Genomic DNA, 57,433 nt, shown 5'->3' on the forward strand with positions numbered 1-57,433 from the left:
CATCGTCGCGCCGCGCGCCGGCAAGGTCACGGCGATCATGGTCGAGGACGGGCAGCCGGTCGAATACGGCGAGCCGCTTCTGGTGATCGAGTGAGCGGGGCAGCGGGCGCGGACGAGCCGAAGATGTTCGACAAGATCCTGATCGCCAACCGCGGAGAGATCGCGCTGCGCGTCCTGCGCGCGGCCAAGGAGCTCGGCATTGCGACCGTCGCGGTCCATTCGACCGCGGATGCCAATGCCATGCATGTGCGCCTCGCCGACGAGAGCGTCTGCATCGGCCCCCCGAGCGCCCGCGAGAGCTATCTCAACATTCCGGCCCTGATCGCGGCCTGCGAGATCACAGGCGCCGATGCGGTCCATCCCGGCTACGGCTTCCTGTCGGAGAACGCCCGCTTCGCCGAGATTCTCGAGCGGCACAACATCGCCTTCATCGGTCCCAAGGCCGAGCATATCCGGGTGATGGGCGACAAGATCGAAGCCAAGCGTACGGCCAAGCGCCTCGGCATTCCCTGCGTCCCCGGCTCGGAGGGCGGCGTCAGCGAGGATGCGGAAGCCCTGCGCATCGCGCGCGATATCGGCTTTCCCGTGATCATCAAGGCCGCGGCCGGCGGCGGTGGGCGCGGCATGAAGGTGGCGCGCAGCGAGGATGATCTCGTCGTGGCGCTCCAGACGGCGCGAACCGAGGCCAAAGCCGCCTTTGGCGATGACGCTGTCTATATCGAGAAATATCTCGAGAAGCCGCGCCACATCGAAATCCAGATCCTTGGCGACGGCCGCGGCCATGCCATCCATCTCGGCGAGCGCGACTGCTCGCTGCAGCGCCGCCACCAGAAGGTCTGGGAAGAAGGCCCCTCGCCCGCGCTCAATGCCGGCGAGCGAGACCGGATCGGCTCGATCTGCGCCAAGGCGATGGCCGATCTCGGCTATCTCGGCGCCGGCACGATCGAGTTCCTCTACGAGGATGGCGAGTTCTATTTCATCGAAATGAACACCCGCATCCAGGTCGAGCATCCGGTCACCGAGATGATCACCGGGATTGATCTGGTGAACGAGCAGATCCGCATCGCCGCCGGGGCGCCGCTCTCGCTCAAGCAGAGCGACATCATCATCGAGGGCCACGCCATCGAGTGTCGCGTCAATGCCGAGCATCCGGCGAATTTCCGCCCCTCCCCGGGCAAGATCGCCTCGTTCCATACGCCGGGCGGGCTTGGCGTCCGCGTCGATTCTGCGGCCTATCAGGGCTACTCGATCCCGCCCCATTACGACTCTCTGGTCGGCAAGCTGATTGTCCATGGTCGCAACCGGGCGGAATGCCTGATGCGGCTGCGCCGCTCGCTCGACGAGTTCGTCGTCGACGGTGTCGACACGACCCTGCCGCTGTTCCGCACGCTCGTGCGCAATCCCGACATCCTGAACGGCGACTACAATATCCACTGGCTCGAAAAGTTCCTGGCCGCGGGCGGCATGGGGCCCGAGGGACAATAGCGCCGGTCACGGCCTGTCATGCCCGCCCGATGGCGGGCATCGACATCCTGCGATGTCTCGGTCGCCAGCCCCGCCACAGTGACAGGGACGGTCGCGATGGGAGCGGCCATGACGAAAGAGCGCAGCTTTCGCGTTTGACTTGGCGCCGCGCTCACGCTCCCATCTGCACATGAAGGCTCGTTCAGCGCCAGTACGCTCGCCCGTGATCACGCCGGAGATCCTGCTGCGCGCTTATGCAGCCGGCATCTTCCCGATGGCGGAGAGCGCCGACGATCCAAACCTGTTCTGGGTCGAGCCCGAGGTCAGGGGCGTGATCCCGCTCGCGAACTTCCATCTGCCTTCACGCCTTGCCCGTAAGCTCCGCGCCGATCCCTTCGAGATCCGGGTCGACACCGCCTTCGAACAGGTCATCGCGGCCTGCGCCGAAGCGCGCCCGGACCGGCCCGATACCTGGATCAATACGCGGATCAGGGAGCTGTTTGGCGCACTTCACGAACTCGGGCACGCGCACAGCGTCGAATGCTGGCGCGATGGAAAGCTGGTTGGCGGGCTCTACGGCCTGTCCCTTGGCGCAGCCTTCTTCGGCGAGAGCATGTTTCATCGGGCGACTGACGCCTCGAAGGTCGCGCTCGTCCATCTGGTGGCCCGGCTGAAGCGCGGCGGTTACCGCCTGCTCGATGCCCAGTTCCAGACCACGCACCTTGCCCAGTTCGGCACACAGGAAGTGCCACGCGAGGCCTATCGCATGCTGCTCGAAGCCGCGATCGCCCATGACGCGGAATGGTGGAGCTGGCCAAAAGGCCAGGACATCGCCGGTCGCGAGGCCCTGACTGAGCTGATCTGAGTTCAGCCCTTGATCACGCTGCGTTTGAACGAAATTGTCCAAATACAGCGTGATCAACTCTTATAGTTTAGAGCCTGCTTTATGCGAAAAACCGTTGCCACTTTTTCGCAGCATGCTCTTGCCCCTGCCTCAGTTATTGCCGGCGGGATCACGTCCAGGAACAGGATTGGTCGGGAAGAAGCGCTGGCTCGGCGCCTGACGCGGCTCAACCGGCACACCACGCGGCGGAGCCACATCCATGCGCTGTCCGGGGGGAAGCTGGGTGCCAGGAGGCAGTTGGGTGCCCGGCGGCAGTTGGTTGACGTCGCGTGGCGGCGTGCGCGGCCTGCGCTCTTCCGGTGGCGGCGGCGCTTCCGGATCCTTGGGATCGACCACGAGCTCGGTACCGCCCTTGCAGTCGGTGAGCCAGACATCATAGATCGCGTGTTCGACGCCATGCAGACCAGGGCTCGCGGCATACATCCAGCCCGTGAAGATGCGCCGGTACTCGTTCGAGAAGGTCACCTCGTCCACCTCGACGAAGGAGGTGGTCTGCGGGTTCTCCGTCGGCGGGCGGGTCCAGCAAACGCGCGGCGTCAGTTGCAGCGCACCGAACTGAACGGTCTCGTCAATCGCCACCTCGAAGGAGATGATCCGACCGGTGATCTTGTCGAGACCCGCAAAAACCGCCGTCGGATTGCGGATGCGGTCGGCCTTCGCAGGCTGGGCGGCCATCAGGGCCGCGAGAGCTGGAGCGGCCAGGGCCGCGACCTTCGACAATCTGCTGACGGACCGCATCTTCTGCTACGAATCTCCCCTCCCGCCAGAAGACGGGGGCTGCGGCTTAACACGGCAATCGCAGCGGAAAAAGGGCAGCGGGGCCACAGTGACGCCTGCGGCGGCACCGCATCATTGGCTCTTGCGCGCCCGGAAGCGGGCGACCTTGTCGCGGTTGCCGCAGGTGCTCATCGTGCACCAGCGCCGCGTGTTGTTTCGCCCTCGATCGTAGAACACCATCACGCAGTCATGGTTGGCGCAGTGCTTGAGCCGAGCCGGCTCGTGGTCGCAGACGAAGCGGGCGAAATCCAGCGAGATCCTCGACGCCGMTCCGACGCCCCGATCGGCCACGGAGATTAGCGCGTAGCCCTCGTCACCCCTTTGCAACCGATAACGCTCGGTCGCCGGCACGAGCAGGCGGTTGATCGCATCGATAGACCCTTCCGGCAGCGGCTTGCCCTGCCGCAACAGGTCAAAGGTCGGGCGAAGGGTTTCCCGCAAGCTCTTGAGCTCACACCCGGTTTCAGGCGTCTCCGCCTCCCCCAGCCCAGCCGCGGCAAGCCACACCGCCATGGAGTGCGGCTCGCCGAGCAGATCCCGCGGTCCAGTCTCGGTCAGCGGCGTGGTGTTGAGCAGATCGAGCCAGGGCCGGCCGCCCATGAAGGGAAAGCCATCCCGGAAATCATCATTGGTCGGGCTCGCAGACATGGGCCGCTCCGGTTGGCGCAGGTGAGTGCCGTTTGTAACCTCTAATTTAGTCATTGACAGGTTACGCGTCAAATGACACCGTTGAACGACAGATTGACAGGTTACGGACTCGAAATGCGAACTCTCGTCAGTTCTGCCGCGCTCGCCACGTTTCTCATGTTCGGAGCCCCACTCATGTCCACCGCACAGCCCATTGCGCCCGTCCTCTCCCCGTCGGTCGCGGTCCGCTACGGCACCGCCACGATACAGGGCCTCGACATTTTCTATCGGGAGGCCGGACCTCGGGATGCTCCCGCCATCCTGCTGTTGCACGGCTTTCCGTCTTCATCGCATATGTTCCGCGACCTGCTGCCGCTGCTCGCCAAGGGCTACCGCGTCGTTGCGCCTGACTATCCCGGCTTCGGTCACAGCTCGGCGCCCGCGCCGAGCGAATTCGCCTACTCCTTCGACAGGCTGGCTGAGGTGATCGAGGGCTTCACGGAGCAGGTCGGCCTCACCCGCTATGCGCTCTATATCCAGGACTACGGCGGCCCGATCGGCTTTCGCCTCGCGCTCAAACATCCCGAGCGCATTCGCGCGCTGATCGTTCAGAATGCCGTCGCCAATGAAGGCGCCTGGAGCGCGGAGGCCCGCCGTGACATGGAGCCGTTCTGGCAAAACTGGACGCCCGAGACCGAAAAGCCCTTCCGCAATCTGCTCGGTGCCGACGGCACGAAGTTCCAGTACACGCATGGCGCGACCAGATTGGAGCGGCTCTCGCCGGATGCCTGGCGCCATGATCAGGCCGGGCTGGACCGCCCAGGCAATCAGGACATCCAGTTGCGGCTCCTCCACAACTATCAGAGCAATTTTGCCGCCTACCCGGCCTGGCAGGCCTATCTCGCCCGACACCAGCCTCCCGCGCTGATTGTCTGGGGCAAGAACGATCCGTTCTTCATGCTGGCGGGCGTCGACTATCTGAAGGAGCAGTTGCCGGCCGCAGAGGTGCATCTGTTCGATGCCGGCCATTTCGCGCTCGAGACCCATTCCGGCGAGATCGCGGAACGCGTCGATGCCTTCATGCAGCGATTGCCGAAGGCCGACTGACGCGAAACGGGCACTCCGTTGAATCGAAAGGGGCCGCCGGCGTTCATTCGCCGGCGGCCCCTTTCTCAAACAGATCGTGCAGGCTTCAGCGCCCGGGCGTCCAGGCCTCGTAGTCGCCCGTCGCGGGCGGGCGCTCGCCTTCAGCCAGGGTCGAGCCCTGAGGACGATAGGCCATGGCCGTTCCCGTCCAATTCTGCTGGTGCGGCTTCTGCCAGTCGCGCGGCTGATAGCTCTCCTCGGAGGGAGCGATATCGACGGTGTGATGCAACCAGCCATTCCAGCCAGCCGGAATGGTCGAAGCTTCGGCCAGGCCGTTATAGACCACCCAGCGCCGCTGTAGGCCCAGCGCCTTGTCCTTCACCCCACCCTTGGTGCGGTAATAGGTATTGCCGAATTCGTCCTGGCCGACCTTCTCGCCGAAGCGCCAGGTGTGGAAGCGCGTGCCAATGGTCTGGCCGTTCCACCAGGTAAAGATCTGCAGCAGCGTTTGCTTCATGGCTCTCGTCCGCCGTGGTCCGCGTCGCGCGACTTATGGCGAGAGCATCCCGCCCTGTCCAGCCCGCAGGAAGATTCACGGCAGATTCGTCGGGAGCGCGCGTTTCCGGAATGCAGGCCGCCATGATTCGGCCACCTTGCGAACACGCCCCAGGCACGGTTCGAAACGCGAAGATCTCCTGTCTCCAGACACTTGGCGCAGGCTGTGTAGATGGCGCTTGCGATGGTCAGGCGCGGCTGGCCCATTCACCTATGGTCAACTATGACTGCCGCGAATTTTATGCTTTCCGCCGCCCGCGGGATCGTCCACCCTTCGCTCAAGCGCACCGATTCCGCCCGTGATTCCGGGTGCTTAGCTGGCAGCTTGAAACTTATCCCCAGAACACACAGATACACACAAGATGTCGTGTCCACAGGGTTTGCGGCGCACTAATCCTTGACGGACCACCCCAGTCGGGACTAGTTTTTGTCAGTCGCGTGACGGCTGGCGGAGACGCCTTCGACACCCGCGAGAGAGTTCCCGGACGGGTCGAGGTGATCACCGCGTGGCATGCCATCCCTGGCAGCGGCGAACGGTGGCGTGCGGTCTGTCTGGTGGCGTCCGGAGTGCCGACGGCGGGAAACACCGCCGCGGAATCCAGGGGCATCAAACCGAGTTGGGCTGACATCAGGAGCCGGTGATCAACCGGCCGCGCGGGGCATTTTCGCCCGCGGCATGCATTGGGGACCAAGATCATGCGCATCGAGCGCCGCTACACCACCACCGGACAGTCGCCCTACGCCGCGATTCCCTTCCGTTCGGCTGTCAGCGAGATCCGCAACCCTGACGGCTCGATCGTCTTCCGCCTCGAAGGCATCGAGGTTCCCGACGCCTGGTCCCAGGTGGCGAGCGATGTGCTCGCGCAGAAGTACTTCCGCAAGGCGGGCGTGCCCGCAGCGCTGAAGCGCGTCGAGGAGAACGAGGTTCCCTCCTTCCTCTGGCGCTCGGTTCCCGACGAGGCCAAGCTTGCCGAACTCCCCGAGAGCGAGCGCTACGTCTCCGAGATTTCCTCCAAGCAGGTCTTTGACCGCCTCGCCGGCTGCTGGACCTATTGGGGCTGGAAGGGCGGCTATTTCTCCTCGGAAGAGGATGCCGCCGCCTTCCATGACGAGCTGCGCTTCATGCTCGCCACCCAGCGCGTCGCGCCGAACTCGCCGCAATGGTTCAATACCGGCCTGCACTGGGCCTATGGCATCGATGGCCCCGGCCAGGGCCATTTCTACGTCGACTTCAAGACCGGCAAGCTGGTGAAGTCGAAGTCAAGCTACGAGCATCCGCAGCCGCATGCCTGCTTCATCCAGGGCGTGGCCGACGATCTCGTCAACGAAGGCGGCATCATGGACCTCTGGGTGCGCGAGGCGCGCCTGTTCAAATACGGCTCCGGCACCGGCTCGAACTTCTCGATGCTGCGCGGCGAAGGCGAGAAGCTCGCCGGCGGTGGCCGTTCCTCCGGGCTGATGTCCTTCCTCAAGATCGGCGATCGCGCCGCCGGGGCCATCAAGTCGGGCGGAACGACGCGCCGTGCCGCCAAGATGGTCGTGGTCGATGTCGACCACCCCGATATCGAGACCTATATCGACTGGAAGGTCCGCGAGGAGCAGAAGGTCGCTGCGCTCGTCACCGGCTCGAAGATCGTCCAGAAGCACATGAAGGCCGTGATGAAGGCCTGCGTGAACTGCGAAGGCGACGGCGATTCCTGCTTCGACCCCGAGAAGAACCCGGCCCTGAAGCGCGAGGTCAAGCTCGCCCGCAAGGCGATGGTGCCGGACAACTATATCAAGCGCGTCATCCAGTTCGCCCGCCAGGGCTATACCGACATCCAGTTCGACATCTACGACACCGACTGGGATTCGGAAGCCTATCTGACTGTCTCCGGCCAGAACTCGAACAACTCGGTCTCGCTGACCGACGACTTCCTGCGCGCAGTGGAAGCGGATGCGGACTGGAACCTCACCGCCCGCACCACCGGCAAGGTCCTGAAGACGCTGAAGGCCCGCGATCTCTGGGAGAAGATCGGCTATGCCGCCTGGGCGAGCGCCGATCCCGGCCTGCACTTCAACACCACGATGAACGACTGGCACACCTGCCCGGCCTCGGGACGCATCCGCGCCTCGAACCCGTGCTCGGAGTACATGTTCCTCGACGATACCGCCTGCAACCTGGCCTCCGCCAACCTGCTGCAGTTCTACGACCGCGAGACCAAGAGCTTCGACGTCGCCGCCTATGAGCATCTCTGCCGGCTCTGGACCGTCGTACTCGAGATCTCGGTGACGATGGCGCAGTTCCCGAGCCGCGAGATCGCCGAGCTGTCCTATGAGTTCCGCACACTCGGCCTGGGTTATGCCAATATCGGCGGCCTGCTGATGACCATGGGCCTCGGCTATGATTCCGAGGAAGGCCGCGCGCTTGCCGGCGCCCTCACCGCGATCATGACCGGCGTCTCCTATGCGACCTCGGCCGAAATGGCGGGCGAGCTTGGCCCCTTCCCCGGATACAAGAAGAACGCCAGCCACATGCTGCGCGTCATTCGCAACCACCGCACCGCCGCTCATGGGCAGGCCTCGGGCTATGAAGGCCTGCAGGTTACGCCGGTGCCGCTCGACCATGGCACGCTCGCCCGTCTCGGCGGCTCGAGCGCCACCATGTCGGAACGCGCCCGCGCCGTCTGGGACGAGGCCCTCTCGCTCGGCAAGATGTATGGCTATCGCAATGCTCAGACGACGGTGATCGCGCCGACCGGCACGATCGGCCTCGTCATGGATTGCGACACCACCGGCATCGAGCCCGATTTCGCGCTGGTGAAGTTCAAGAAGCTGGCCGGCGGCGGCTACTTCAAGATCATCAACCGCGCCGTTCCCGACGCGCTGCGCTCGCTCGGCTACCGCGAGGCCGAGATCGCCGAGATCGAGGCCTATGCCGTCGGCCATGGCTCGCTAGCCCAGGCTCCTGGCATCAATCACGGCTCGCTCCGGGCCAAGGGCTTCCCCCAGGCCAAGATCGACGCGGTCGAGAAGGACCTGAAGGCCGCTTTCGACATCAAGTTCGTCTTCAACAAGTGGACGCTGGGCGAGGACTTCCTCGTCAATGAGCTCAAGGTCCCGGCCGAGAAGCTGAATGACATGTCGTTCGAGCTCCTGCCCTTCCTCGGCTTCTCGAAGGCCGAGATTGAGGCCGCGAATGTCCACGTCTGCGGAGCGATGACGCTGGAAGGCGCGCCGCACCTCAAGCTTGAGCATTACAACGTCTTCGACTGTGCGAACCCGTGCGGACGCATCGGCAAGCGCTATCTCTCCGTCGAGAGCCACATCCGCATGATGGCGGCGGCGCAGCCCTTCATCTCGGGCGCGATCTCGAAGACCATCAACATGCCGAACGACGCCACCGTCGAGGACTGCAAGAGCGCCTATCTGCTCTCCTGGAAGCTGGCCCTGAAGGCGAACGCCCTCTACCGCGACGGTTCGAAGCTGTCGCAGCCGCTGAACTCGGCCCTGATCTCGGACGAGGATGACGACGCCGACGACGCCGTCGAGTTGCTGCACCAGCAGCCGATGGCGGCACGCGCCACCCATGTCGCCGAGAAGATCGTCGAGCGCATCGTCGAACGGATCGAACGCAAGCGCGAACGCGAGAAGATGCCGGACCGTCGCACCGGCTATATCCAGAAAGCCGTCGTCGGCGGGCACAAGGTCTACCTGCACACCGGCGAATACTCGGACGGACGCCTCGGCGAGATCTTCATCGACATGCACAAGGAGGGCGCGGCCTTCCGGGCGATGATGAACAACTTTGCGATCGCGGTCTCGCTCGGCCTGCAATACGGCGTGCCGCTGGAGGAATATGTCGAGGCCTTCACCTTCACGCGCTTCGAGCCCTCGGGCTTCGTGCAGGGCAACCAGTCGATCAAGAACGCCACCTCGATCCTCGACTACGTCTTCCGCGAGCTGGCGATCAGCTATCTCTCGCGCAACGACCTCGCCCATGTCGACCCGAGCGAGATCGGCCATGACGTGATCGGCGGCGGCGTCGGCCAGGACAAGGCGCCGGATGCAATCGGTCCGATCACCTCGACCCCGCTGGCCTCGACTGGCTTCCGCCGTGGCAAGCCGATCAACCTGCTCGCCATCCAGGGCGGAATCGTCCACGAGACCGTCGCCCGCAGCAGCAGCAACGTCACCTCCTTCGCCACCGCAGGCGCGACTGCGCTGAAGCCGGACGCCGAAGAAGAGGCCGTGGGCGAAGCTGAACTGGCCAAGCTCGGCTTCGCGGCTCCCGCCGGCCAGCCGACAGCCTCGGAGCGTCGCGCCGAAGCGATCATGAAGGGCTATGTCGGCGATTCCTGCGGCGAATGCGGCAACTTCACGCTGGTCCGCAACGGCACCTGCCTGAAGTGCAACACCTGCGGTAGTACAACTGGCTGCTCGTAGCACGCAGAGTACTGATACTGCTGAAAATCGGGGCATAGTGTTGCCGCGATTGTAGTAGGTCGAGTTCCGCAATCAGCGATAGGGCGCCCGGTCCCGGCCGGGCGCCTTTCATTTGAAGAACCGAGCGCTCCCGAGGTCCCCCAGTCGTTCATTTTTKGTTTTCGCGGACGGCTGAACGGCCTGAGCAGGCAGGATCTGAAACGGGCGAGCCATAAAGGTGCCGCCGTTGCGACGCGGTCCGGAAGCAGACAGCGTCAGGGAGCGCCTGAATTTCTGGCCAAGGCACTTCCAAAGCGCTCGTGGTCCGCCACGAACGCCGACTCATCCACACCTACGGCTCATCCGCTGCGCGGTCGTGATGGGCTCTGGTGCTGTGCTTGTCGCATAGCGCTTCACCAGCCAGAACGGTATCCACAACCGCCATAAACGAACTCAGCGCTGGATAAAAAATTGGGGGGGGCAACCTCACCAGCGCGGCGAATCCGGTATCGATACCGGCGGAACATGCATTGGCCATCTGGAACGACCTTCGCCGAGTTCCGGCACTCGGCCAGCCCTCTCCTCTTACATGTCTGTCTTGATGCTGTCGAAACCTGCCGCACGCTGGAGGGATACTTGCAAGGCTTCCGCCGCCGACAAGAAGCTTGCCGATGCTGCACTGACGAGCTTCATGAAAAAATGCGAAAGCGACGCTGCTAAAGCGTGCGACGTGACTGCCGCCGAACGAAAACTGTCGGGCGCCGCGAAGTCGAGCTTCACTAAGAAGTGCGTCAGTGACGCTGTCGGGGCGTGACGCATCAGCTGCGCGGTGACCAAGAGGCTTGAGCGTCGCGGCCTCGATTGGATGAAGCGCGCCGCGGACGAAGCGATGACAACGGCGGGCAACCTCCGGCCGTTGTGCGCTCCACGCCCACCTGTGCATCGAACACGCGCTGGACATGGCCACGATCTCTTCATCAGGCACGGCGATAGGCCATGCGCATGCGCGCGACGAAACCCCGGCGACCAGGCTCCCGCCGCGTAGAACCTGACACGAGCGCGCCTACGAAGGCATCGCCTTGAGAGCTAACGCCTTCCCGCTTTGGGGACTCAGAGACGCCCGGCGCGCCGTGATGGAGTAGCGGGCGTGATTGACGGCAAGGGCCATCGTCGCATCCTCGCCTGAACGCCCCCCGGACGCGACGGCTTCATCGACCAGTTGATGAAGGGAACGGTCCAGGGCCTCAAGCCCTTCGGCATCGGCCTCCCGCGCTTGGTCCGCAATCTGAATGAACTGCCCGATCCGCTTCTGCTCCTGGCGCATCCGGGACATCTTCACACGCCCCAGGATGATCGTCGTCAGCGAACCCAGGACGCTGAGGAGAGCCGCGGCAAGATAGAAATAGCCTTGGAACTCGTCGAAGAAGCTCTGTTCACCGTTGCTGAGATAGTTGGCGACGCCGGGATGGATGGGCAGGATCGGGTTCTTGTCATCCGGGTCGGGGGCCTCGATCTGGCTCGCCAGGGGCGTGAGCGCCATCAGCTTGGTTTTGGAGACGAAGAGGGTCCGGCCTATCGCCCCTGCGACGAGATTGAGCATCGTGTCGGGCGCGACAAGTCGGTAGGTCACTGCGAGTGTCGTCACGGTGTCGTCGGGGGTCGCGGGGTGCGATCTGAACGCGCCTTCGGGAACATCGTAGGATTCGAAGGCCGGAAAGCGTCGATTGAAGGCATCGGCGTCGGAGAACGCCAGGATCGTCGGTGTCCCTGCGGTACCCTTCGCCATGGCGTTTACTGCGCCAATAACCTCTCCCGGCCCAACCGGCCCGACGGCAAGGATCGCCGCGATATGCCGTTGGTGAACCGCGGCAATCATGTCGTCAGGCGCGAGAAAGACCCGCTTCACATCATGAGGCGCGACATTGTAATAGCCCAGGATGACATCGAGTAGCGCGGCGTTGACCTCCTGCAGACGCCCCTGCGGAATTGCGATCGTCTTGCCGGAAAGCTTGCCGATACTGTCGACGGGCGATTTCGGCGGCAGAACGAAGGCGACGACATCGCGACGGAGAATCGCAATCGTCTGTCCGTTGGTCGGTGGCGAGACGTCGCTGCGGATCACGGCGAGATCCGCCTCGTCAGCTTCGATCGCCTTCGAGCTCGCAGCCAGATCTTTGACCGGCAGCGGCTGAAGTCTGATCCGGGGATGATCCCTGGTCGTCTCCGTGATGAGGGCGCCAACGAGACGCTGCGCGTCGGTGCCAAGCGCTCCCGTCGTCACCCGCACGGTCGCGTGGGGTGACCAGAAATGGATCGTGGCGGCAATAGCGGCAACGACGAGAAAACCCGCTGTCCATGCTGCAAATCGCACAACCCTGGTCCTCAATCATCCGCCGACCTGGCCGAGACCGGCCACCGACGAAGCTGCTGCGGGAAACGTGCAGCCTCTCGGACGGCAAGACACAACGGGAAGGCAAGACTCTACTTAGAGGTTGGGACGCCTGCACCGTTCGCGCCTTCCGGTGATGATGAGGCAGCCGCACGCTGCCGTCCACCTTCAGACGGCTCATCAAGGTGCCCATTCCTCGCGGTGCAGCGTGTTCTGGCGCGCGAACAGGACATGCGCAGCAAAGAGAGTGCGGCCTGACACGGAGGACGAGCACGGCCCTCCGGCAGCGCGCCCTACCCGCATAGGCGAGCCGGAATGCGACAATCAAAGGCAGTGAAGCAACGCTGCTGGTCAGGTTCATCAGTCGCCCAAGGTAGAGGCCCCTCTCTGCGCTCCGGAGCAACGGACCCTCCCCTTGGACGCAACTGAGCCCTTGCGATCATTGTAGGATGGGCTGCGGGTGGCGATCAGGCCGGGCATCAGAAGCGCCATCGTGAAGATCGGCTATCGCAGGAAACGCGGCAAAGCCGCCATACGCGAGACTATGGTGCAACGGCCACCTTGCGGGATACGCTGGATGTGCCGGGTCGAATCGCTAGCCTGGCTGCAATCGTCGGCGCAGTACTTGGCGCCTCTTCGGAGCCCCTAGGTCAATGACCATCACAGAGGAACTCGTGTCGCCGAAGACATCGCTCCAGAAAAACCCATTCGCCATCTTGGGCGCGACGACGAGAGACAACCGAAGCCGCCTTATCGAACTGGCCGATGAAGTTGCTCTGGTAGCCGATGGCGACGAGGGCCAGAAGGCCCAATCCACCCTGTTGAACATCCGGACGCGGCTAGCTGCCGAAATGGGGTGGCTTCCGGGCGTCGCTCCGCGAAAGGCCACTGCCGCCGTCGAGGGTCTCTCGAGCATGACGGGGCTAGAAGCGACGGTGGAATTGCCTCCTCTTGCCCGCGCCAACCTGTTGTCGGCATCTGCGCAGGCAAAGCCCGAGGCGAGGACGCCACAGGAAGCCGCCGCGATCTTCTATCGTCTCGCCTTGGCGGTGGAGGACGTCGACCTGGCTGGCGTATTGCGGGATATCAACGAGGATCGCTCGGTCGCCGGGTTCCCTCCCGTCCGCGACGAGGGGGCCATCCTGGAGGAATTCGAGGCCCGAAAGCGGGATTACCGAAAGGCCATCAACGACGTTCTGGATCGGCTCCCGAGTCGGACCCTCGTGAAGGTCATGGACATGGTGGTTCAGAAGGGCACGAAGGACGGCAGCGAGCACGCCCCGGCCTTCATTCAGGAGATTGTCGCGTCCTACGAGTTTGGACTGCGGGGGTTGATCGAAGCCGAGTCCTCAACCGTCGAGAGGCTCGTGACACGTGGCAATGCCGTGGCAGTCCATGGGGAAGCCCACGTCATCCCCGTGATCGACGAGATCAAGAAGGTCGCCGCGAACTTCAACGAGATCGTCGGGCCAGCCCAGCTCGTGGCGAGGGCGAACGGGATCGACCACCTGGCGACCCACAACCTGGCCATCGCGATCCGCGAACTCGCGATCGCACTGCACAATAAGTACGGCTTCGTCGACACGCCCGCCCGCATCGCCGCCTTCCTGAACGATCATTTCGGACTTCTGGACACGGTCACCGACCGAGTAACGCAGGACCTCGCCTATCTCAAAGAGGCCGAGGAAGAAAAGAAGCAGTCGGAAGCCGACCGTGCCGAGTTCGAACGCTGGCTCATCTATAGCGCCGGAATTGGAGCCCTGTTCAAGGACAAGGTCAGTATCTCGTCCACGGGCGTCTCCTGGCAGAACAATCACATCACCCTCGAAGCAGTGACGCGCCTGCGATGGGGTGGTGCCAGCGGACTCCCGGCCGGCACGGCCTATACGATCATGCTGGGCGATGGTCGATCGGCCTTCACGATCAACACGCGCAAAGCCGATATCTACGCGAACCTCGTCGATCGCATATGGCGGACCGTCGGCCTCCGACTGCTACTTGAAACGGCCAGGAGGCTGCAGTCTGGGGAGGCACTGCGCTTCGGTGAGGCCATCGTGCGCGATGACAGCGTCACATTGATACGTCACAAAATACTCGGCTCGAATGAGCCCGTCGCGCTCGACTGGCATCAAGTCAACATCTGGACCGAGGACGGGCATTTCGTCCTGGGCTCGCGAGCCGACAAGAAGGTCTATGTCCGCCTTTCCTACCAGAGCGACGATAACGTACCTGTCTTGGAACATCTTATCCGCACCTTCTTCAAGACAGGCACGGACAGGATTTCCGAGATCTTCAACTGATCAGCGCCAGGCAAGCATCTGCTCAGCGGCTTCAGATCGTAGTGCGGCGCGCATCGCTTCAACGTCCGACTTGGCAATTGTCATATCGGACGCGCGATGGCGATAGCGTGTACAACGAGAATTATAGTCATTGATCCGCAAGTTCAAATTCCGAATATGCACCTCGCGCTTTAGGTCAGAAATCGCTTCAATATGATCAAGCCTGATCACCTCCGCAAGGCAATACCTTATCTCTGCGACTGAGAACGTCAAACCCTGACCGACAGACGGGATCTTCATCGACTCTGAACTACGGAGCGGCGTTGCTCGTGGAAGGGCCGACGTTGTCGAACCACCCGTATAGGGAGGCACATAGCTCGATGACTGCGGTCTTGCACTTAGGTATGCCAGGACACAGATGCCGGCTATGACGAGCGCCCACGTCTTCCGGCTTCCGGTCCAGAATCCAGGACCAGTCGAACGACGCCCCTGATGAGAGCGGGCCTCGGGATCAGAGGGGCGCGCGCTGGAAGCTGGCGGCAACGCGATCGTCGGCGCGGCGGAGATCGTGGAGGCAAGCGCCGTCAATCCCGCGAACCCTCGAGGCACCTTTTCGTCGATGTCACTCACCGCCCCCTCCTAGACAAAGCCGACGCGTGGCTTGGGCGCCCCGCTTTGCGGGAGCGCATCAACGGCCTTCGAGAAGGATGCATCGTCGATGGTGCTCATACGGGCGCGAGCCGCAAGTCGCGCAGCTTCACGGACGACGAAGGCGGTGTCAGAGAGAGGCCGCCCGGCGAGGCGCATTGCATAGGTTTCGAGAATCACGCCATCCGCCAGCGGCACGCCGTCCAGAAGAGCCCGCAACAAATCGAGCATCTCGGTCTGATCAGCGTGGTCGACCTTCACGACATGGTCGAAGCGTCCTCGACGGAGGATCGCCGGATCGATCATGTCGACGCGGTTGGTCATCCCGACAATCAGCACGCCCGCCTTGATCGCTTCCGGGATCGCTCTCAGGAATTCGGCGATCTCTTCTACCCTATGTTGCCCGCCGCCCGCGTCGCGCTCGGACAGGAGCGCATCCATTTCGTCGATGACCACCAGGGATGGAGCCGCGGCAATCGCGGCCTCGAACAACTGCCCCACCTTCCGGCTGGTCTCGTGGATGTATGGGCTGGCCACGCTGCTCGCATCCACGGCGAAATGGGGCCAGCCAAGATGGGCGATCAGTCGCTCGACAGCCACGGTCTTCCCGCAACCTGGCGGGCCCTCCAGGACGATCGCGCCGGGGTTGCCGATGCCGAGCGCAGTGTAATGCGACCGATTTTGGACGATGTCGACGACGTGGTCGTTGAAGAAATCCTCGAGCGCCGTCCTTCCCGGCAGGCGGAGGCGGCCATCGCTCGCCTTCGCAGCCGCGGTTCGGGCGAATTCAGCGGCTTCAGCCTCCGCACGCGGGATCAACATGGCGCCGGTGGGCTCCAATCCTGCTGCGCGGATCACATCGGCGAGTTGATCGACCGACATCCAAGAGAGCAGGTTTTGCACATTGGACATGGGATCGACCGAGACGCGCAAGCCGCCGGTCAGCCACGAACCCAGAACGAGCGCGTCGCCCGCGAGGGCATCTTCGGCATGGGTCGGGAGTATCCGCGACAGCTTCTCCACATAGAGCGCGCGCTCCAACGAGCCATCGCGGTAGCGAGCGCGCGTCTGCCGCATAGCGGCGGCAAAGGACAGTGCCTCCACCTTGTCCCGCGGCGAAGCACATCGATCCAGGGGCGCGAGCGCGAACGATCGCTCGCTCAGGATCGCGCCCATCCGATTCTCGCCGAACGTGACCTTCAACACCTCGGCCTCGTCGAGCAGCCGATCCTGAAACCACCTGTGAAGCAGCGTGCCGCGTATCAGCAGCACAAGACCGCCGCCATCCGCCTTGACGATCTGCCAGCCCGGCCCGGAATGCATCACGCGGCCAGCGCCTACGCCGCGCGCGATTTGGAAACCGATCGGAAGCCAGGGATCCGTGGACATGTCAGGCGGTCACGATATTGGTCATCGCGATCAGATCGTCGGCCTCCGCGGAAACGATCCGGATGCCACCGAGGCCGTGAAACGCCGCCCGTAATCCCTCGATATCGCCTGCCGCAATGGCGCGCTCCCCCTCGGCAACGAGATGCTCGAACATCTTCGGATCGGTGAAGAGATGGGGCGCGGAGGCGTAGTCCTTGAAGCGGTCCACGATGAACCAGTCCTGGCGGCGAAGGATCGTGCCGATCTTGCGGCGGAGTTCCTGGAGATTGGCCTCGAACCCATGGCCGGGCGTACCGATCAGACGCTCCGTGGCTGCCTGCAAGGCCTCGAAGGAGCTGACCTCCGCCGGCTTTGCCAAGGCCCTCATGTCGTGGAAGAACGCAACGACCTGATCCAACTCCATGCGGCGAATGACGCGGAAATTCGCCTTTCGAGCGGAGGCCAGCAGGCTCTTCGCCCTCTGGACGTTGTCGGAGGCCTGCTTGGCGACTTCGGGATCGCTCTCCTGTTCACTGATCGAAGCCGCCAGCTCCAGCCTCTCGCGCGCTTCGGAGAGCGCCGGGTCGTCGACCTTGGCAGAGACCTCCGCAAGCTGTTCGGCCGCTTGCGACGCCTCGTCCAGGATGCGCCTCGCGGCACTGCTGTAGTCGATCATTCCGGAAGCGCGGGAATAGAAGTTCTTGTCGCTCTGGAACGACCCACCGATCGCCGGAATCTCGACTTTCAGGTCGATGTTCCCTCCATCGCCGATCTCGTAGGTGAGGATGAGCGGCGCCCCCGCAGGGATGACGCCATCGACGAAGTCATTGCCGGTAATCTCGAACAGGCCGATGAACGTATTGTCCGAGACGGGATGATCGATATCCCCCTCCCAGAGCTTGAATTTCAATGACCCGGAGGCTCCCGCGCGAAGTGCCTCAGCAGCCTTGAATGGCTGGACACCACGAGCCGGCAGCTGGTCTCCGGCCTTCACCAGGTAATGAAGCCTGGCGATGTCGCCAACGGTATCCAGGACCTCGACGCCGATCGAGTGGGAGGCAGGGATGGCGTCGATGGTAGCGGCCGTCTGCGTGATGACGATGCGATCCTGCGCCAAGGAGAGTGGCCCTCCGGCAGGATCGAAGACGAACATCTTGAAAGTATTCTCGCCCCGCTTCGAAAGGGGCACCTCGATGACAGTGCCGTTCTTGATCTCGGCGCGGCCCGAAGACCACCCGGTGTCGAGACTGTCGACCTGAAAGGACGAGCCCGGGGCCGCGGGTGATCCGAGCTTCAGCGCGATCTTCGCTTTCTGATCCGGAGTTCGTGCGGCGTAATTCACCGTCAGGTCCAGTGTCGACCCGACGCTCACGCTCCCCCTGGAACTCTTGCGGCCCCGGCTATGCGCGCTCCAGTCGATGGCCTCGGCGAAGATGGCGGCGCCAGTGGCAACCGCCGTCATCGGATTCACGTCCGTTGACGGCGCGATGCCAAGCTCGAACGCGACGCGCTCGCGCAGCGGCTTGTATTGGGTCGGACCGCCGACGAAGACGATACGTTCGATGTCGTGTGGAGTGAGACCTGCGTGCTCGATCGTGTCACGCGCCGCCTGGACGGATTCCTTGACCTTGCCCTCGATCAGCCCACCCAGCTGATCCCGGGTGATGTTGACGTCGAGATAGATCTCGGTACCCGCCAGGTCCTTGCATCCGCATTCCGTCTCTTGTGCCCCGATCACCGCATTGTCCCGGCTGGAAAGCTCGATCTTCGCCTTCTCCACCGCCCGCTCCGCGACACGACGCAGCAGCTTGTATTCGGGCAGGGACGAGAACCCCTCGGGCAACGCAAAGGTCTGCTGAAGCCAGGGCATGACGAGGTTGTCGACGATCATGCGATCGAAATCCCGTCCTCCGCACATCTGGATGCCGCCCTGGCCGAGAAGGCTCACGCGGCCGCCAATGCTCTGGGCGATGGCGATGTCCAGGGTTCCCCCGCCAAGGTCGTAGATCAGGAAGATCCCATCGCCCTGGCGACTGCGCATGACGCTCATCACCGCCGCAACGGGCTCCTGCATCAGGGCCACCTTGCCGAGCCCCGCCGCGCGCGCAGCCTCGATCGTGGCGTCCTTCTGCATCTGGTTGAACGCCGCCGGCACGGTGATCACGGTGGCCACGGTCTCGTCGTTGCGGATCTGCTCCGGCAGATAGCCAAACAGCGTGCGAAGGATCTCGGAAGAGCATTCCTCGGGTGTCATGGTAATGCCCACGGAGGGCAAGCGGATTGGCGTCGAGGTACCTATGTGCCGCTTGAACAGCATGGCAGTGCTGTCCGGATTTCGCGGTGCGTTCTCGTAGGCCCGCTGCCCGATATAGCGGTTGCCGCGCCGGTCGATCGCGATCGCCGACGGCGTCACGTCGTTCTGCTCGGGGCTCTTGTAGAGCTGGACGGTCTCCCCGTCATAGGAGCAGATTGCGCTGTTGGTGGTGCCCAGATCAATGCCGACGTAGTGGCTCATCTTCCAACCTTCTTGAGCATGACCGTGCCCATGCGCAGCAGGCCGGCAGAATTCATCACGATCGGATCGATCGTTTCCGCGACGACCAAGGTGTCGTCTGGTCCAAAATCGGCAATATTGAGGGGCGTGGCGGCGGTCCCGGTGTCGAATTGCTGGCCTTCGAGGTTCACCAGGCGCATTCCCGATGCTCCCAGGCAGCTTTCGACCTTTCCGAGGAAATATCGATGCTGGTTCGTGAACCGTGTTGCTTCCAGTGGGTCCAGCTTGGACAACGCTCGCCCGAAGAGCTTCTGGAAACGCCAACTTTCAAGTGCGAGCTCAAGAAGCGCGTCCTCGGCCCTGTTGGCCGCCTGATCGGGATCCATCGACATTTCCGTAGGGTAAGACGGCTCTTGGCATGACCGGCGCAGCCGGAAATAGCCACACGCTAGAATTGTATGAGATTCGTATTCGACTGCAATGGCTTGCTCACGCTCTTCCCCTTCGCAAACCGATGAGGCGCACTTGCTCGGCGCATGGGCCGCATGGCGAGATTGGCCTTCCCCGAGCACGGACAGAGTCGGAAGGCTGAATACCTGCAAGCGGCTGCATTTCAGCAGCGTCAGGCCTCGCCCTGATCCGTGCGCCCCGTGCGAGAACGCCAGCACCGGCAAAAATGACGGTGACTCGTGCGAGGAACTTGCCTCTAGCAGTCAGACGGCGTCGTGGCGCGGAGCATCACATCGGACTCGATGATGATCCGTTGCTGCGCGTTGCGGCCGGCGAACCCGGTCGAGTTGGAGGCGATGCGACTCGCCCAGGAGCCAGCTCTGACGATCGAGCATCTCCAGATTGGCGGGGCACAGACGAGCTGCACGCTGCCGCTCGACATGCCCCTGCCTTCGGCCGCGCTCGTCGCCCTGGTGCGGCGCGATGGCGAGGTGCCTCAGGCGCCGACAGGGCTGAAGGCGCCGTTTCGGCGGCCTCAACGGCCGCAGCAACACGGTGCTGTTCTGGGAGCCGGCGGCGCATGGCGGCGCGCAGCTCTTCGACGTGCTCTGGAGCGCGACGGAAAACGGGCCGTGGCAGGTCATCAACCCGGTCGGGTTGCTGTCGAGCGTTTACCTGCATGCGACCCAATCAGAGGGGCATTATCGCGTCGGGGCGCGGGACCTGTTCGGCCGGACCAGCCAGGAGTCGACGACGATCAAGGCCTGAGCCGATCCCTCACCTGGGAAGGAAGAGCTTCGATCCCTGCGGCGTGCCAAACCGGCMGTTGCGCCGGAACGCCGACTGACGCCGACCGCGACACGACGCGCGGTCGGCGTCAGCAGCGCCAGGATCGCGTGCGCGATGTGGTCGAGGCAGCGAGGCAAAGGGGCGCCAAGGCGGTTCCCTTGCACCTGGATGTCGGGCGCAGCGACAGCTTCGCGGCGTTCCGGGATGAGGCAACGGCAATGCTGCAGCGCGAATGGAACGCAGGCTCCTTCGACTACCTCGTCAACAATGCGGGCTTCGGACAGATGGCCCTGTTCGAGGACACCAGCGAGGAGCTCTTCGACTCCTTCATGCGGGTGCTGTTCAAGGGACCCTATTTTCTGACCCAGGCTCTGCTTCCAGTGCTTGCTGACGGCGGTGCCATCGTCAATGTGACGAGCAATTCGACCCTGCAGAGCGGCATGGAGCCGGGCTATTCCGCCTATGCATCGATGAAGGGCGGCCTGACCGTACTCACCCGCTACATGGCCAAGGAGTTCGGCCGCCGCGGCATCCGCGTGAACGCCGTTGCGCCGGGCGCCACCAGGACCCGGATCGGCGACGATGCGTTCGATCGCTATCCGGAGATCATTCAGTCCATCGTCGAGAAGACGGGGTTGGGGCGTCTCGGAGAGGCCAGCGATGTGGGCGCCGTGATCGCAGCCGTGCTCTCGGACGAATTCCGCTGGGTAACCGGACAGTCCATCGAAGCATCCGGCGGCGCCAGGTTGTCCTTCGCCTGCTAGGCGAAACCGCAGCGCCTCCTGAGGTCGAGCCACGATCGGCCCCTGGCAATCTCACACGGGCCGGCCATCGGGGCACGCGCTGGCGGCTCGGGACGCGCCCTCGCGTCGCTCATGCCCGGGACGCGGGCGTCGAGGTCGCCCGTCTTCGGAATGGTGCAACCGCGCATCGGTCGGGCAGGCCGTCCCTGGATGCCCTGTTGATGTTGGGGCAGGCGTGGTCGGATGGTATTCAACAACATGCAGGGCTGTCGCCATCCTGTCATGTGCGGCTGCAACTAGCTCACCCCATCCAAGGGATCACGGATTATCGGAGGTTGGGGATGCAACTGAGAACGCTTTGGCATGCGGTAGCAATTGGCAGCGCCTTCGCTGCGGCCCCTGTCGCCGCGCAGACGATCTATCCCATCAACCGTGCCGAAATCCTCGAGGGCTCGCGCTTCGACTTCAAGGTCGAGTTCCCGAACGCGCCGACCTCGGCCGATGTCGCGGTCACGATCAACGGCAAGCCGGCCGCCGAAATCTTCGGCAAGGCCACGACCTTCATGCAGAACGAGGAAGGCCAGAAGCATTCGGCGCTGTGGCTGCGTGGCGCGACGCTTCCGGCGGGCAATTATACCGTCGAGGCGAAGCAGGGAACCAACAAGGCGACGGTCAAATGGGAGGTCTTCGCCACCACCCAGCCGCGCCGCGCCAAGAACGTCATCCTCTTCATCGGTGACGGCATGTCGGTCGCCAACCGCACCGCGGCCCGCATTCTCTCCAAGGGCTGGGACGAAGGTCGCTACAATGGCGAGCTCGCCATGGACGACATGTCCAACATGGCGCTGATCTCGACCTCGGGCACGGACTCGATCGTGACCGACAGCGCCAATGCCGCCCATGCCTACACCACCGGCCATAAATCCTGCGTCAACGCACTCGGCGTCTACTGCGCCAAGAACGCCCTGACGCTCGACCATCCCAAGGTCGAGACCATCGCCGAGGTGATCAAGCGTCGCGGCAAGATGGCGATCGGCGTCGTCACCAACTCGGAAATCGAGGACGCGACCCCGGCTTCGATGGTGGCCCACACCCGCCGCCGCTCGGATTTCAACGACATCGTCAAGATGTTCCACGATGTGCAGCCCGACGTGATCATGGGCGGCGGCTCCCCGAACTTCCTGTCCAAGGCGACCCACGGTTCGAAGCGGACCGATGAGCTCGACTTCATCGCCAAGTTCAAGGAGGCGGGCTACACGCTCGCGACCACCAAGACGGAAATGAACGCGGCTGTCGCGGCCGGCTCGAAAAAGCTGCTCGGCCTCTACAACACCGGTAACATCGACGGCGCGTTCGATCTGCGGCTGACCAAGAAGGGCACGGTTTCGAAGTTCCCCGACCAGCCGGACGTGGTAGAGCAAACCAAGGCTGCGCTCGACATGCTCAAGGGCAACGAGGACGGTTTCTTCCTGATGGTCGAGTCGGCCCGCATCGACAAGTACAGCCATTCGCTCGACTGGGAGCGTTCGGTGTTCGATACGATCATGCTCGACAACGCGGTGAAGGTGGCGAAGGACTTCGCCGGCGACCGCAACGACACCCTGATCATCGTGGTGCCCGATCACGCCCATCCGATCTCGATCATCGGCACCTATGACGACGACCGTCCGGGCCAGCTCCTGCGCGACAAGCTCGGCGTCTACGCCGACTCCGTGCCGCCGAACTACGGCCCGCTCGACGTGGACGGCTACCCCACCAAGGTCGACACCTCGCGCCGCCTCGCAGTGGTCTATGGCAGCTATCCCGACACCTGCGACACCGGCCGCCCGGACATGACCGGCGAACGCGTGCCGGCGGTCAAGGGCCCGGATGGCAAGACCAATATCGCGAACGAGAAGGACTGCACCGGCCCGCTGGCCGCGCGCCGGACAGGCAACCTGCCCTTCGACGCCAATAGCGGCGTCCACTCCGCCGACGACGTGATCCTGACTGCGATGGGCCCGGGCGCCGAGAAGTTCCGCGGCCATAAGCCCAACACCTATGTCTTCCGCGTCATGGCGGAAGCACTGGCGCTGGGCGGCAAGTAAGTAAGGCGGCAAGTAGGCCGGCCATCCGCCGACAGGGACGAGCGATGCAACGGCAACGCCATGAGATGCTGACCACCCGCCGCGTGACCCTCACGGGTCTCGCGGTGGCCCTGCTTTGCAGGGATGTCCGAGCGGCGGAGCCGGCCACGATCGCCTTCGACGGCCTCTACAGATCCTTCGGCGTGCTCGGCTTCCAGTTTTCGGACCGCGTCACGGCCCTGCGCGGACAAGAGGTACGCCTGACCGGCTACATGGCGCCTCCGCTGAAGCCGGAAAGCCACTTCTTCGTGCTCACGCGCGAGCCGCTGGCGATCTGCCCGTTCTGCCAATCGGATGCCGACTGGCCAGTCGACATCGTCGTCGTCTTCATGAAGGAGATCACGCCAATGGTCAGCGCCGGTCGCAAGGTCGTCGTGTCGGGTCGGCTGGAGATAGGCTCGGCCACGGATCAGGAAACCGGCTTCGTCAGCCAGATCAGACTCGTCGATGCCCGCTTCACACTCGCCTGAGCGATCCGCCGCTCGGACATTGCGGCTTTCAAACGTGACACTCGACCATCGCGGCGGCGACGGGCGCCCTTTCCGCGTGCTGGACGTTCCCGAACTCACAGTGCCTTCCGGCGCTCATATCGGTTTGCGCGGCCCCTCAGGCTCCGGCAAGACCTCGCTTCTGCACCTGATTGCCGGGCTGATCGTGCCGAGCACAGGCAGGGTCTCATGGGGCGAGACGGAGATCTCCTCCCTGTCGCCCGGCAATCGCGACCGCTGGCGTCTCTCGACGCTCGGCTCCGTCTTCCAGGATTTCCACCTGATCCCGGAACTCGACATCCTTGGCAACATCACGCTGCCCACGACCTTCTCATCCTGGAGGGTTGGCCCGGCCGAGCGGGAGCATGCCAAGACCGTCGCCGCGCGCATGGGTCTCACTGATCTGCGCCGCCGGACAGGAGTACTTTCACGTGGCGAGCAGCAGCGGGTTGCGATTGCCCGCGCGGTCTGCCGGCAGCCTGCCATGATCCTCGCCGACGAACCCACGGCCAGTCTGGATGCGGCCCATGCCGATGAGGTGGGCGCCTTGCTGGTCGATGCGGCCGTTGAGGCCGGCGCCACCTTGATTTGCGCCACGCATGATGCCGCGCTCCTGGCGCGGATGAAGCATCGGCTCGACATCAAGGCCGCGTCTCCGATTGCGAAGCAGGCCGCATGAACCCCTTCGCAATGATCCTCGCCGATCTTCGCGCCCTGCGTTGGACGGCGGCCGCGATTGTCGTCCTGATAGCGCTGGCGGTTGCAGTCGGCGTGGCGATCGGCGCGCAGGAGCGGGCGCTGCGGCAGAGTTCGGCCGCCGCGGCGGATGACTTCGCCCTCCTCATCGGTGCGCCCGGCAGCCAGACCCAGTTGCTGATGTCGACGGTCTATCTGCAGCTCGACGCGATCCCGCTGATGGAGGGAAGCGTCCTGCAGTCGCTGGCCCGGGACGAGCGTGTCGCCGCCTTCGCGCCGATCGCCTTCGGCGACGTCACACGTGGCTATCCGATCATCGGCACGACCGCGGCCTTTGCCACGCGCTGGGGCCGCGTCACACCGAGCGAGGGGCGCCTCTTCGCCAGGGAACGCGAAGCCTTGATCGGCGCCGATGTCGACTATCGGCTCGGCGAGAGCATCACGCCGTCGCATGGTGTTGCCGGCCAGACTCATAAAGCGGGCGAGGAGGATGAGGACGAGGCCGGACACCGCCATGCCGGCCACGACTACACCATCGTCGGCCGCCTGCCGCCGCTCGGATCGCCCTGGGACCGCGCGATCCTGGTACCGATCGAGAGCGTCTGGGAGGTTCACGGGCTCGGCAATGGACACGCCGCAGGCACCGAGACGATCGGGCCGCCCTTCGATGGCGTGCCTGTGCCCGGCGTGCCCGCGATCGTCGTCAAGCCGCGCAGCGTGGCCGGGGCCTATGCCCTGCGCAGCCAGTATCGCCAGGGCGGGACGATGGCGTTCTTTCCCGCCGAAGTCCTGGTCGGGATCTATCGCTCGCTCGGCGACGCGCGTGGTGTGCTTGTCTTCGCTTCCACGCTGAATGCGACGCTGGTGCTGGCCTCGATCCTTCTGCTGCTGATTGCGGTGACCGGGCTGCGGCGGCGGCGCTACGCCGTATTGCGTGCCATGGGCGCATCCCGGCTCTACGTCCTGCTCGTGATCTGGCTCGGCATGGCCCTGCTGATGGCGCTCGGCTGTATCGCCGGGCTGTTGCTCGGTGGTGCTGCTGCCGGCGTCCTGTCAGGCCTGATCGAGGCGCAGACCGGCCTTCGCCTCACGATCGCACTGGACAAGCCTGAATTCCTGCAGATCGCCCTGCTGTTCGTCGTCGGCACCGTTCTCAGCCTGCTGCCGGCGATCGCCTCGTTCGCCAACCCGATCGCGTCGGGACTGCGCGACTGAAGCGTGGCGGCTCCCGCTTTGCTGGCGAAGGTCAAGGTCGAACGGCCGCGGCTGTTCATGGTGCCATTCCCAGCGGTTAGTGCTTGATTAACGAAACCATCCAACGATCGCAACGCAGGGTTGTCATCGGCAGCGATGAGCCTAACCTCTCGCCGCACCATGATGGCATTCGAGGATGGCGATCGATGGCGGTCAAAAACGCGATGATCAGGAATGCGTGACGAACGACCAGAGCGCCGCCGAAACCGCGCTCCCGAGTTCCCTGGCCGGCGCCCAATCGTGCTGAATTCGGAGGCCGATTACCTGCGTGCTTGTGCGCGTGCCGGTGAGATCCACGCCGCAGCCGCCCATAATCCGATGACGGACCTCGAGCTCGAACGGCTCGCACTGGCGATACTGACCTGGGAATTGAAACGGGGTGGAAGTGACGTCTAGGGACGACACTGCATGTTGTGCCCGGGCCATCGCGGCAATGAACTCACCCTTCCGAGGAGATTGGCCGCCGGTCTTGGAGAGGACTGCCCCCTGCCCCTGTGCCGCCCGGCACAGGCCCCGAACGCACGCATGGCCCGCAGGATCATTGCGTTCGGAGCACGCCTAGCCCGACAGGCTCGCAAGCTCCCGGACCAATTCCTGCCGCAACCAGGCAACCGATGGGTGTGCTCCCATCGTGCGGTGGGACAGCATCGAGATCTGAAGCGCCGGGCTTGGATAGGGCGGATCACGGAATTCAAGCCCCGGATTCTGCTCCGCCAATTGCTTGGGGACGAACGCAATCATGTCGGTGGCAGCGATAATCGGGGGCACCGTGAGAATATGAGACACAACCGCCCCGACCTTGCGTGTCAGGCCACGCTCCGCCATCAGCGCTTCGAGCTGGAGCGGATTGCTGCTGACATAGGCCCGTTCGAGGCCCTCCTGGTCGATTGTTCCGCCCGCAGTCATTGCGCCTTGGCCGGCGATGAGAATGTCGAGATGCGGGAATTCCGCCAGTTCCTCCACACCAAAGGTGCCGGTCGCAGCAGGATGCCCTCTCCGCATGACCCAGACATTCGGTCCTGTGAAAAGAGGCTCCATGACAAGGCGGGACGGGACGCGCCCGAACGCTCCAATGACGAGATGCAGGGTTCCGCGATCGAGTTCTTCCACGAGGTTGAGATCATTGAACGGGCGCAGCCAGAACCGCAGGCCAGGCCCGATCCGTCCCAGTTTTGAAAGAACGGGCGGCATCAGGGCGCCGATGACATAGTCGGATGTAGCAATGACGAAGCGCGTCTCAGATGAGCCCGGTTCGAATACAGGCCCGTGAAACGCCGCCTCGATCTGACGAAGTGCGCTCTTGATCGGCTGTGCCAACTCTTCAGCGCGCGGCGTCGGGTGCATTCTGCCGGGGCCGCGTACGAACAATTCGTCGTCGAGGATCCGCCGCAGCTTGTTCAGGGAATGACTGACGGCTGATTGGGTCAAACCCAGGCGAGCAGCGGCGCGGGAGGCGCCTCGCTCTTCCATGACCGCATCGAAGACGCGGATGAGATTCAAATCAAGCTTGTGAAGGATGCTCATTGGCCGAGCTTTATCCAATTGAGAACCGGGGAGCTCTTGCTCGCGCTCCTTCGCGACCGGACCGCCAGCTGCCCCCGGAACCGAGCTCGCCAGGGGAAACCGCCTCGGCACGCAGCTTGTGAATGGCAGGTTTCATCTTCGTCCCTTCGCCAGACAGCCTGGCCGCCTGCCTTGCGACCACAGCCGGCAGCCGAAGCGCTCCGCAGCTCCCTTCGTCTCACGAGGTGCCCCGCTCTCATCGAGGGGAAGCCATATGAGCAGCACTCATTCTTCAAATGGCATAGTTTCATTTCAATCATAAGCCCTGAGATCCCATATTCGGGCCGCACCCGGCAGATCAGATTGGCCGGTGAGGAACATCGACATGAGCGCTGCAGTCGCCCGCCTTCGCCCGGCAGAAGGCCCCGCCGCAAAGACAAGCGAACAACCGGCACAGCACAAGAGAAAGCCGCGCCGCGCGCTGATCAACCTCGCCCGCACCTCCGTGCTGGTGGGAGGCGTCGGGCTTGCCATCGTCATCCCGCTGGGATGGGGACACTGGATCGCGGGGCTTACCGACCAGACGACCGACAACGCTTATCTTCGAGCCGACACCGTTCCGGTCAGCGTGCAAACCGGGGGCCGGGTCACCCGGGTCGTGGTCGCGGACTTTCAGCCGGTAAAGGCGGGTGACGCACTGTTCGAGATCGAAGACACGGAACACGCGGCGCGCGTCAGACAGGCAGAAGCCGGCGTCGCAGCAGCCGATGCCGCCTTGCGCAATACCGAAAGCCGGACCGAGCTGCAGCATTATGTCATCGCTCAGACAGAAGCCGGCATCGCGGCCATCCTGGCTGATCGCGACCGTGCCGTTCAGGAACGCGGTCGGCAGGAGGCGTTGACACGCGACGGCTGGACGACGGCACAGCGGCTCGAACTCGCCGTAGCCGATACGAAGCGCTTCGATGCGCGACTATTGGAGAAGCGGGCTGAAATCGCAGTTCAGCGGCAACAGCTCGCGGTGCTTGGAACCCAGGATCAGCAGGCTCGAGCCGAACTGCAAAGCCGGCGCGCGGCTCTCGACCTTGCGCGCGTCGATCTCGGCTACACGCGGATCTCTGCCCCGATCGACGGCATCACCAACGCGAGTTCGGTCCGCGAAGGGCAATATGTCCGCACAGGGTCGCAGCTCATCTCGATCGTGCCGCTGCCACGGGTGCATGTCGTGGCCAATTACAAGGAAACCCAGCTTTCGCAGGTCCGGCCAGGCCAAGCCGTCAGCGTGACGATCGATGCCTTCCCTGGCCGCGCCCTGACCGGCCGCGTCGAGCGTCTGTCGCCCGCCAGCGGCGCGGAGTTCAGCTTGCTGCCGGCGGATAACGCAACCGGCAATTTCACCAAGGTCGCCCAGCGTATCGGAGTTCGGATCGCGCTCGACTCCACTCCGGAACTGGAGGGGCTGCTGCGTCCCGGAATGTCGGTCGTCACGACGATCCACACCGACCGGTTGGCGCCGGAACAGGCTCAACGCTGAACCCGCAACCTCGGGAGGCTCGATCATGGCGACCGCAATCCATCCCGCAGCCCCTGCGCGTCCAATCGCGGCCGCACCGAGCCTGCGCGCACTGGTCGGTGTCGCGGCGGTCTTGCTCGGCACGTTCACCGCACTCGTGAATGCGCGCTTGACTGAAATCGGCCTCGCCGACATTCGGGGCGCGCTCGGGATCGGAGCCGATGAAGGCTCCTGGATCACGACCGCCTACATTACGGCGGAGGTTGCCGCTATCCCAGCCGCGGTCTGGCTACGCGGGATCCTGTCCCCGGCCCGCGGCGTGCTCCTCGGTTCCCTGCTCTTCACGCTCTTCTCGTTGGCCGCGCCGTTCAGCCCGTCACTCACTGTCCTGCTGATGTTCCAGGCCTTGCGCGGGCTCAGTGCCGGCGTCCTGATCCCGATGGCCTATGCGGTGACGATGCGTCATCTGCCTCAGCCCATGCGCCTGTATGGCCTCTCCTTCTATGCGTTGATCTCAGCCTTCACACCGAGCCTCTCGGTGTCGATCGAAGCTTGGGTGATGGACCACTTCACCTGGCAGTACCTGTTCTGGCTGAACGTGCTGCCGGGAACATTGACGCTGTTCGCCGGGTCCTATGGCCTGACCCGCGATCCGATCAAGTACATGCGCTTTCGAAGGCCTGACGGTTTCAGCCTGATCGCGCTTTCACTCGGGCTGGCGGCTCTTGTCACTGCGCTTGATCAGGGAAACCGCCTCGACTGGTTCGCCTCGGGGCTTATTACCGGACTGGCGGCCTCGGCCACGCTTCTCCTCGGCGGCGCCCTGGTCCACGCGCTCCTGCATCACGATCCGCTGGTCGATCCCCGCCTGCTCTGGCGGCGCAACACCGGGCTCGGCCTGTTCATGATGTTCCTGACGCGCATCGCGGTGATGTCATCAGCTCTCGTGCTGCCGCAATATTTCGCCCGGGTGCAGGGCTACAGGGCGCTCGAGAGCGGCAGCGTGTTCCTGGCCTCCGCCTTGCCGCAGCTGCTCCTTATGCCGCTCGTCGCCAGCCTCTGCTACAGGGTCGATCCGCGCCGCCTGCTTGTCTTCGGCGCCGCGCTGCAGGGCGTCGGCCTCCTGATGATGGCAGGCCTGACCAGCCAGTGGAACGCGAGCCAGGTTCTCGTTCCCCTTGTCGTGCAGTCGAGCGCCGCGCCATTCCTGGCCATTCCGATCATGGTCCTGATCACCGAAGACATCTCGCTGCGCGAAATTCCCTGGATCGCATCGCTTGTTCACATCCTGCGCACGGTCGGCTCGGCGGTTGGCGTGGCCGCCGTTGGCACCTTCGTCCGGGTTCAGGAACAGGTGCATTCGAACCTGCTCGGCCAGCATGTCACGACCGCAAGCATCCAGGCCACGCAGCGGATCGAGACGCTGTCGCAGATGTTCTCGTCGCGCCTGCCCGAGATCGAAGCGACGCGGGCAGCTACCGCCCTCATCGCCCGCACGCTGCAACGGGAAGCCTTCGTCCTGGCCTATCGCGACGCGTTCCTGCTGCTCGGCATCCTGATGCTCGCATCGATCCTGATCGCATTTGGCTTCCGCAAGACCATGCTGCCCGGAAAGCTCTTGTAATCCCCCAGGGAGAGAACACCCATGTCTATTCGAGTGCCGACTTCGTCCAGCGACCGGGCTTCGCCCGAGGTCGAGACACATCATTCCGGATATCTGCTCGCCCGCATGCTGCTGGCCGGAGGCTTCGTCTTCAGCGGTCTCAGCAAGCTGTTCGACTTTGGCGGCGCAGTACAGGAAATGGCCCATAATGGATTGCCGCTACCGACCCTCATGGCGGCCGCCGTCATCGTGACGCAGCTGGGCGGATCAGCCCTGCTGGTCTGGCCACGGACGAGTTGGATCGGTGCGGGACTGCTCGCGGGATTTACCGCGATGGCGACCGTGGTTGCTCATGCCCCCTGGAATGATACGGGCCCGATCCCCCTGCCCCAGAGCGTGATCTTTCTCCAGAATGCCGGCCTGTTCGGGGGGCTTCTCCTCGCCTTGGCAATGGGAGGCGGACATCGTCAAATCCGCAGCCTGTTCGGATTGCTCCGTTCCCGGTGACCGGGAAGGGAGCAGCCTCGAACTTGCGTGAACCGACAAGGAGGGAAGAAAGCCATGGATGGCATCGTCATCGACCGCCCGGACCTGAACCGCTTCGAACTGGCGGTCGATGGAGGCTTGGCCCTGGCCTATTATCGGCTCGACGCAAACCGTGTCGTGCTGACCCACACGGAAGTACCGCAGGAGCTTTCAGGTCAGGGCATCGGCTCCAGGCTGGCGAAGGGGACCTTCGATCTCATCCGTGCCAGTGGGCGAAAGATCGTCCTCCGCTGCTCCTTCATGGCGGGTTGGGCCAGCAGGCATCCCGAATATGACGATATCATCGACGGCTGAAAGCAGGCTGGGAACCGCCCGCGCGCCCGCTGCGAACTGCCTGGCTATTCCGGAAGAGGAATGAATTCGCTCTCATCGGGCACATGCCCGAAACGCCCCTGCTTCCAATCTTCCTTGGCCTGCTCGATGCGCTCCTTGCTCGATGACACGAAGTTCCACCAGATGTAACGGGGACCTTCGAGCGCAGCGCCACCCAGGAACATCATTGTCGTCGGCTGGGTCGCGCGGACCGTGATCCGGTCGCCCGGCTTGAAGATCAACAGGCGCGGGCCTTCGAACAGGTCGCCCGCGATATCGATCTCGCCGCTGACGACATAGATCGCACGCTCCTCATGATCGGCGTCGAGCGGAACGCTCATGCCTGCGCCAAGCGATACTTCGACATAGAACCACTCAGAGGCCATGCTGACGGGCGCCGCCTTGCCGAAGGCGGAACCGGCGATGATCCGCGCCTTCACGCCCTGGTCCTGGATGGTCGGCAGATCCGTCGCGCCATAATGTTGGAAGGAGGGAGCGATCTCCTCCTGCGCGACAGGAAGCGCAATCCAGCTTTGCAGCCCGAGCATCGTGTGGGTCCCGTCGCGATCGGTTTCAGGCGTGCGCTCGGAATGGGAAATGCCCCGTCCCGCCGTCATCAGATTCATGGCGCCCGGGCTGATCTCCTGCACATTGCCTTCGCTGTCCCGGTGCATGATGCGTCCATCGAACAGGTAGGACACTGTTGCGAGGCCGATATGAGGGTGAGGCCTGACATCCATGCCATGACCGGCGATGAACTGCACCGGCCCGAAATGATCGAAGAAGATGAAAGGGCCGACCATCTGGCGCCTTCCATGTGGCAGCGCACGCCGGACATTGAAGCCGCCGAGGTCGCGCACGCGCGGAACGACGACAAGTTCGAGTGCATCGCAGGATTTTCGATCGCCCGTGATGGGGTCTTCCGTCGGTAGCCAGCTCATCGGCGTCTCCCTTGCGCACGGACCAAGCGGAATCGGGATCGATCGCCGCTGTATCATCGGCCCTGAGTTTCCGGGCAGCGATTATGAGCCTCACCGTGGGGGATGGCGAGGTCATGCACAGCACCATTGTTCGACCAGAAAGAACACAGAGTTCGGGAGCGGTACGCTTCCGGGGCTGAATCGCGGTGCTAGGCTGACCTGCCCGTTCGGACCCTGAGGCGACGATGTCGCGGGCGCCCGGCGCGGCTGCGCCACCGTCAAGGCACCGGTCAGCGTGCCAAAGCAACAGCGAGGATGACGTCATGACAAGCGAAGCCATTCGCGACCCGCGCAAGGATCACCTGCTGACGCCGCAGAATTCGGCCTTCATCATCATCGACTATCAGCCGGTTCAGGTGAACTCGATCGCCTCGATGGACCGACAGTTGATGATCAACAACATCGTCGGTGCCGCGAAGGCGGCCGTCGCTTATGGGCTGCCGATCGTCCACTCGACGGTGAATGTGAAGACCGGCCTCAACAAGCCGCCGATCCCGCAGGTCCAGAAGGCCCTGAAGGGCATTCCAACCATCGATCGCACCACAATCAATTCCTGGGAGGATGTCGAATTCCGCCAGGCGATCGAAGCGACCGGGCGCAAGAAACTGATCATGACGGCGCTCTGGACCGAGGCCTGCCTGACCTTCCCGGCGATCGACGCACTCGTCTCCGGCTACGAGGTCTATGTCGTCGCCGATGCTGTCGGCGGCACTTCGGTTGCGGCGCATGAGGCGGGCTTGCGGCGGATCGAGCAGGCGGGCGGCAAGATGATCAGCGTGCCGCAGCTCTTCTGCGAATTGCAGCGCGATTGGGCCCGCAAGGAGACCGTTCCAGCCTTCATCAACCTGTTCATCGAGACCGGCGGCACGGCCGGCATCCAGTTCTCCTACGATCGGACCGAGTAAGTCGGGACAAAGCCGCCGGCGCCGTGACGTGATCCAGGCTGGAGTGTCTCACTCGGGCTCGAATGACGCAGGTTCCGGCTCCTGTCGTCGGGAGCGTGCTGCATCGATCCGGATGAGAACCTGGGATCGATCAGGGCAACGGCCCGCCGGCGGGAGCCGCAGGGCGCTTCTCTGATTTGACCTGCCCACCGTGGAGGATCGGCAGAATGGGCGAGCTCTTCATCGTTGTTTCTCTCTACGCGAAGGACGGCAAGGAGGCGGACCTACGCCGCGACCTGACCAATGTCGTCGAGCCCTCACGCCGGGAAGAAGGCAGTCTGCGGTACGATCTCTTCGTCGACCAGAATGATCCGCGCCGCTTCGTCTTCGTTGAACACTGGGCGAGCACCGAAGCCCGGGACAAGCATCACAACGAAGGGGACCATATCCGGCACTTCCAGGACCATGGCGCCGCCAATGTTGAACGCACCGAGATCGCCTGCTTCCTGAACCGCATCGCGTGAAGAGCTCGGGACGATGCCTTAGCCGCGTTTGCTGCGTTCCAGCTCACACGGCCGGCGAAGACGCGTCCCGGCGCCGCTTCCGCTCTTCCTCGCCCCGAACGCAACAGGCCGCTGCGCCGCATCGCCGATGCGTCGCCCCACTCGACCGATCGATCACCCACGTTCCGCAATCTGGATCCCCGTCATGGCTGAAAACCTGGATAAGCAGCGCGCTATCATCCCGAAATTGGCGCCCCTCTACGCCGCTCTGGAACCTCTGGCCTATGCGGCAATGCGCGCCACGTCCGGGCTGATCATGGCGACATTCGGCTGGACCAAGCTGTTCGGTGACGGCATGACCCGCGACATCGAACTGTTTCAACGGCTCGGTCTGGAGCCGGCCGTGCCGCTCGCATATTTCACCAGCGGTCTGGAATTGCTCGGAGGTCTCGCCATCGCGATCGGCCTTCTCACCAGACCGCTCGCTTTCATGCTGTTCATCCAGCTCGTGGTGATCCTCGTGATGGTCATGATCCCGCGCGGCACCGGCTATCACCTGACCGTGGTCTGGCTCGGGACCTTCGCCCTGATGTCGGTGCATGGCGGTGGCCGGCTGTCACTCGATCGCTGGCTCGGCCGGGAATTCTAAAGCATCGGCCCGAAAAGTGGATTGCGGTCTTCGGGAAAGCCGATGCAAACACAAAGGGTTAGATCATCGAACCGGATACGATATCCGGTCCGATGATCTAAGGGCGTCAGCTGGCCGAGCCCTGATCGCTTGGGATCGTCCAGGGCACACCGTTCGCCAGCCGCTTGCTCAGGTAGTCCACAAGTGTCCGGACGCGGTGCGACAGATGGCGCGTCGGCGGATAGACTGCGTAGATCGTATCCGGCAGCGGCTCGTCATCGGGCAGGACATGGATCAGCCGCCCCGCGCGAACAGCATCGGCCGCAATGAACAGGGGCAGGACCGCAAGGCCGAGGCCAGCAATCGCCAGATCGCGCATGACCTCGCCATTATTGGTGACGAGATGGCTGCGTGTCACCACTGTGCGCGGGCGCATGTCCGGAGCGATGGGGAGGAACTGCCAGAGCCGGCTGGCATGGGCATTGGCGTAGTCGATGCAGTTATGAGCCGAGATCTCGTCGATGGACCTCGGCAGCGCCGTCTCCCGGGCATATGCGGGGCTGCAGCAGACGATGCGCCGGCTCTGGCACAGCTTTCGCGCGATAAGTGAGGAATCCGGCAACCGCCCGATGCGGATCGCGAGGTCATAACCGCCCGCAACCAGATCCAGCATGCGATCGTCAAGGTCGATCGCGAATTCGACGCCAGGGTGGAGCCGCGCGAAATCAGCCAGCATCGGACCAAGATGCAATGTCGCAAAGCTCATCGGTGCCGTCACCCGCAAGCGCCCCTTCAGCGGGCCCGTACGGTCGGTCACCACCTCCACGGCTTCATCGATGCTGCGCAGCGCGTCGCGCATATGGTCGTGGAACAAGGAACCCTGTTCGGTCGGCGTGACGCTGCGGGTCGAGCGGTGGAGGAGCGCGACGCCGAGCGCCTCTTCGAGATCGCTGATGCGTTTGCTGACCACGGATTTCGACAGCTTCAGCTCACTCGCCGCAGCCGTAATTCCCCCGGCTTCCACCACCTTGAGGAAGGTCAGCACATCGTCGAAACGCCAAGCCATTGTTCGATGATAGCGAACCATCACCCCTTAGCGAAAGGGCTTCGGCACCGTTTCAGCCACACGGCCAGCGCCAGCTACGAAACCGGCGTCGGTGCATAGGCCACGAAGCGCCATTCTCCAGCTTCTCGGAGCCATACGGCAAGGTAGCGATTGTTCAGAGATTTCGCGGTGCCGTTGACCGTGACCTCCGCCTTCATGACGCCGGTCACCAATGCGACATCCCCAAAGACCTTGATCTCCTGATCCTCGTTGGAAATCGCGTGATAGTCGAAGAACTTCGCGCCGACCTTCTGCAGGTAGCTTTCCTTGTCGTCGCGCGCTGCGTTGGAATGCGTATAGGCGAGGCTGTCGGAGAGCATGTCACCAAGCACGGTGAGATCCGCCTGCAGCATGGCGTCATAGCGCCGCTTCTCCAGTTGCTCGATTGCGCGGATCGTCGGGTCGGTCATGAACGTATCCTCGAATGGTTTCGGGCAATGCCGGTCTGGATCTTCAGAGACTTGGATTCTCAGAGTCCGGGCCTTCAGATCGTCCGGCCGGCATCGATCTTGAGATGCGCTCCGGTCAGATGTGGAAGCTGATCGCTCAGGGCAAAGGCGACATAGCGCCCGAGTTCCTGCACATCGACGACCTCGCCCATCGGCAGGCTCTTCGCCACCTGATCGAGATAGCCGGGCATGGCACGCGTGGCATCCGTCGCCGTCGTGCCCGGGACGAGCGTGTTGACCCGGATCCGGTGCGGCGCCAGTTCCAGCGCGAGGCCTTGCATCAGCGCGTGAACGCCGCCCTTGCTCGCAACATAGGGCAAGAGGCCAGACACCGGCCGCAGGGCGGTCGACGATCCGGTCGCAATGATGGACCCGCCCCCGCCTTGCCTCACCATCACGCGTGCGGCCTCCAGAACCGTCAGGAAGGTTCCGGTGAGATTGACGTCGAGAACCTGCTGCCAGTCCTCCAGCGTGAGTTCCGCAGCCGGTTTTCGCGCGCCGATGATGCCGGCATTCGCCACGGCAGCATCGATGCGCCCGAAGCGCTCGACCGCCGCAGAAAACAATCGGCTGACGGCCACCGCCTCTCTGATATCGGTTGCGACAGCCAGAGCATCACGCCCCGCGCTCCCAAGCGCTGCCGCCACGTCCGCGAGTTTGCTCTTGTCGAGCCCCGCTACGATGAGGCTCGCCCCCTGCTCTGCACAGGCCTCTGCTATGGCCCGGCCGATGCCGGATTCCGCTCCGGTGACGACGATGACTTTTCCGGAAAGCAGCACATCTCTCTCCCATCTCAGGATGTTCCCGAGAGCCGCTGCTGCGGACTTGACCTCCGCAGTAGCGCCGGACGATTCAGCCGCGCGCGGAACCGTGCCCGTCGAAGACAGCGAAATCGGTGTGGTGCTGGATCCATGGGCGCGGCGGCGGCGCGCCCCAACGGTTCACGACCTTGATATTGGTCAGGTCCGCATCGATATCGGCAACCTTCGGCTCATACCCGGTATCGTTCGCGATGACTTCCATCTCCGACGAACACTCCACCATGAAACCTGCCGGATCGAGATAATAGGCGAAGAGATTGTCGCCCGCGCCGTGACGCCCGGGCCCCCAGACTACAACGCGGTCCAATGCGTCGAGCACGTCGCCGAGCCGCATGAAATCGGTGAACTGGGCAAATTCCCAGGCGTAATGATGGATGCCCGGTCGAGCCCCCTTGACGATCCCGACCGTGTGATGCCGTCCGTCGGCAGCGCGAAGCCAGACCAGTTCACATCCCGAGGTGCGCTCCGAAATCTTGAGACCAAGGGTCTCGTGCAATTCACCGTAGATCCGCCAGGGATCGGGAGACGTCAGATTGACGTGACAAATGCCGCGCGGGTGAATCCCGGCCCCGGCGTAGCGCCGTGGCTGGTCCGCCGGCATCGGAGTATGAACTTCGAAGACATGGCCATCGCTGGTCGTGAAGGTGACCGAGCGCTCGATGCATGGCAGCGACGGCTCGCGGGACAAGACCGCAAGTCCAACCGCTGAGGCGCGCGAGGCCGCGGCCTCGACGGCATCGCCATCCAGTGCCTCGAGGCCCACCGTCCGCGCTGCGTTGCCGGAAGCCTGATGCAACATCAACTCCGCGCGACGGCCTGTCGCCGTCAACACGGCGCGCCCGTCATGGTAGTCGACGATGCGCAACCCAAGGACGCTTTCTGCATCCCTTACGCATGCATCCAGATCCTCGACATTCAAGGCCATGTAGCTCTGGCGGGTAACCAGCGGCGTCATGAGCGTAAACTCCCTCGTTCAGTCCATTTCTTTTGGGCTATTCTTGTTCTTGCTTGGGTTCAGTGCGACGCGGCGGCGCGGCTAGGCTGCGCTCGCCACAGCGACCTCGTCGCGCACCGGATTCCGGAGCACGCCGAGCCCTTCGATCTCGACCTCGCAAATGTCGCCATCCTTCATGAAGAGCGGCGGCTTGCGGGCAAATCCGACCCCAGCCGGCGTTCCGGTAATGATCAGGTCGCCAGGCTCCAGCGTGATCGCCTCGCTGAGATAGAAGATCAGGTCGGCAAGCGGGAAAACCAGATCGCTGGTATTCGCGGACTGGACCACCACGCCATTGAGGCGCGTCTCGATCTTCAAGCCCTTGCCGCCCGGCGGCAACTCGTCGGCCGTGACGAATTCGGGGCCAAACGCGCCGGTATCGTCGAAGTTCTTGCCGACCGTCCATTGCGGTGACTTGAACTGGTAGTCCCTGATCGAGCCGTCGTTGAAGATCGAATAACCCGCGACGTGGTCGAGCGCCGCTTCACGCGAGATATGCCGGCCGCCTCGCCCGATCACGGCCACGAGCTCGCCCTCGAAATCAAGCTGGGCCGATACCGCTGGGCGGACGATGGCTTCGCCATGGCCGATAAGGCTCGACGCAAAGCGCGGGAAGACGGCCGGATAGCTCGGGACGTCCTTGTAGGGGCTCTCGGCCGCGTGATCGACATAGTTCAACCCGACGCAAACGATCTTGGGCGGTCGGGCAACCGGCGGGAGAAAGCGAAGGGTGGCCTGGTCCAGTCGCTTGCCCCGCGGCGCGCGGGCCAGCGCGGCAACGGCACCGGGTCCATCCGCAAGGACCTTGCCGAGATCGACGGAACCGAGATCGAAAAGCTCAGCGCCATCACGGACGGCCAAACCCGCCTGCTGACCCGAGACATAACTCACGTACCGCATCGCCATCTCCTTGATTGGATGTCGAGACGGTAGCAGCCAAAATCCGGGCGTCAACAGATTTTCGAATATCTTTCTATCTGTCGATAATGTCTACAGGTCGACCGACAGCACCCCGTCTGCCGCGAGAAGGATCTGCACGGTCCGATCCAGGTGGCGACGAACGAGGAAAACAGCGGCATCCGAATCGCGGGCGAGCGCTGCGTCCGCAATCTCTCGATGCTCGGCGAGATGGTCGCGAGGCTCACGCAAGTACTGCACCGACAAGCGCCGATAGCGATCGGCCTGGTCGTATAATTGCTCGCGAAAATGAAGCAGCCACGGGGAGCCGCAGGCCGAGACCAAGGTCAGGTGAAAGGCCCGGTGGCGCCTCTCCCATTCCGCATCGACAAGCCCGTCCGGTCCGAGCTTGGGCTTTTTGCTAAGCTCATGCAGGGAGGCGAGAATGTTGGCTTCCCAGGCATCATCCCCCTTCTCGATCGACAATCTGACCCCCATGGCATCGAATTCCTTGCGCATGTAGGTGATATCGAGAAGATCGGACCGCGAGACCGGAGCGACACGGAAGCCCTTGTGCTCCTCCAGAACCACCAGCCCATCGGATGCCAGCTTCATAAGAGCTTCGCGCAACGGGCTGAGGCCGATCTCATAGAGCGTCCGCAACTCCTCGAAACGGAGGCGCATGCCCGGCTTCAGTCGGCACTCCAGAATGTCGCGCCGCAGCAACTCGTAGATGCCCGACATCCGCGTACGCCCCTTCGGCTCTTCATTCGCCTGACGAGCGAGCTCGCGCTGGGTTGGGCGGACCAGATTCAAGATTGCCTCCACATCCTGGACATCGACATCGTGCCGCGGGTTGTAACATAAGCCCCGGAATATCGCATGATATCTTTTATTTTCGAAAATATTTGACATGACATGAAAATCTCGTAGCCTCCCCCTCAATCAAGGAGCGCGGCCAGCGCCCAATCCGGAGGGAGAAATCAGCCATGGCTCTGCAAGCCTATCGTTCGCTCATCGCACTCGCGCCGACCGCGCTGTTGTCGCTGTCCCCAATGCCTGCTCTTGCCCAGACGGCCGCCAGCGGAGCGCCGATCAGGATCGGCGCCGTGATCTCAGCCACGGGCGCCATTGCCGGTGTCGGCCTCCCTGAGCGGGAAGGCATTCTGCTTGCTCAGAAGACCTTGAACGCACGCGGCGGCGTGAACGGTCAGCCGATCGAGATTCTGATCGAGGACGACGCGTCGAGCCCGGATGTCGCCGTCAGCAAGGTCAACGCGCTGGTGCACTCTCACAAGATCAAGGCGCTGATCGGCACCTCCGGCATCGCCCAGACCGTCGCAGTCGGCGGCATCACGGCGCCGCTGAAGCTGACCCAGATCGCCTTTTCAGGGCTGGGACCTGCCGTCGAACGCGACCGGACCTGCGTGTTCCACATCACGCCGTCACAGGAGTTGAACGCACGTGCGCTGCTCTCCTATGTCCGCGACATGAAGGCGAGCAAGGTCGGCGTCCTGCATGATTCCGGCTACGGTCAGGTCGTCTGGAACAGCATGAAGGACCTCGCCGGAGAGTTCGGCGTCACCTGGTCCCAGGTCGAGAAATTCGAGATCGCTGCCACCGATCTGACGACGCAGGCCGCCAAGGTGAGGGCGAGCGCGCCGGATGCCGTCATCGTCATATCAACGTCTCCGATGCCCTTCCGCAATGCGCGGCAGGTGAGGCTCACGGCGCCGATCATCTCCGTCCACGGCACCGCGACCTATGACTACGTCAAGGCCATGGGCGATGCGGCCGACAACATCATCCACGCCGAGTTCCTGATCGCCGAAGACCCGCTGCCACATCAGCGCGAGTTCGTGGACCTGTTCCAGAAGGAACACGGCCGGCTGCCGAAGCATTTCGAGGCCGCGGGCTGGGATGCCGTGATGTCGCTGGCGCAGGCGCTCAAGACAGCCGGGCCCGATGCCACGAACGAAGCCCTCTGCAGCGCAATGCGCCGTCCCTACCAGGGCGTCATGGCGAAATTCGACTTTTCTGCCCCGGATATGGGCGGGCTGACGCTCGCCAGCTTCAACTACTCGAAGCTGGTCAAGGGCAAGTTCACGCGCCTCGACTACTCCGCCGCCAAGTGACCGTGGAGGAGCAGGTGCCGAGCGCCTGCCTTCCCTACCGGACCTCTCATCATGTCAGCCAGTCTCGTCATGCAGGCGATCCTGTCCGGGATCACCAACGGCTTCGTCTATGCGCTGATCGGCATAGGCCTCGCCGTGATCTTCAAGGGCACCCAGATCATCAACGCGATGCAGGGCGAATTCGCCGTGATCGGCGCGATGGTCACCGTCTTCGCACTGGAGCCCGTCGGCCTGCCCTATGGCTTGTCGATCCTTCTGGGCGTCATCTCCGGTGCGGCCGTCGGTGTCATCATTGATCGCCTGTTCGTGCAGCCGATGATGCGCCAGCGCGCGGGCGAGGAAAGCTTCTTGCTGCTCACCATCGGCCTGGCGGTCACGCTGTCTGCCGCAGTGCTCTATCTCGCAGGCCGCAACTCCTATCTCCTGCCGAGCTGGGGCGAAGAAGGCGTCATCGAGATCCTCGATGCCTTCCTGCAGATCCAGGCTCTCTGGCTGATCGGTACGGCGATCATCGTGGTCGTCGGTCTGCGCCTCTTCTACGGCAGGACGCTGCTCGGGCTGTCGATGATGGCGGCGTCCATGGATCCCGACGGCGCCGCCACGAACGGCATCAATGTTCGCCGGATGCGCTCTCTGACCTTCCTGCTCGGCGGCACCGTCGGCGCGATCGCGGGCATCCTTGTCGCTCCCCTGGTTGCGGTGAACTACCACATGGGCATCGCCCTGACCCTCAAGGGCTTCGCAGCCGCCATCCTTGGAGGACTGAGCAACCCGCTCGGAGCGGTGCTGGGCGGCGTCACGCTTGGGCTGCTCGAATCCCTCGCCGTCGTCGGCTTTCCCTCCGGCTACAAGGACGTGATCGCGCTCGCGATGATGATCGTCATCATGATMGTCATGCCGAACGGCCTGCTCGGCCGTGTCGGGCGGATCGGAGGCTAGCGCCATGGATAACCTGCGCCGACCTCTCCTGCTTCTCCTGCTTGCCCTGGCCTGGGCCCTCGCGCCGCTCCTGCTGTCGCGGCACCTGATCGATCTCTTCGTGTTCGCCGGCCTGTTCACCATCGGCGGGCTCGGTGTCGGACTGCTGCTCGGTCAATGCGGCATCGTCAATCTGGCCCAGGCGCTGTTCTACGGCATCGGCGCATACAGCTCGGCCTATCTCACGGTTCAGCTCGGCTTGCCGACCCTGGCCGGGTTCCTGGCCGGCATGGTGGCAAGCGCCTTGATTGCCCTCGCCGTGGGCTGGCCGGTCCTGCGCCTGACCGGCTTCTTTCTCGCCCTGGCCACGCTTGCCCTCAGCCTCATCGGCAATGTCCTGTTCTTCGAATGGGACTGGCTGACCGGCGGCACGCTCGGCATTGGCGGCATTCCCAAGCTCAGCATCGTCGGCTTCGCCTTCGATACGCCCGAGCGGGTCTACTACCTCGTCTGGCCAATCGCGATCCTCGTGCTGCTCCTCGCCGACAACCTCGTCCGCGGGCGTCCGGGCCTTGGCATGCGCGCCATGCGCGATGCCGCCCCGGCCGCTGAGGTCCTCGGCGTCGACATGCACCGTCTCAAGACTGCGATGTTCGTCATCTGCGCCATGCTCGGCTCGCTCGCCGGATCGCTCTTCGCGCACTACGTCTCCTATATCAGCGTGCAGAGCTTCACGGTCGAACGCTCGATCGCATTCCTCCTGATTCCGGTCGTCGCCGGCTCGACATCGGTCTGGGGGATCATCGCCGGCGCGCTGTTCGTCACATTCATCCCCGAGCTGCTCAGCGGTCTCGGCGACATTCACCAGGTTCTGTTCGGGCTGGCGCTGGTGCTGGTCGTCACCCTCTTGCCCGACGGGCTGATCGGAGGCGCAGATCGCCTCGCGCAACTCGTGAAACGGAGGATGGCGTGATGACTGCTGTCGCCGACCTGAAACGCCTCCCCTCGCGGCCGATCGACCTGCAAGCGACCCTGGAATTATCGGGCATCGCCCATAGTTTCGGCGGCTTCAAGGTGCTGTCCGATGTCAATTTCGCGGTCCCGCAGGGCCAGATCGTCGGGCTGATCGGGCCGAACGGGTCGGGAAAGAGCACCTGCTTCAATATCGTCTCCGGATTCCTGCGCCCCAAGGCCGGGCGGGTCCTGCTATCCGGGCGCGATATGGCTGCCGACAGCATCCAGGCGCGCACCCGTCATGGTCTGATGCGTACCTTCCAGACGCCGAAAGTATTCGAGCGCATGTCGGTGCTGGAAAATGTGATGGTGGGTCTGCACAAGGACGGCCGCAGCGGCATTCTGGCGAGCATGCTGCGCACGCCCACAGCGCGACGCGAGTTCGATCGGCTACGCAATACCGCCGAAGAGGCCTGTCGCAAGTTCGCGCTCGGCAAATTCCTGGATGCGCAGACCGGACGCCTGCCAGCCGGCCAGCGCCGCGTCGTCGAGCTTGCCCGCGCCTATGTCGGGGCGCCGCGACTGCTGCTGCTCGACGAGCCCTCCTCGGGCCTCAACACCGAGGAGATCGGGCAATTGCGCAGCTGGATCGCGATGCTCAACAGCGAGGGCATGACCATCCTGCTGGTCAGCCACGACATGGGCCTGATGACGATCGCCGACACCGTGCACGCTCTCTATTTCGGCGAGATCATCGCATCCGGGCCCATGGCTGCGATCCAGGCCGATCCCCGCGTGCGCGAAGCCTATCTGGGAGGCTGAGCCATGCTGCAGATCCAATCACTCCAGGCTGGTTACGGCGCCCTGCCCGTGCTGCATGGAATCGAGATGTCGGTCAGCCGGAACGAGGCTGTCGCGATCGTCGGCCCCAATGGCGCCGGCAAGACGACGCTGGTGCGAACCTTGTGCGGTCTGGTGAGACCGATGGCTGGTCGGGTTCTCAAGGATGGCGTCGAGTTAACCGACCTGCCGCCGCACCGCCGGGCCGAGCGCGGCATCGCGGTTGTGCTCGAAAACAGAAATCTCTTCGTCGAGTTGACCGTTCGCGACAATCTGCGCCTCGCTGAAAGCGCCGGCCGAAAGGCCTCCGGAGGTAGCCCGCGCTTCAGCCTCGAGGAGGTGCTGACGCTCTTTCCTGCCGTGCAGCAGCGCTATCACTCGTCAGTCGGGCTGCTCTCGGGCGGGCAGCAGCAAATGGTCGCCATTGCCCGCGCGCTTCTCCTGCAGCCAGACCTCCTGATCCTCGACGAACTCACGACGGGGCTCGCCCCGAAGATCGTCAAGGAGATCCTTGGCGTCCTGAACAACCTGCGGAGCCAGGGCATGGCGATCCTGCTGGTAGAACAGAGCATCACGATCGCCGCCGAAATGACGGACCGGGCCTATGTGCTCTCCGTCGGCAAGGTCGCGCAGGAGATCAGGCGCGGCGAATGGCAGGGCGTCCTCGCCGACGACAGTCTCATCAAGGCCTACCTGCACGGCTGAGTGCGCCGCAGAGCTTCACGACATCAAGTCAAGGAAACATCTCATGGAACTGGGACTTTCTGGGCGAACCGCTTTGGTGTGCGGAGCCAGTAAAGGCATTGGCAAGGGCATTGCACGAGCGCTGGCGCGAGAAGGCGTCAACGTGGCGCTGCTGGCGCGCGGACGAGAGGCTCTGGAGGAAGCCGCCGACGAGATCCGCAAGGAAACGTCGGTGACCGTGACCACCGTCTCGGCTGATATCACCCAGGCGGATTCAGTCGCATCCGCTGCGCAGACGCTTCGAGCCGTCCCCGGGTTCTCGACCCTCAACATCCTGATCAACAATGCAGGGGCTCCTGTCACGCGCAACGACAGGCAGGTGCTCTGGAACGATGACGAGTGGCGGGAGCTCATCGAGGTCAAGACGCTTGGCGCGCTGCGCGTCATTCGCGAATTTCTGCCGATGATGGCTCGCGACGGTACCGGGCGCGTCATCAACATCACCGGCTCATCGGGGATCGCGGTCTGGCGCCCTGCCATGCTGCACGGCTTGAACAATTCCGCGCTGATCCACACGACCGGCTATCTCGCCCAGGATCTCTGGAACGAGCGCATCACGGTCAATGCCATCGTGCCGGGATTGGTCGGCACCGAATTCCGGGAGGAATGGGCGGACGGCCTGGCCAAGCAGCAAGGCAAGACCCGCGAGCAGTTCCTCGCCGATTTCTGCCGCGAGCGCGGCATCTTCATGGAGCGTTGGGCCGAGGTCGACGAGGTTGCCGACCTGGCACTCTTCATCGCGTCCGATCGTGCCCGCTACATCAACGGCGCCAAGCTGAACATCGATGGTGGCTTCAGCGTCAACGCGCGCTGACGCCTGACAACACTCTCCACACCCGACCCGGCAACATACAGTCTCAGGAGTAGCAGCATGAGCCACCTCATTCGTCAGATGGGCTTCGTCGCCTTCACGACGCCCGATCCGGACGGGTCCGCGCAGGACCTCGCCGAACTCGTGGGTCTCAAGGTGACGGGCCGGCGCGGCGACACAGTGTTCCTGTCTTCGAATGAACGGCGCTGGGAGGTCGCGCTGACGCGAGGCGGCAGCCGCGCCACATTGGCGATCGGGCTCGAAGCATCCGACGCCGCAGCGGTCGACGAGATCGGGCGGCGGGTGCGCTCGGAAGGCCTGGAGATCCTGGACGACAGGCCGCTTCATGACGGCATCGAGCGCGCCATACGGTTCGCGACGCCATGGGGGCCGATCTTCGAGGTCCACACGCCCATCGCACGCGATCAGGCACAGCGCCATATCGGGCCTGGGGCGCGTGCCAAACGCATCGAGCACGTCAATCTCAAGGTTCCCGACCGGCTCGCCTTCAGTGACCTGTTGGTCAAGCTGCTCGGCATGGAGCTCTCGGATCGCACCGGCGGCGACGAATTCCGCTGGTTTCGGGCCGCCGACGGCTATCACCACACCGTAGCGCTTTGCCCCGGCGATGGCGATCTCCATCACTACGCCTTCGACTTCCACGCCCTCGAGGACCTCGCCGGCATCGCTGACGGGCTTGTCCTCAAGAACCGCTCGCTGCTGTGGGGGCCGGGGCGCCACGGCGCCGGTGGCAACGTCTTCCAGTATTACGTCGACCCCAATGGCTGCGTCGTCGAAATGTCGGTGGGGATGGACCGCATCGACAATGACCTGCTCTACGAACCGCGCAGCTGGACGATTTCACCGTCGCTTTCCGACCGCTGGATCAATCTCTGGGGCTCGCCGCCGCCGGCGAACTTCATCGATCCGGCGCTGGGCTTTGCAAGGTGCGCAGCCGCCGCCTACGCGGCATGACCCTCCGCACTCGCGAACGGCCCGCCGACAGGTGACCGCGGCGGGCCATCGCCAATCCGGACGCGGACCCCTGATCCTGACGGGCGCGCCGCGGCTCAACCGTCAGGGGAAAGCGATGCGAGCCACGCGCTGGCCGCTCGCTTCAACCAGACCTGTGAGCAGCGCCGGCCCAAGGAGCGGCCGATGGGGTCGTAGCAAAACCCTATGTCGGCAGCGATTTGCCGGCCTGCTCCTGCACGATGTACTCGGCATACCAGTCCGGCCAGTTCTCATCATGCTGGCCGCCGTTTCGCTTCTCGTGTTCGCCATGCGCGGCCGCCGCACGCCGGAGCGCGGCCGCGAGCTCCCTGGATGAGGCGAAGCGTGTATCACCCGCCTCGACCCGTCCGGGCAGACGCTGGGTGACCTCCTGCAGCAGCCATTCATTGCCGTCCGGGTCCTTGAACGAGAGCCACGACGCGTAGCTGCGCCGTGTCGGCTCGGGCCCGCTGCGACGGTCTCCCTGCTCGCCGTAATGGTAGATCTCGCCAACCTCGGCTCCGCGAGCGGCGAGTGCAGCGCGCGCCGCCACGATGTCGGAGACGATGAGATAGGGGGCCACGGTGTTGCCCTTGCCGAAGATGACAGAAGCGGGCGAGCCTGGAGGCGTGACCTGGATAACCCGGAAATTGTCGCCTGCAATGTCGGCATCAAGTCGCCAACCCAAGCCACCGTAGAAGCGCTTGGCGCGATCGACATCAGCAACGGGGATGCTGACGACCTCAAGCTTCAGGTCGGCCCCCAGGGCTCCGAGGCTCCGGTTTGCAGTCTCGCTGCGCAGTTGAGTATCGCTCATGTCGAACTCCTTCCATTCAGATGAGTGAGAGTTGCGACACACCTCCAATCGCCTGAAATGACGGAGATCCAGGCGATTGAAACATGTTTCGCACTTCGACCGACCGCCCGCCGGGGAGCTTACGCCGCTTCGGGCCGGACGCCATAGCGAGCAGCAGGTTCGGTGCGGGAAAGATTGGGCAGCAGCGCCTGCCGTCCTGCCTCAAAGGCATTCCAGTCAGCCACATCCGGCAGGGACGGCACGGTCACGAACTCACCCAGGTCCAGGCCGGCCAAGGCCGCGTCGACCATCGCCGCGGCCGTCATCACGATCTCGCTCGGCAGGTGCTCGACCGGCTTTCCGGCGATCTCCCAGAAGTCGGTGGCCGTCGCTCCCGGCAGCACGACGTGAACCCGCACGCCCTTGTCCGACAGTTCATGCTTCAAGGACTGGCTGAAGGCCAGGACGAAGGCCTTGGAGCCACCGTAGACGCCGTTCAGGCGCTCCGGCGCGACAGCGACGATCGAAGCGATATTGATGATCGTTCCGCCGCCGCGTTCGACGAATCCGGGCACCGCGGCGTAAGTCAGGCGCATCAAGGCGTTGACGTTCAGAGCAATCATGTCGCTCATCTTGTCGATGTCCGACTGCAGGAGCGGAGCCGTCGCACCGACACCGGCATTATTGACCAGCGTGGTGATCCGCCGATTGCCCCGCAGTTCCGCCTCGACCCTGGCGAGATCGTCGCGCTTGCCGAGATCGGCAGCGATGACCTCGACCTTGCGGCCCGTCTCGGCTGCAATCCTGTCGGCCAGCTTGCGCAGCCGTTCGGCATTGCGCGCCACGAGAATGAGATCGTGGCCACGTCGTGCGAGACGCTCGGCGTAGATCGCGCCAATACCGGACGAGGCGCCGGTCACCAGTGCGAAACCCTTGAATCCCTGGCTCATTGTTTCATCTCCATTGCCCCTGGCGGGGCTCCATGGCGAGGAAATCTAGGCCTGCTTGCCCATGTCTCAAATGTCAAATATACCACCTTTCAGGACATCAAGGACCTGATCGGAGCGTGCCATGCATCGGATCGGTTTCGTCGTTTCGCCAGGCTTCCAGCTGATGAGTTTCGCTGCGCTCTCGGCTTTCGAGTTCGCCAATCTCTCGGTCCCCACCACCCCCTTCTATGACGTCCGGGTGATGTCGCAGAGCGGAGGAGCGGTGAAGAGCTCACTCGGCCTGATGCTGCAGACCGAGCCCTTCGACGATACGCCCTATGACACGATGATCTTCGGTGGCGATCTGGCGGGATCGGAGGTGTCGGCTGCGATGATCGATTTCGTGCGCCGGGCGGCGACCAAGGCACGCCGGGTCGCTTCGATCTGCACCGGAGCCTTCGTTCTGGCTCAGGCCGGCCTGCTCGACGGACGCCAGGCGACAACCCATTGGGGAAGCGCCCGGGATCTCGCCGCGCGCTATCCCCGGATCAAGGTCGATCCCGACCGTATCTTCATCGTCGATGGTCCGATCTGGACATCAGCTGGCGCAAGCGCCGGCATCGATCTCGCCCTCGGCATGATCGAGAAGGACCTCGGCCCCGAAGTTGCACGCATGACGGCACGAAAACTGGTTGTCTATCACCGGCGCGCGGGAGGCCAGTCGCAGCATTCCGCCTTGCTCGACATGGACGCCAAGTCGGACCGCGTTCAGTCGGCACTCGACTATGCCAGGAGCAATCTCCAGTCGCGCTTGAGCGTCGAGGATCTCGCTGACGCCGCCAGGCTCAGCCCCCGCCAGTTCAGCCGCGCCTTCCGCGCGGAGACCGGCCAGTCGCCGGCCAAGGCGGTCGAGAACCTGCGGGTCGAAGCCGCACGCCTGTTGATGGAGCAGACCGGCCACCCCGTCGAGGCCATCGCCGAGCAAACCGGTTTCGCCGACCGGGAGCGGATGCGGCGTGCCTTCCTGAGAAGCTATGGCCAGCCGCCACAGGCCATCCGGCGCAATGCACGCGCATCAGGCTAGCCCGGCGCCCGAAGCCATCCCGGCCATCCGTGCTATGATCGGACGACGTCGGGTTGAGAGCGAGACTCTCGCTCCCGGCCATGATCCTCATCGCGTATCGGCTGGCGGACGAGCCCGCAGGCGTTCCGGCTTCGCCTTCAGGCCCCGCGCTCAGGTGGTCATCCGTCTGAGCCCGTTCAATCGCGAGTTGTTCAACCGAGGGAGTTGCGAAGATGAAGATCCTGATGGTGCTGACGTCACATGATCAGCTTGGCGATACCGGCAAGCTGACCGGCTTCTGGCTCGAGGAATTCGCGGCGCCCTACTACGTCTTCAAGGACGCTGGCGCCGAGATCACACTTGCCTCGCCGAAAGGCGGCCAGCCACCGATCGACCCCAAGAGCGATGAGCCCGGCAACCAGGCCGACGCAATGACGCGGTTCAAGAAGGATCCGGCTGCGCAGCGGGTCCTGGCAAACACCGTCAAGCTCAGCGACGTGACGGCAGACAGCTACGACGCCGTCTTCTATCCCGGTGGTCATGGCCCGTTATGGGACCTTGCCGAGGATCCGGCTTCGATTGCGCTGATCGAGGCGTTCTACAATGCCGGCAAGCCCGTAGCCGCCGTCTGTCACGCGCCGGGCGTACTGCACCGGGTAACCTCGCAGGGGCAGCCGATCGTCAAGGGCAAGCGCGTCACGGGCTTCACCAACTCCGAGGAGGAGGCCGTCCAGCTCGCCAACGTCGTGCCATTCCTCGTCGAGGATGAACTGAAGCGCCTCGGGGGACGCTATGAAAGAGCAGCCGACTGGCAGAGCTTCGCGATCGTCGATGGCCGCCTGATCACCGGCCAGAACCCCGCTTCGTCGACCGCCGCTGCGCAGGAACTCGTCAAGCTCCTGCGCTAGGCTCTTCGGCGGCAGACCATTGCGAGCATCGAGCACTCGGCATTCTCGGCGGCGGAAACCACCCGTCCCCCAGAAATCGGCAGCCAAAGCTTGCATTTTCACGCCCAGCGACGATGGTGGCGCCTTGGCTGGGGGACGCAGTGGCATTTCGCTTTCTTCATACCGCCGACTGGCAGATCGGTAAGCCGTTCTCCAACATTGTCGGCGATCCCGGGGCGGAACTGCGATCACAGCGGATCAAGACCGTCGAGACGATTGCCAGCCTGGCGCATGAGCGACAGGTCGACGCCGTGCTGGTTGCAGGCGATGCCTTCGACAGCAACTCGGTCTCGGACCGGACCATCGTGCGCACGCTCGAAGCCCTCGCCGCCTTCAAGGGACAATGGATATTCCTGCCCGGAAACCATGACGCGGCCTTGGCCCACAGTGTCTGGACACGGATCCAGGCCATGGGCCCGGCGGCGAATGTCATCATCGCCGACAAGCCGGAACCGCTCGATCTCTGGAGCGGTCGGGCTGTCGTTCTGCCCGCCCCGTTGCGCCGCCGACGAGAGGCGCTCGACCAGACCACCTGGTTCGTCGATGCGCCATCCGGGGACGGCGCATGCCGCATTGGCCTGGCCCATGGCAGCGTTGCCAATCGACTGCCGGGCGCCGCGGAATCGTCGAACGAAATCCCCGAGGATCGATCAGAGACCGCCAACCTTTGCTATCTGGCACTCGGCGACTGGCATGGGGCTTTGAAGATCGCCCAGCGGACCTATTATTCCGGGACGCCTGAACCTGACCGCCACAAGGCCAATGACGCCGGGTCGGTCTACATCGTCGACATCCCCGGACCGCGAGCATCGGAGATCGTCGAGACCGTCGCTGTCGGGCACTTTCGCTGGAACAAGGTCGCGGTCGAACTCATCGATGGCACATGCGATCGCGCCATCGAAACGCTCAGTGATCTCGCCGCGAGCCATCGCCATCAGGTGGTCTCGCTCTCGCTGGCAGGCAGTGTCAGCTTTGCCGAGCGCCGGCGCCTCGAAAGCGAGCTTCGCTCCTGGGAGGCCCGCCTTCACCATCTCGAGATCGATGACAGCGCGTTGGTCGATGAGCCAACCTCCGATGATCTCGATGCGCTCGACAAATCCGGTTTCGTTCGTGCCGCGGTCGAGCGACTGCGCGCGAAGGCAACCAATGACGGTGATCCGGAGGCCGGCGCTGCGCGCATGGCGCTTCGCATGATGTATCTCGACCATTTCTCCAAGGGCGCTTGAGCCATGTTCCTTCGCCGCCTGGAGATCGAGGATTTCCGGAAGCTCCGATCCGTCGTCATCGACGATCTCCAGAATGGCCTCAACGTCATCTCGGGTGACAACGAAGCTGGCAAGTCGACCATTCTCGCAGCACTGCGAGCCGCCTTCTTCGAGCGTCACCGCGTCGGAGGCGAAGCCGCGCAGGCGATGCTGCCCTACAACCAGAATGTCCGTCCCCAGGTCAAAGTCGACTTCGAGCTCGATGGGCAGGCCTGGTCGCTTCGCAAGGCCTTTTGCCAGAAGCCCGAGGCCGAGCTGATCGGAGCCAACGAGCGTCATATCGGCGACGCAGCCGATGATCGCCTGGCGGAGTTGTTCGGGTTTACCCCGCCTGGCCGCGGTGGTTCCAAGCCGCAGGATCACCAGGGCATATTCGGGCTTCTCTGGGTCGAGCAAGGGCTCTCACATCAGGCGCTTGGTGTCGGCGCCGGCCGGGACTCGCTTTCCTCAGCACTTGAATCCGAAGTCGGCCAGGTCATCGGCGGAGAACGCGGAAGAGCCCTGATTGCAGCAGCCGAGGCGCGGCGCAGCACCTACTGGGACAAACGCTACAAGCCGCGCGGTGACTACAAGGCGCTGCTCGACGATGTCGAAGCCCTCTCCGCTCGTCGCGAAGAGATGTCCTCTCGCCTCGCGGCCCATGACAGCAAGGTCGGCGACCTCGCAAGGAAGCGCGAGATTGTCGCGCGCTATCACAACGACGCCTCTCTCGAGAAAGCCTTGTCCGCCCTCGCCTCTGCGCAGGAGGCGATGGTACAGGCCGAGATGCTAGAGACGATCGTTGTTAACGCCGGCCGTGACGCCACACGCTGCAAGGCTGAGACCGAGGCAGCCACAGAACGGCTCGCCGCGCGGCAGGCGCTCGTGAAATCGTCGGATGCCGCACGGGCGTCGCTGGCCCAGGCCACTCACGATGCCGAGGATGCCAAGAGCGTCGTAAGCCGGCTCGAGCGAGCGACCGCCACGACCTCTGCGAGGCTCGCACAAGCGCGGGCTGCGCGGAGCGTTGCGGACGAAGCGCTCGCCGCGGTCCAGCGGGCCATTGACCACGGCCGCGCGCTGCATCTCCTCGCCCGCTTGGAGCTAGATCTCAAGAGTGCCGAAGAAGCTGACGGCAAGCGCATGACCGCTTTGGCCGCAGCTGCAGCCATCACCGTCACGAAGCCCGAGGTCGACACGCTGGAGCGCGCCGGCGAACAGCTCGCGAAAGCCAGGGCCCGGCTCGAGGCGGCGAGCGTCCGGATCGAATTCAAGCCGAACGCGCAACAGAACGTCTCGTCAGACGGCAAGGCAATCTTGCTCAGTGAGCCCCTGCTCCTCGCAAGAGACGCGACGATCGAGCTCGAAGGGTTCGGCCAGTTGGTCGTCCATCCAGGGGGCGGCGTCGGGGATCTCGCGCGAGCCTTTGGTGAATCCGAACGCGCCTTCCAAAGCGAGCTGCGCAAGACCGGCTGCGCCAGCTTCGAGGCGGCAAGATCGCAAGTGCTGCAAAAGGGCGAAGCGATCGCCGAAGCAGAGCTGCAAAGGAAGCTGATCAGCGCCACCGCTCCCAGGGGGCTCGAAGTCCTTCGGCAGGAGACCCAGAACCAGCGCGCGCTCGCCGCCCAGTCCGCTGCGCGGGAGATCGACGCAAAGGAAGCGTCAGAGGAGAGCCGCGCCGGGGCAGTCGAGGCCCAACGCATCGCCCTCCACGACGAGAAGGCCGCCGAAGACGCCGCGGCGCAGCATCGCGCCCAGCATGAGAAGGCCACGCTTGACGCAGCGGTCTGGAACGAGCGCCTGAATGCCGCAATCACGAGCGCCAGCGAGAAGGGGCGTGACCTCATCGAGGCCCGCTCGAAGATCGCGGATGCCGAGCTGCAGGCCAGTTTTGATGCCGCCCAATCGGCCCATATGACGGCCAAGGAGGCTGAGCAGGCCGCCATTCGCGCGCTGGAGCGGGCGAACCCCGAAGCCGCCTCGCTGGCCCTCTCCAGGGCCGGGAACGCAGCTGAGAATATCCGCGCCGATCTTGAGAGGACGGCCCGCGAGGCTCGTGATCTCGAGATCGAACTTCGGGCGCTTGGTCGTGATGGATTGGGCGAGCAGCTCTCCGAGATCGAAGGCCAGATCGCGCTCAGGCAAAGGCAGCTCGCGACGACCAAGGCTCAGGCCGATGGCGCCCGGCTTCTCTACGAGACATTGGCGGAAGCGCAGCGCGAGTCCAAGGACCGCTGGCTCGGCCCGGTACGCGAACGGGTTGCTCCGTATCTGCGCCTGCTCCATCCCGACAGCCAGATCGTGCTCAACGAGGACACGCTCGAGATCGAGCACTTCGTCCGCGCTGGTGTCGAAGAGCCCTTCAGACAGCTCAGCATGGGCGCCAGAGAGCAGACAGCGGTGATCACGCGCCTGGCACTGGCGGACATCCTGCGAGGCTTTGGCCAGCCATCGATCGTCATCCTCGACGACGCACTGGTGAACACCGACGAAGAGCGTCTCGACCGGATGCACCTCGTCTTGAACAAAGCTGCCGGTTCCCTGCAGATCCTCATCCTGACCTGTCGAGAGAAGGATTTCATCCAGCTCGGCGCTCCGATCAGGCGCATTTAGCCTCACCCGCGAGGGTAAGGACCAGGGCCGGAGTTGCCGTGTTGCTGCCAAGGCTTATCTACGTCCCATGACCGCCATCCCCTTCGACAATTCCTACGTCCGCTTCCCCGAGCGCTTCTTCGCGCGGGTAACCCCCAGCGCGGTCCGTTCGCCGCGTCTGCTGCGGTTGAACACGGCGCTCGCCGAGCAGCTCGGTCTCGATCCGGTCTGGCTGGCGGGGCCCGACGGCACCGAGATGCTTGTAGGCAACCGTGTTGCCGAAGGGGCCGAGCCCATCGCCACGGCCTATGCAGGTCACCAGTTCGGCGGGTTCAGCCCGCAGCTCGGCGACGGACGCGCCGTCCTGCTCGGAGAGGTGATCGATCGCGAGGGCAGGCGCCGCGACATCCAGCTCAAGGGTGCAGGGCTGACACCGTTCTCGCGTCGGGGCGATGGGCGGGCCGCACTGGGGCCGGTGCTGCGGGAATACATCGTCAGCGAGGCGATGGCTGCATTGGGCGTTCCGACGACACGGGCGCTCGCCGCCGTGACGACAGGCGAAACGGTCAGGCGCGAGACGCTGCTCCCCGGAGCTGTGCTGACCCGCGTCGCCTCCAGCCATATCAGGATCGGGACATTCCAGTTCTTCGCGGCCCGCAGTGATGTCGAGGGCCTGCGCCTCCTCGCCGACCACGTCATCGCCCGGCACTATCCTGACGTCAGCGCCAGCGCAGCACCCTATCTGGCCCTGCTGGAGGCTGTCATTGCCGTGCAGGCGGCGCTTGTCGCCCGCTGGATGCAAATCGGGTTCATCCACGGCGTGATGAACACCGACAACATGTCGGTTGCGGGTGAGACGCTGGATTATGGGCCGTGCGCCTTCATGGATGCCTACGACTCGGGTACGGTGTTCAGCGCCATCGACGAGCGCGGGCGTTACGCCTATGGCAACCAGCCGCCCGTCGCACGTTGGAACCTGACGCGGTTCGCCGAAGCGCTGCTCCCGCTGCTGGCCGATGACCAGGACCAGGCGGTCAAGCTCGCGCAGGAGGTGCTGGACCGCTTCGATGAGCTGTTCCAGACCGCATTGATCGACGGTTTCCGCCGCAAGCTTGGGCTCTTCGCCGATGAAGCGGATGATGTCGTGCTTATCAAGGCCCTGCTCGACACGATGCAGCGCGGCCAGGCCGATTTCACACTCGTTTTCCGGCGGTTGAGCACGGATGGAACGGGCCCTGCCGAAGGGAGCGCTTGCCGCGACCTGTTCGGCAATCCCGCGGAGTTCGACGACTGGGAGAGCACGTGGCGGCAACGGCTGGCGCGCGAGGCCATATCGCCCGCGGAGCGGGTGAAGGCGATGCGCGCCGTCAATCCGCTGTTCATCCCACGCAACCATCGCGTCGAGGCCGCAATCGAGGCGGCCGTGGAGCAGCAAGATCTCGCTCCCTTCGAGGAATTGCTGGCGGTTCTGGCAAATCCCTATGACGAGCAGCCAGGTCGGGGGGACTACGCCCGCCCCCCGGCGGCTCATGAGCGTGTGCTCGCAACCTTCTGCGGAACCTGAACTCAGCGGGCCTCGATCCGAGCCGGTGTCGGATCGCGAGGCTCGCTGAGAGGCTGCGTGCGCCGGTCTCGCCCTATCGCATCGCCCTAAAGCCGCCTACTCCTAGTAAACTGGCCGGACATTTCGGGTATCCTCCTGTGGCGACGCTAGATGAATTCTCCGACCGCCATCATGTGGTCGTGATCGGCGCCGGGTTCGGCGGGCTCGAGGCGGTCCATCGCCTCGCCGGTGCGCCTGTTCGGATCACCATCGTTGACCGGCGCAATCACCACCTGTTTCAGCCGCTTCTATACCAGGTCGCCACCGCCTCGCTTGCAACATCGGAAATCGCCTGGCCGATCCGGCATCTCCTGCGCAAGCGCCCGGAAATCACGACGCTGCTGGCCGGCGTCAACGACATCGACCCCGAGGCCAGGCGCGTTATCCTCGATGACGGATCCACGCTTGCCTATGACAGCCTGATCGTGGCGACCGGCGCGCGGCATGCCTATTTCGGGCATGACGACTGGGAGCCCTTCGCGCCCGGACTCAAGACCCTCGAGGACGCTACGACGATCAGGCGGCGCATTCTCCTCGCCTTCGAGAAGGCAGAACGGGAAACGGATGCGCTGAAACAGGCCGCACTGCTCACCTTCGTGATCATCGGAGCCGGCCCCACCGGCGTTGAGCTGGCGGGCACGATCGCCGAACTGGCGCGCTCCACCCTTCCCGAAGATTTCCGCAACATCGATACCCGCAGGGCGCGCGTGGTGCTGATCGAAGCGGCTCCGCGCGTGCTTGGCGGCTTCGCGCCCGACCTGTCCGCCTATGCCCATCGCGCCCTCGAAGGACTCGGCGTCGAGATCTTCCTCGGCCAGGCAGTGTCGCAATGCACGGCCGAGGGTGTGGTCTATGGCGACACGACGCTTGCCGCGGCGACGATCATCTGGGCTGCCGGCGTACAAGCCTCCCCCGCAGCCGGCTGGCTGGATGCTCCCGCTGACAGAGCCGGACGGGTCAAGGTCGAGGCCGATCTCACGGTACCGGGCAGACCCGAGATTTTCGTCATTGGCGACACGGCAAGCGTCGCTGCGCCCGATGGAAGCCCTGTTCCCGGCATCGCGCCCGCAGCCAAGCAGCAGGGAAAATACGTCGCAACGGCAATCCGCCTCAGGCTTCGCGGGGAGGGCGTGCTACCCGCCTTTCGCTACAAGCATTCGGGCAGTCTGGCGACGATCGGGAAGCGGCTTGCGGTGATCGATTTCGGCTTCTTCAAGCTGCGCGGCGCGCTGGCCTGGTGGCTATGGGGCCTCGCTCATATCTATTTCCTGATCGGCGTCCGCAATCGGGTGAGCGTGGCATTGAGCTGGCTGTGGGTTCACGCGCGCGACCAGAGAAGCTCGCGGCTGATCACGCAGGGGCGCGAAAACGAAAGCCGACCGAAGCGACGATAGACCGTCCCTGGCGAAGAGCCTCACCGCGGCCGGCAGACCGCGCCGGCGCCCCGAGCCCCCCTTACTTCGTCCAGCGCTTGTCCCCGATCCGGGCACCGAAGTGATGGGCGAACAGGAGCAGCGCATCGACAACCGACTGGTCGCCGCCGCCCTCGAAGGCAAACAACGGGTAGGAAACGCTGATGGCGATGTTCATGCCCTTATGCGGGTCCTCGAAAGCAACGGAGATGGCTTTCACGCCGTCGAAAAGCTCCTGATTTGAGATCGCATAGCCGCGCAATCGCGACATCGCGACCTCGCGCAACAGATCGTCGATCGAAACCAGGGTCTGCTTCGTCACCGGATCGAGCGCTGCAGCAAAGAGACTGCGTATCTCGGCATCCGGTTTGACGGCGAGGAGCGCCTTCCCCATCGCGGCGGCATGCGCGGGCAGCCTGTGGCCAGGCTCGACCGTGAACTGGATCGGCTGCGAGCCCCGCGCCGTCTTGAGGACGACGACCTCGGTGCCGGAGAGCACGCCCAGCCATACCGTGTGCTCGGTCTGGCGGGCGAGCTCCTCCATTTCCTTCTGCGCCTGTTCCACCAGATCGAAATTCCGGTGAAAGCTGGCAGCCAGCTGCACAGCCAGGATCCCCGCCCTGTAGCGCTGCGTCGCGGGATCCTGCTCGATCAGCCCCCCGCTCGCTAGCGAAGCCAGCAGGCGCGAGGCGCTGCTGCGCGTGACTTTCAAGTGGCGGCTGGTTTCGCCAACCCGCAGCTCGCCTCCCGAATTGACGAGCAATTGCAGCGCACTAACGGCCTTTTCAATCGACTTCATGAGCGCTCGCTTGGCGGCTTGACGCCGCGCAGATGTCCTGCGTACGATAAATAATCAACATGTTGCGTAATAAGCAACACTTTTTCCGACTGTCAAGAGGAGACACCCATGCGGGGCACCGGCGGCGCGCTACTTTACGAAACCCTGAAGAGCTACGGGGTGACCTGCCTGTTCGGCATGGAGGATCCGATCCATGTGTTCCACGCCGTCGACCGCGCATTCACGCGGATCGTCACGGTGCGCGACGAGAAGCATGCGGCCATCATGGCGCATGGCTATGCCCAGGTAACCGGCCGGCCAGGCGTGTGCGCCGCCACCTTCGGGCCGGGCGCGACCAATCTGATCACGGGCCTGCTGGAGGCGCAGCGCTCCTC

54 protein-coding genes (2 of these 54 only partly in view) are annotated in these 57,433 nt (G+C 64.0%); 34 read left to right on the top strand and 20 right to left on the bottom strand.

Going from position 1 to position 57,433, the window contains the following annotated elements; translation table 11 throughout:
- The 3 genes from accB to aat all read left to right on the top strand — a co-directional run.
- Positions 1-94, top strand: partial view of an acetyl-CoA carboxylase biotin carboxyl carrier protein gene (gene accB / locus AC1DGP_RS22700; protein ID WP_441489988.1) — the final stretch only. It extends 365 nt beyond the left edge of the window; only the last 94 of its 459 coding nucleotides appear in the window; the start codon falls outside the window, past its left edge; the stop codon is at positions 92-94.
- Between the two features lie 29 nt (positions 95-123).
- The gene (gene accC / locus AC1DGP_RS22705) at positions 124-1,485 is read left to right on the top strand and encodes an acetyl-CoA carboxylase biotin carboxylase subunit (RefSeq protein ID WP_441489987.1); all 1,362 of its coding nucleotides are present in this window, start codon (positions 124-126) and stop codon (positions 1,483-1,485) included.
- Between the two features lie 169 nt (positions 1,486-1,654).
- Positions 1,655-2,329 (top strand): leucyl/phenylalanyl-tRNA--protein transferase, encoded by a 675-nt coding sequence (aat, locus tag AC1DGP_RS22710; protein ID WP_441505385.1) that lies wholly within the window; start codon positions 1,655-1,657, stop codon positions 2,327-2,329.
- Between the two features lie 129 nt (positions 2,330-2,458).
- Here the strand turns inward: aat and AC1DGP_RS22715 are convergent, their stop codons facing one another.
- Positions 2,459-3,043 carry a DUF2155 domain-containing protein gene (locus tag AC1DGP_RS22715; protein WP_441505596.1) on the bottom strand — a complete coding sequence of 195 codons (585 nt, stop codon included), beginning with the start codon at positions 3,041-3,043 and terminating at the stop codon, positions 2,459-2,461.
- A gap of 174 nt (positions 3,044-3,217) precedes the next feature.
- Positions 3,218-3,793, bottom strand: a complete 576-nt coding sequence (locus AC1DGP_RS22720) for a CGNR zinc finger domain-containing protein (protein ID WP_476832542.1) — start codon at positions 3,791-3,793, stop codon at positions 3,218-3,220.
- Positions 3,794-3,967: 174 nt separating this feature from the next.
- Here AC1DGP_RS22720 and AC1DGP_RS22725 point away from each other — a divergent pair, with 174 nt between their 5' ends.
- Entirely contained in the window at positions 3,968-4,879 is a 912-nt protein-coding gene (locus tag AC1DGP_RS22725; protein WP_441505383.1) for an alpha/beta fold hydrolase, read from the top strand.
- A gap of 85 nt (positions 4,880-4,964) precedes the next feature.
- On the opposite strand, the gene AC1DGP_RS22730 is transcribed toward AC1DGP_RS22725, so the two are convergent.
- Positions 4,965-5,375 (bottom strand): NADH:ubiquinone oxidoreductase subunit NDUFA12, encoded by a 411-nt coding sequence (locus tag AC1DGP_RS22730; protein ID WP_441489983.1) that lies wholly within the window; start codon positions 5,373-5,375, stop codon positions 4,965-4,967.
- Between the two features lie 734 nt (positions 5,376-6,109).
- Between AC1DGP_RS22730 and AC1DGP_RS22735 the strand changes: the two genes are divergently transcribed.
- Positions 6,110-9,838 (top strand): vitamin B12-dependent ribonucleotide reductase, encoded by a 3,729-nt coding sequence (locus AC1DGP_RS22735; RefSeq protein ID WP_441505382.1) that lies wholly within the window; start codon positions 6,110-6,112, stop codon positions 9,836-9,838.
- Between the two features lie 564 nt (positions 9,839-10,402).
- Here the strand turns inward: AC1DGP_RS22735 and AC1DGP_RS22740 are convergent.
- Positions 10,403-10,654 (bottom strand): hypothetical protein, encoded by a 252-nt coding sequence (locus AC1DGP_RS22740; RefSeq protein ID WP_441505381.1) that lies wholly within the window; start codon positions 10,652-10,654, stop codon positions 10,403-10,405.
- Between the two features lie 226 nt (positions 10,655-10,880).
- Positions 10,881-12,188, bottom strand: a complete 1,308-nt coding sequence (locus AC1DGP_RS22745) for a TAXI family TRAP transporter solute-binding subunit (RefSeq protein ID WP_441489980.1) — start codon at positions 12,186-12,188, stop codon at positions 10,881-10,883.
- 671 nt (positions 12,189-12,859) lie between these two features.
- Between AC1DGP_RS22745 and AC1DGP_RS22750 the strand changes: the two genes are divergently transcribed.
- Positions 12,860-14,506 (top strand): hypothetical protein, encoded by a 1,647-nt coding sequence (locus AC1DGP_RS22750; protein ID WP_441505380.1) that lies wholly within the window; start codon positions 12,860-12,862, stop codon positions 14,504-14,506.
- Here the strand turns inward: AC1DGP_RS22750 and AC1DGP_RS22755 are convergent, their stop codons facing one another.
- The 4 genes from AC1DGP_RS22755 to AC1DGP_RS22770 all read right to left on the bottom strand — a co-directional run bounded on the left by AC1DGP_RS22755 (position 14,507) and on the right by AC1DGP_RS22770 (position 19,381).
- The gene (locus AC1DGP_RS22755) at positions 14,507-15,115 is read right to left on the bottom strand and encodes a hypothetical protein (protein WP_476769024.1); all 609 of its coding nucleotides are present in this window, start codon (positions 15,113-15,115) and stop codon (positions 14,507-14,509) included. It lies immediately after the preceding gene.
- 9 nt (positions 15,116-15,124) lie between these two features.
- Complete coding sequence (locus AC1DGP_RS22760) at positions 15,125-16,309, bottom strand: ATP-binding protein (RefSeq protein WP_476775436.1); 1,185 nt, start codon at positions 16,307-16,309, stop codon at positions 15,125-15,127.
- Between the two features lie 214 nt (positions 16,310-16,523).
- Positions 16,524-19,016: an Hsp70 family protein gene (locus AC1DGP_RS22765; RefSeq protein ID WP_441489976.1), complete on the bottom strand. Its 2,493-nt coding sequence runs from the start codon at positions 19,014-19,016 to the stop codon at positions 16,524-16,526.
- On the bottom strand, positions 19,013-19,381 hold the full coding sequence (locus AC1DGP_RS22770) for a hypothetical protein (RefSeq protein WP_441505377.1): 369 nt from the start codon (positions 19,379-19,381) through the stop codon (positions 19,013-19,015). The genes AC1DGP_RS22765 and AC1DGP_RS22770 overlap by 4 nt, the downstream gene beginning before the upstream one ends.
- 619 nt (positions 19,382-20,000) lie before the next feature.
- On the opposite strand from AC1DGP_RS22770, the gene AC1DGP_RS22775 reads away from it, so the two are divergent.
- From AC1DGP_RS22775 to AC1DGP_RS22805, 7 genes are all read left to right on the top strand, one after another.
- A complete protein-coding gene (locus tag AC1DGP_RS22775) occupies positions 20,001-20,213 on the top strand; it encodes a hypothetical protein (RefSeq protein ID WP_441505602.1) in 213 nt (70 codons plus the stop codon).
- Positions 20,214-20,245: 32 nt separating this feature from the next.
- Positions 20,246-20,998 carry an SDR family NAD(P)-dependent oxidoreductase gene (locus AC1DGP_RS22780; protein WP_476832549.1) on the top strand — a complete coding sequence of 251 codons (753 nt, stop codon included), beginning with the start codon at positions 20,246-20,248 and terminating at the stop codon, positions 20,996-20,998.
- Positions 20,999-21,318: 320 nt separating this feature from the next.
- On the top strand, positions 21,319-23,064 hold the full coding sequence (locus AC1DGP_RS22785) for an alkaline phosphatase (RefSeq protein WP_441508071.1): 1,746 nt from the start codon (positions 21,319-21,321) through the stop codon (positions 23,062-23,064).
- A 44-nt stretch (positions 23,065-23,108) separates the two neighbouring features.
- Positions 23,109-23,573 carry a hypothetical protein gene (locus tag AC1DGP_RS22790; protein WP_441508070.1) on the top strand — a complete coding sequence of 155 codons (465 nt, stop codon included), beginning with the start codon at positions 23,109-23,111 and terminating at the stop codon, positions 23,571-23,573.
- Between the two features lie 34 nt (positions 23,574-23,607).
- Complete coding sequence (locus AC1DGP_RS22795; protein ID WP_441508069.1) at positions 23,608-24,270, top strand: ABC transporter ATP-binding protein; 663 nt, start codon at positions 23,608-23,610, stop codon at positions 24,268-24,270.
- Positions 24,267-25,502 carry an FtsX-like permease family protein gene (locus AC1DGP_RS22800; RefSeq protein ID WP_441508068.1) on the top strand — a complete coding sequence of 412 codons (1,236 nt, stop codon included), beginning with the start codon at positions 24,267-24,269 and terminating at the stop codon, positions 25,500-25,502. Before AC1DGP_RS22795 ends, AC1DGP_RS22800 begins: the two co-directional genes overlap by 4 nt.
- Before the next feature lie 279 nt (positions 25,503-25,781).
- Positions 25,782-25,937: a hypothetical protein gene (locus AC1DGP_RS22805; protein WP_441489968.1), complete on the top strand. Its 156-nt coding sequence runs from the start codon at positions 25,782-25,784 to the stop codon at positions 25,935-25,937.
- Positions 25,938-26,099: 162 nt separating this feature from the next.
- On the opposite strand, the gene AC1DGP_RS22810 is transcribed toward AC1DGP_RS22805, so the two are convergent.
- Positions 26,100-27,176, bottom strand: a complete 1,077-nt coding sequence (locus AC1DGP_RS22810) for a LysR family transcriptional regulator (RefSeq protein WP_476832543.1) — start codon at positions 27,174-27,176, stop codon at positions 26,100-26,102.
- A 253-nt stretch (positions 27,177-27,429) separates the two neighbouring features.
- On the opposite strand from AC1DGP_RS22810, the gene AC1DGP_RS22815 reads away from it, so the two are divergent.
- The 4 genes from AC1DGP_RS22815 to AC1DGP_RS22830 are packed head-to-tail and all read left to right on the top strand — an operon-like array spanning position 27,430 to position 31,000.
- Entirely contained in the window at positions 27,430-28,578 is a 1,149-nt protein-coding gene (locus tag AC1DGP_RS22815; RefSeq protein WP_441508066.1) for an HlyD family secretion protein, read from the top strand.
- A gap of 25 nt (positions 28,579-28,603) precedes the next feature.
- A complete protein-coding gene (locus tag AC1DGP_RS22820) occupies positions 28,604-30,181 on the top strand; it encodes a DHA2 family efflux MFS transporter permease subunit (RefSeq protein ID WP_441508065.1) in 1,578 nt (525 codons plus the stop codon).
- A gap of 21 nt (positions 30,182-30,202) precedes the next feature.
- The gene (locus AC1DGP_RS22825) at positions 30,203-30,667 is read left to right on the top strand and encodes a DoxX family protein (RefSeq protein WP_441508064.1); all 465 of its coding nucleotides are present in this window, start codon (positions 30,203-30,205) and stop codon (positions 30,665-30,667) included.
- 54 nt (positions 30,668-30,721) lie between these two features.
- Entirely contained in the window at positions 30,722-31,000 is a 279-nt protein-coding gene (locus tag AC1DGP_RS22830) for a GNAT family N-acetyltransferase (RefSeq protein ID WP_441508063.1), read from the top strand.
- A gap of 44 nt (positions 31,001-31,044) precedes the next feature.
- Here the strand turns inward: AC1DGP_RS22830 and AC1DGP_RS22835 are convergent, their stop codons facing one another.
- Positions 31,045-31,959: a pirin family protein gene (locus AC1DGP_RS22835; protein ID WP_441508062.1), complete on the bottom strand. Its 915-nt coding sequence runs from the start codon at positions 31,957-31,959 to the stop codon at positions 31,045-31,047.
- A gap of 302 nt (positions 31,960-32,261) precedes the next feature.
- On the opposite strand from AC1DGP_RS22835, the gene AC1DGP_RS22840 reads away from it, so the two are divergent.
- The 3 genes from AC1DGP_RS22840 (at position 32,262) to AC1DGP_RS22850 (ending at position 34,034) form a co-directional block, all read left to right on the top strand.
- Positions 32,262-32,903 carry a hydrolase gene (locus AC1DGP_RS22840; RefSeq protein WP_441508061.1) on the top strand — a complete coding sequence of 214 codons (642 nt, stop codon included), beginning with the start codon at positions 32,262-32,264 and terminating at the stop codon, positions 32,901-32,903.
- Positions 32,904-33,109: 206 nt separating this feature from the next.
- Complete coding sequence (locus AC1DGP_RS22845; RefSeq protein ID WP_441489960.1) at positions 33,110-33,406, top strand: putative quinol monooxygenase; 297 nt, start codon at positions 33,110-33,112, stop codon at positions 33,404-33,406.
- A gap of 184 nt (positions 33,407-33,590) precedes the next feature.
- Positions 33,591-34,034, top strand: a complete 444-nt coding sequence (locus AC1DGP_RS22850; RefSeq protein ID WP_441508060.1) for a DoxX family protein — start codon at positions 33,591-33,593, stop codon at positions 34,032-34,034.
- A 106-nt stretch (positions 34,035-34,140) separates the two neighbouring features.
- Here AC1DGP_RS22850 and AC1DGP_RS22855 read toward each other — a convergent pair whose 3' ends face one another.
- The 6 genes from AC1DGP_RS22855 to AC1DGP_RS22880 form a co-directional block, all read right to left on the bottom strand.
- Positions 34,141-35,079, bottom strand: a complete 939-nt coding sequence (locus AC1DGP_RS22855; RefSeq protein WP_441508059.1) for a LysR family transcriptional regulator — start codon at positions 35,077-35,079, stop codon at positions 34,141-34,143.
- 74 nt (positions 35,080-35,153) lie between these two features.
- Positions 35,154-35,528 (bottom strand): nuclear transport factor 2 family protein, encoded by a 375-nt coding sequence (locus AC1DGP_RS22860; protein WP_441508058.1) that lies wholly within the window; start codon positions 35,526-35,528, stop codon positions 35,154-35,156.
- Positions 35,529-35,602: 74 nt separating this feature from the next.
- Positions 35,603-36,346 (bottom strand): SDR family NAD(P)-dependent oxidoreductase, encoded by a 744-nt coding sequence (locus AC1DGP_RS22865; protein WP_441508057.1) that lies wholly within the window; start codon positions 36,344-36,346, stop codon positions 35,603-35,605.
- Between the two features lie 73 nt (positions 36,347-36,419).
- Positions 36,420-37,343 (bottom strand): VOC family protein, encoded by a 924-nt coding sequence (locus tag AC1DGP_RS22870; protein WP_441508056.1) that lies wholly within the window; start codon positions 37,341-37,343, stop codon positions 36,420-36,422.
- A gap of 81 nt (positions 37,344-37,424) precedes the next feature.
- Positions 37,425-38,282, bottom strand: a complete 858-nt coding sequence (locus AC1DGP_RS22875) for a fumarylacetoacetate hydrolase family protein (protein ID WP_441508055.1) — start codon at positions 38,280-38,282, stop codon at positions 37,425-37,427.
- Positions 38,283-38,372: 90 nt separating this feature from the next.
- Complete coding sequence (locus tag AC1DGP_RS22880; protein ID WP_441508054.1) at positions 38,373-39,095, bottom strand: FCD domain-containing protein; 723 nt, start codon at positions 39,093-39,095, stop codon at positions 38,373-38,375.
- Positions 39,096-39,268: 173 nt separating this feature from the next.
- Between AC1DGP_RS22880 and AC1DGP_RS22885 the strand changes: the two genes are divergently transcribed.
- From AC1DGP_RS22885 to AC1DGP_RS22915, 7 genes are read left to right on the top strand one after another with little or no spacing between them, the layout of a single operon-like run.
- The gene (locus AC1DGP_RS22885; RefSeq protein ID WP_441508053.1) at positions 39,269-40,414 is read left to right on the top strand and encodes an ABC transporter substrate-binding protein; all 1,146 of its coding nucleotides are present in this window, start codon (positions 39,269-39,271) and stop codon (positions 40,412-40,414) included.
- Between the two features lie 51 nt (positions 40,415-40,465).
- Positions 40,466-41,353 (top strand): branched-chain amino acid ABC transporter permease, encoded by an 888-nt coding sequence (locus tag AC1DGP_RS22890; protein WP_441508052.1) that lies wholly within the window; start codon positions 40,466-40,468, stop codon positions 41,351-41,353.
- A 4-nt stretch (positions 41,354-41,357) separates the two neighbouring features.
- Positions 41,358-42,305: a branched-chain amino acid ABC transporter permease gene (locus tag AC1DGP_RS22895; protein ID WP_441508051.1), complete on the top strand. Its 948-nt coding sequence runs from the start codon at positions 41,358-41,360 to the stop codon at positions 42,303-42,305.
- On the top strand, positions 42,305-43,108 hold the full coding sequence (locus tag AC1DGP_RS22900) for an ABC transporter ATP-binding protein (protein ID WP_441508050.1): 804 nt from the start codon (positions 42,305-42,307) through the stop codon (positions 43,106-43,108). Before AC1DGP_RS22895 ends, AC1DGP_RS22900 begins: the two co-directional genes overlap by 1 nt.
- 3 nt (positions 43,109-43,111) lie before the next feature.
- Complete coding sequence (locus tag AC1DGP_RS22905; RefSeq protein ID WP_441508049.1) at positions 43,112-43,831, top strand: ABC transporter ATP-binding protein; 720 nt, start codon at positions 43,112-43,114, stop codon at positions 43,829-43,831.
- A gap of 43 nt (positions 43,832-43,874) precedes the next feature.
- The gene (locus tag AC1DGP_RS22910) at positions 43,875-44,684 is read left to right on the top strand and encodes an SDR family NAD(P)-dependent oxidoreductase (RefSeq protein WP_441489947.1); all 810 of its coding nucleotides are present in this window, start codon (positions 43,875-43,877) and stop codon (positions 44,682-44,684) included.
- Positions 44,685-44,741: 57 nt separating this feature from the next.
- Positions 44,742-45,656, top strand: a complete 915-nt coding sequence (locus AC1DGP_RS22915) for a VOC family protein (protein WP_441508048.1) — start codon at positions 44,742-44,744, stop codon at positions 45,654-45,656.
- A 202-nt stretch (positions 45,657-45,858) separates the two neighbouring features.
- On the opposite strand, the gene AC1DGP_RS22920 is transcribed toward AC1DGP_RS22915, so the two are convergent.
- Positions 45,859-46,491 (bottom strand): VOC family protein, encoded by a 633-nt coding sequence (locus AC1DGP_RS22920; protein WP_441508047.1) that lies wholly within the window; start codon positions 46,489-46,491, stop codon positions 45,859-45,861.
- Between the two features lie 119 nt (positions 46,492-46,610).
- Positions 46,611-47,420 (bottom strand): SDR family NAD(P)-dependent oxidoreductase, encoded by an 810-nt coding sequence (locus tag AC1DGP_RS22925; protein WP_441508046.1) that lies wholly within the window; start codon positions 47,418-47,420, stop codon positions 46,611-46,613.
- A gap of 121 nt (positions 47,421-47,541) precedes the next feature.
- Here AC1DGP_RS22925 and AC1DGP_RS22930 point away from each other — a divergent pair, with 121 nt between their 5' ends.
- From AC1DGP_RS22930 to AC1DGP_RS22955, 6 genes are all read left to right on the top strand, one after another.
- Complete coding sequence (locus tag AC1DGP_RS22930) at positions 47,542-48,483, top strand: GlxA family transcriptional regulator (RefSeq protein ID WP_441508045.1); 942 nt, start codon at positions 47,542-47,544, stop codon at positions 48,481-48,483.
- Between the two features lie 212 nt (positions 48,484-48,695).
- Positions 48,696-49,370, top strand: coding sequence for a type 1 glutamine amidotransferase domain-containing protein (locus tag AC1DGP_RS22935; protein ID WP_441508044.1), 675 nt, complete (start codon positions 48,696-48,698; stop codon positions 49,368-49,370).
- Between the two features lie 140 nt (positions 49,371-49,510).
- Positions 49,511-50,635 carry a metallophosphoesterase family protein gene (locus tag AC1DGP_RS22940; protein ID WP_441508043.1) on the top strand — a complete coding sequence of 375 codons (1,125 nt, stop codon included), beginning with the start codon at positions 49,511-49,513 and terminating at the stop codon, positions 50,633-50,635.
- A 3-nt stretch (positions 50,636-50,638) separates the two neighbouring features.
- Positions 50,639-53,266: an AAA family ATPase gene (locus AC1DGP_RS22945; RefSeq protein WP_476832544.1), complete on the top strand. Its 2,628-nt coding sequence runs from the start codon at positions 50,639-50,641 to the stop codon at positions 53,264-53,266.
- Positions 53,267-53,333: 67 nt separating this feature from the next.
- Positions 53,334-54,809 carry a protein adenylyltransferase SelO gene (locus tag AC1DGP_RS22950; RefSeq protein ID WP_476832545.1) on the top strand — a complete coding sequence of 492 codons (1,476 nt, stop codon included), beginning with the start codon at positions 53,334-53,336 and terminating at the stop codon, positions 54,807-54,809.
- A 137-nt stretch (positions 54,810-54,946) separates the two neighbouring features.
- Positions 54,947-56,242, top strand: coding sequence for an NAD(P)/FAD-dependent oxidoreductase (locus tag AC1DGP_RS22955; RefSeq protein ID WP_441508040.1), 1,296 nt, complete (start codon positions 54,947-54,949; stop codon positions 56,240-56,242).
- A 61-nt stretch (positions 56,243-56,303) separates the two neighbouring features.
- On the opposite strand, the gene AC1DGP_RS22960 is transcribed toward AC1DGP_RS22955, so the two are convergent.
- Positions 56,304-57,059: an IclR family transcriptional regulator gene (locus AC1DGP_RS22960; RefSeq protein ID WP_441508039.1), complete on the bottom strand. Its 756-nt coding sequence runs from the start codon at positions 57,057-57,059 to the stop codon at positions 56,304-56,306.
- 108 nt (positions 57,060-57,167) lie between these two features.
- Between AC1DGP_RS22960 and AC1DGP_RS22965 the strand changes: the two genes are divergently transcribed.
- Positions 57,168-57,433, top strand: partial view of a thiamine pyrophosphate-binding protein gene (locus AC1DGP_RS22965; RefSeq protein ID WP_441508038.1) — the beginning only. The gene runs 1,435 nt beyond the window's last position; the window shows 266 of its 1,701 coding nt (coding positions 1-266); the start codon lies at positions 57,168-57,170; the stop codon falls past the right edge of the window.

This window comes from Allobosea sp. 05T433 (genome assembly GCF_056396065.1).

Bases quoted from the DNA above. Each gene is read 5' to 3' on its own strand.
- AC1DGP_RS22855 (WP_441508059.1), bottom strand. From the start codon at position 35,079: ATGGCTTGGCGTTTCGACGATGTGCTGACCTTCCTCAAGGTGGTGGAA.
- AC1DGP_RS22725 (WP_441505383.1), top strand. From the start codon at position 3,968: ATGTCCACCGCACAGCCCATTGCGCCCGTCCTCTCCCCGTCGGTCGCG.
- AC1DGP_RS22715 (WP_441505596.1), bottom strand. From the start codon at position 3,043: ATGGCCGCCCAGCCTGCGAAGGCCGACCGCATCCGCAATCCGACGGCG.
- AC1DGP_RS22815 (WP_441508066.1), top strand. From the start codon at position 27,430: ATGAGCGCTGCAGTCGCCCGCCTTCGCCCGGCAGAAGGCCCCGCCGCA.
- AC1DGP_RS22945 (WP_476832544.1), top strand. From the start codon at position 50,639: ATGTTCCTTCGCCGCCTGGAGATCGAGGATTTCCGGAAGCTCCGATCC.
- AC1DGP_RS22840 (WP_441508061.1), top strand. From the start codon at position 32,262: ATGACAAGCGAAGCCATTCGCGACCCGCGCAAGGATCACCTGCTGACG.
- AC1DGP_RS22895 (WP_441508051.1), top strand. From the start codon at position 41,358: ATGGATAACCTGCGCCGACCTCTCCTGCTTCTCCTGCTTGCCCTGGCC.
- AC1DGP_RS22830 (WP_441508063.1), top strand. From the start codon at position 30,722: ATGGATGGCATCGTCATCGACCGCCCGGACCTGAACCGCTTCGAACTG.
- AC1DGP_RS22760 (WP_476775436.1), bottom strand. From the start codon at position 16,309: ATGGGCGCGATCCTGAGCGAGCGATCGTTCGCGCTCGCGCCCCTGGAT.
- AC1DGP_RS22730 (WP_441489983.1), bottom strand. From the start codon at position 5,375: ATGAAGCAAACGCTGCTGCAGATCTTTACCTGGTGGAACGGCCAGACC.
- AC1DGP_RS22845 (WP_441489960.1), top strand. From the start codon at position 33,110: ATGGGCGAGCTCTTCATCGTTGTTTCTCTCTACGCGAAGGACGGCAAG.
- aat (WP_441505385.1), top strand. From the start codon at position 1,655: ATGAAGGCTCGTTCAGCGCCAGTACGCTCGCCCGTGATCACGCCGGAG.
- AC1DGP_RS22860 (WP_441508058.1), bottom strand. From the start codon at position 35,528: ATGACCGACCCGACGATCCGCGCAATCGAGCAACTGGAGAAGCGGCGC.
- AC1DGP_RS22930 (WP_441508045.1), top strand. From the start codon at position 47,542: ATGCATCGGATCGGTTTCGTCGTTTCGCCAGGCTTCCAGCTGATGAGT.
- AC1DGP_RS22770 (WP_441505377.1), bottom strand. From the start codon at position 19,381: ATGGATCCCGATCAGGCGGCCAACAGGGCCGAGGACGCGCTTCTTGAG.
- AC1DGP_RS22750 (WP_441505380.1), top strand. From the start codon at position 12,860: ATGACCATCACAGAGGAACTCGTGTCGCCGAAGACATCGCTCCAGAAA.
- AC1DGP_RS22820 (WP_441508065.1), top strand. From the start codon at position 28,604: ATGGCGACCGCAATCCATCCCGCAGCCCCTGCGCGTCCAATCGCGGCC.
- AC1DGP_RS22935 (WP_441508044.1), top strand. From the start codon at position 48,696: ATGAAGATCCTGATGGTGCTGACGTCACATGATCAGCTTGGCGATACC.
- AC1DGP_RS22900 (WP_441508050.1), top strand. From the start codon at position 42,305: ATGACTGCTGTCGCCGACCTGAAACGCCTCCCCTCGCGGCCGATCGAC.
- AC1DGP_RS22920 (WP_441508047.1), bottom strand. From the start codon at position 46,491: ATGAGCGATACTCAACTGCGCAGCGAGACTGCAAACCGGAGCCTCGGA.
- AC1DGP_RS22735 (WP_441505382.1), top strand. From the start codon at position 6,110: ATGCGCATCGAGCGCCGCTACACCACCACCGGACAGTCGCCCTACGCC.
- AC1DGP_RS22950 (WP_476832545.1), top strand. From the start codon at position 53,334: ATGACCGCCATCCCCTTCGACAATTCCTACGTCCGCTTCCCCGAGCGC.
- AC1DGP_RS22875 (WP_441508055.1), bottom strand. From the start codon at position 38,282: ATGCGGTACGTGAGTTATGTCTCGGGTCAGCAGGCGGGTTTGGCCGTC.
- AC1DGP_RS22825 (WP_441508064.1), top strand. From the start codon at position 30,203: ATGTCTATTCGAGTGCCGACTTCGTCCAGCGACCGGGCTTCGCCCGAG.
- AC1DGP_RS22915 (WP_441508048.1), top strand. From the start codon at position 44,742: ATGAGCCACCTCATTCGTCAGATGGGCTTCGTCGCCTTCACGACGCCC.
- AC1DGP_RS22800 (WP_441508068.1), top strand. From the start codon at position 24,267: ATGAACCCCTTCGCAATGATCCTCGCCGATCTTCGCGCCCTGCGTTGG.
- accC (WP_441489987.1), top strand. From the start codon at position 124: ATGTTCGACAAGATCCTGATCGCCAACCGCGGAGAGATCGCGCTGCGC.
- AC1DGP_RS22790 (WP_441508070.1), top strand. From the start codon at position 23,109: ATGCAACGGCAACGCCATGAGATGCTGACCACCCGCCGCGTGACCCTC.
- AC1DGP_RS22785 (WP_441508071.1), top strand. From the start codon at position 21,319: ATGCAACTGAGAACGCTTTGGCATGCGGTAGCAATTGGCAGCGCCTTC.
- AC1DGP_RS22925 (WP_441508046.1), bottom strand. From the start codon at position 47,420: ATGAGCCAGGGATTCAAGGGTTTCGCACTGGTGACCGGCGCCTCGTCC.
- AC1DGP_RS22905 (WP_441508049.1), top strand. From the start codon at position 43,112: ATGCTGCAGATCCAATCACTCCAGGCTGGTTACGGCGCCCTGCCCGTG.
- AC1DGP_RS22850 (WP_441508060.1), top strand. From the start codon at position 33,591: ATGGCTGAAAACCTGGATAAGCAGCGCGCTATCATCCCGAAATTGGCG.
- AC1DGP_RS22835 (WP_441508062.1), bottom strand. From the start codon at position 31,959: ATGAGCTGGCTACCGACGGAAGACCCCATCACGGGCGATCGAAAATCC.
- AC1DGP_RS22765 (WP_441489976.1), bottom strand. From the start codon at position 19,016: ATGAGCCACTACGTCGGCATTGATCTGGGCACCACCAACAGCGCAATC.
- AC1DGP_RS22910 (WP_441489947.1), top strand. From the start codon at position 43,875: ATGGAACTGGGACTTTCTGGGCGAACCGCTTTGGTGTGCGGAGCCAGT.
- AC1DGP_RS22870 (WP_441508056.1), bottom strand. From the start codon at position 37,343: ATGACGCCGCTGGTTACCCGCCAGAGCTACATGGCCTTGAATGTCGAG.
- AC1DGP_RS22960 (WP_441508039.1), bottom strand. From the start codon at position 57,059: ATGAAGTCGATTGAAAAGGCCGTTAGTGCGCTGCAATTGCTCGTCAAT.
- AC1DGP_RS22885 (WP_441508053.1), top strand. From the start codon at position 39,269: ATGGCTCTGCAAGCCTATCGTTCGCTCATCGCACTCGCGCCGACCGCG.